Source organism: Bradyrhizobium sp. 14AA, from assembly GCF_054185205.1.
In genome coordinates this window covers 169728-226738 of record NZ_JAVAYM010000007.1, presented here as the reverse complement: position 1 = coordinate 226738, position 57011 = coordinate 169728, and the positions used below count along the sequence as shown (strand labels likewise).

At 64.2% G+C, this 57011-nt stretch carries 54 protein-coding genes, 1 tRNA gene and 1 pseudogene (2 of these 56 cut by a window edge); 18 read left to right on the top strand and 38 right to left on the bottom strand.

Annotated elements, in window-relative coordinates:
- From proS to RAD15_RS15800, 6 genes are all read right to left on the bottom strand, one after another.
- A protein-coding gene (gene proS, locus RAD15_RS15825) for a proline--tRNA ligase (protein ID WP_458178944.1) crosses the window boundary here: on the bottom strand, window positions 1-508 show its 5' end (the start). The gene continues 812 nt to the left of window position 1, outside the view; the window shows 508 of its 1320 coding nt (coding positions 1-508); the start codon lies at window positions 506-508; its stop codon lies beyond the left edge, outside the window.
- 153 nt (window positions 509-661) lie between these two features.
- Window positions 662-2224: a copper resistance CopC/CopD family protein gene (locus RAD15_RS15820; protein WP_458178942.1), complete on the bottom strand. Its 1563-nt coding sequence runs from the start codon at window positions 2222-2224 to the stop codon at window positions 662-664.
- Complete coding sequence (locus RAD15_RS15815; protein WP_458178941.1) at window positions 2224-2742, bottom strand: YcnI family copper-binding membrane protein; 519 nt, start codon at window positions 2740-2742, stop codon at window positions 2224-2226. Before RAD15_RS15815 ends, RAD15_RS15820 begins: the two co-directional genes overlap by 1 nt.
- A gap of 32 nt (window positions 2743-2774) precedes the next feature.
- Window positions 2775-3305, bottom strand: coding sequence for a copper chaperone PCu(A)C (locus RAD15_RS15810; protein ID WP_458178940.1), 531 nt, complete (start codon window positions 3303-3305; stop codon window positions 2775-2777).
- 41 nt (window positions 3306-3346) lie between these two features.
- Window positions 3347-5800, bottom strand: a complete 2454-nt coding sequence (locus tag RAD15_RS15805; protein ID WP_458178938.1) for a TonB-dependent receptor — start codon at window positions 5798-5800, stop codon at window positions 3347-3349.
- 84 nt (window positions 5801-5884) lie between these two features.
- Window positions 5885-6271 (bottom strand): DUF2946 domain-containing protein, encoded by a 387-nt coding sequence (locus RAD15_RS15800; RefSeq protein ID WP_458178936.1) that lies wholly within the window; start codon window positions 6269-6271, stop codon window positions 5885-5887.
- Between the two features lie 468 nt (window positions 6272-6739).
- Here RAD15_RS15800 and RAD15_RS15795 point away from each other — a divergent pair, with 468 nt between their 5' ends.
- From RAD15_RS15795 to RAD15_RS15770, 6 genes are all read left to right on the top strand, one after another.
- A complete protein-coding gene (locus RAD15_RS15795) occupies window positions 6740-7144 on the top strand; it encodes a globin (RefSeq protein ID WP_458178935.1) in 405 nt (134 codons plus the stop codon).
- 139 nt (window positions 7145-7283) lie between these two features.
- Window positions 7284-8306 (top strand): sugar ABC transporter substrate-binding protein, encoded by a 1023-nt coding sequence (locus tag RAD15_RS15790; protein WP_458178934.1) that lies wholly within the window; start codon window positions 7284-7286, stop codon window positions 8304-8306.
- Between the two features lie 6 nt (window positions 8307-8312).
- On the top strand, window positions 8313-9815 hold the full coding sequence (locus RAD15_RS15785) for a sugar ABC transporter ATP-binding protein (protein WP_458178932.1): 1503 nt from the start codon (window positions 8313-8315) through the stop codon (window positions 9813-9815).
- 12 nt (window positions 9816-9827) lie between these two features.
- Window positions 9828-10856, top strand: a complete 1029-nt coding sequence (locus RAD15_RS15780; protein WP_458178930.1) for an ABC transporter permease — start codon at window positions 9828-9830, stop codon at window positions 10854-10856.
- Window positions 10857-11212: 356 nt separating this feature from the next.
- On the top strand, window positions 11213-14002 hold the full coding sequence (locus tag RAD15_RS15775; protein ID WP_458178928.1) for a UPF0182 family membrane protein: 2790 nt from the start codon (window positions 11213-11215) through the stop codon (window positions 14000-14002).
- Window positions 14003-14177: 175 nt separating this feature from the next.
- The gene (locus RAD15_RS15770; protein ID WP_458178926.1) at window positions 14178-14651 is read left to right on the top strand and encodes a c-type cytochrome; all 474 of its coding nucleotides are present in this window, start codon (window positions 14178-14180) and stop codon (window positions 14649-14651) included.
- Between the two features lie 187 nt (window positions 14652-14838).
- Here RAD15_RS15770 and RAD15_RS15765 read toward each other — a convergent pair whose 3' ends face one another.
- The 30 genes from RAD15_RS15765 to RAD15_RS15620 all read right to left on the bottom strand — a co-directional run bounded on the left by RAD15_RS15765 (window position 14839) and on the right by RAD15_RS15620 (window position 45759).
- Window positions 14839-15732 carry an amino acid ABC transporter substrate-binding protein gene (locus RAD15_RS15765; protein WP_458178924.1) on the bottom strand — a complete coding sequence of 298 codons (894 nt, stop codon included), beginning with the start codon at window positions 15730-15732 and terminating at the stop codon, window positions 14839-14841.
- A 139-nt stretch (window positions 15733-15871) separates the two neighbouring features.
- On the bottom strand, window positions 15872-16924 hold the full coding sequence (locus RAD15_RS15760; RefSeq protein ID WP_458178922.1) for an ABC transporter ATP-binding protein: 1053 nt from the start codon (window positions 16922-16924) through the stop codon (window positions 15872-15874).
- Window positions 16917-17897: an ABC transporter ATP-binding protein gene (locus tag RAD15_RS15755; RefSeq protein ID WP_458178920.1), complete on the bottom strand. Its 981-nt coding sequence runs from the start codon at window positions 17895-17897 to the stop codon at window positions 16917-16919. The genes RAD15_RS15760 and RAD15_RS15755 overlap by 8 nt, the downstream gene beginning before the upstream one ends.
- The gene (locus RAD15_RS15750; RefSeq protein ID WP_458178918.1) at window positions 17894-18715 is read right to left on the bottom strand and encodes an ABC transporter permease; all 822 of its coding nucleotides are present in this window, start codon (window positions 18713-18715) and stop codon (window positions 17894-17896) included. The genes RAD15_RS15755 and RAD15_RS15750 overlap by 4 nt, the downstream gene beginning before the upstream one ends.
- A complete protein-coding gene (locus RAD15_RS15745) occupies window positions 18712-19635 on the bottom strand; it encodes an ABC transporter permease (protein ID WP_458179125.1) in 924 nt (307 codons plus the stop codon). The genes RAD15_RS15750 and RAD15_RS15745 overlap by 4 nt, the downstream gene beginning before the upstream one ends.
- A gap of 56 nt (window positions 19636-19691) precedes the next feature.
- Window positions 19692-21281, bottom strand: coding sequence for an ABC transporter substrate-binding protein (locus tag RAD15_RS15740; protein ID WP_458178916.1), 1590 nt, complete (start codon window positions 21279-21281; stop codon window positions 19692-19694).
- A 315-nt stretch (window positions 21282-21596) separates the two neighbouring features.
- Window positions 21597-22913 (bottom strand): S-methyl-5-thioribose kinase, encoded by a 1317-nt coding sequence (gene mtnK, locus RAD15_RS15735; RefSeq protein WP_458178914.1) that lies wholly within the window; start codon window positions 22911-22913, stop codon window positions 21597-21599.
- A 35-nt stretch (window positions 22914-22948) separates the two neighbouring features.
- Window positions 22949-23296 carry a hypothetical protein gene (locus tag RAD15_RS15730; protein ID WP_458178912.1) on the bottom strand — a complete coding sequence of 116 codons (348 nt, stop codon included), beginning with the start codon at window positions 23294-23296 and terminating at the stop codon, window positions 22949-22951.
- 31 nt (window positions 23297-23327) lie between these two features.
- Complete coding sequence (locus RAD15_RS15725; protein WP_212483378.1) at window positions 23328-23603, bottom strand: DUF1467 family protein; 276 nt, start codon at window positions 23601-23603, stop codon at window positions 23328-23330.
- Between the two features lie 9 nt (window positions 23604-23612).
- A complete protein-coding gene (gene mce, locus RAD15_RS15720; protein ID WP_458178910.1) occupies window positions 23613-24017 on the bottom strand; it encodes a methylmalonyl-CoA epimerase in 405 nt (134 codons plus the stop codon).
- A 67-nt stretch (window positions 24018-24084) separates the two neighbouring features.
- A complete protein-coding gene (locus RAD15_RS15715) occupies window positions 24085-25755 on the bottom strand; it encodes a ribonuclease J (protein WP_458178908.1) in 1671 nt (556 codons plus the stop codon).
- Window positions 25755-26561 carry a biotin--[acetyl-CoA-carboxylase] ligase gene (locus RAD15_RS15710; protein ID WP_458178906.1) on the bottom strand — a complete coding sequence of 269 codons (807 nt, stop codon included), beginning with the start codon at window positions 26559-26561 and terminating at the stop codon, window positions 25755-25757. The genes RAD15_RS15715 and RAD15_RS15710 overlap by 1 nt, the downstream gene beginning before the upstream one ends.
- 1 nt (window position 26562) lies before the next feature.
- Window positions 26563-27999: an NADH-quinone oxidoreductase subunit NuoN gene (gene nuoN, locus RAD15_RS15705; protein WP_458178904.1), complete on the bottom strand. Its 1437-nt coding sequence runs from the start codon at window positions 27997-27999 to the stop codon at window positions 26563-26565.
- A 22-nt stretch (window positions 28000-28021) separates the two neighbouring features.
- Window positions 28022-29527 carry an NADH-quinone oxidoreductase subunit M gene (locus tag RAD15_RS15700; RefSeq protein WP_458178902.1) on the bottom strand — a complete coding sequence of 502 codons (1506 nt, stop codon included), beginning with the start codon at window positions 29525-29527 and terminating at the stop codon, window positions 28022-28024.
- Complete coding sequence (gene nuoL / locus RAD15_RS15695) at window positions 29528-31606, bottom strand: NADH-quinone oxidoreductase subunit L (RefSeq protein ID WP_458178900.1); 2079 nt, start codon at window positions 31604-31606, stop codon at window positions 29528-29530.
- Between the two features lie 8 nt (window positions 31607-31614).
- Window positions 31615-31923, bottom strand: coding sequence for an NADH-quinone oxidoreductase subunit NuoK (gene nuoK, locus RAD15_RS15690; protein ID WP_008547737.1), 309 nt, complete (start codon window positions 31921-31923; stop codon window positions 31615-31617).
- Window positions 31920-32558: an NADH-quinone oxidoreductase subunit J gene (locus RAD15_RS15685; RefSeq protein WP_458178898.1), complete on the bottom strand. Its 639-nt coding sequence runs from the start codon at window positions 32556-32558 to the stop codon at window positions 31920-31922. Before RAD15_RS15685 ends, nuoK begins: the two co-directional genes overlap by 4 nt.
- Window positions 32559-32567: 9 nt before the next feature.
- Window positions 32568-33056, bottom strand: coding sequence for an NADH-quinone oxidoreductase subunit NuoI (gene nuoI, locus RAD15_RS15680; RefSeq protein WP_026232873.1), 489 nt, complete (start codon window positions 33054-33056; stop codon window positions 32568-32570).
- 14 nt (window positions 33057-33070) lie between these two features.
- Window positions 33071-34138, bottom strand: coding sequence for an NADH-quinone oxidoreductase subunit NuoH (gene nuoH / locus RAD15_RS15675; RefSeq protein WP_458178896.1), 1068 nt, complete (start codon window positions 34136-34138; stop codon window positions 33071-33073).
- Between the two features lie 5 nt (window positions 34139-34143).
- Window positions 34144-36219 (bottom strand): NADH-quinone oxidoreductase subunit NuoG, encoded by a 2076-nt coding sequence (gene nuoG, locus RAD15_RS15670; protein ID WP_458178894.1) that lies wholly within the window; start codon window positions 36217-36219, stop codon window positions 34144-34146.
- 5 nt (window positions 36220-36224) lie between these two features.
- Entirely contained in the window at window positions 36225-37550 is a 1326-nt protein-coding gene (gene nuoF / locus RAD15_RS15665) for an NADH-quinone oxidoreductase subunit NuoF (protein ID WP_194475606.1), read from the bottom strand.
- Between the two features lie 15 nt (window positions 37551-37565).
- Complete coding sequence (locus tag RAD15_RS15660) at window positions 37566-37772, bottom strand: hypothetical protein (RefSeq protein ID WP_458178892.1); 207 nt, start codon at window positions 37770-37772, stop codon at window positions 37566-37568.
- Window positions 37772-38383 carry an NADH-quinone oxidoreductase subunit NuoE gene (gene nuoE, locus RAD15_RS15655; RefSeq protein WP_458178890.1) on the bottom strand — a complete coding sequence of 204 codons (612 nt, stop codon included), beginning with the start codon at window positions 38381-38383 and terminating at the stop codon, window positions 37772-37774. Before nuoE ends, RAD15_RS15660 begins: the two co-directional genes overlap by 1 nt.
- Window positions 38384-38393: 10 nt before the next feature.
- The gene (locus tag RAD15_RS15650; RefSeq protein WP_458178888.1) at window positions 38394-39356 is read right to left on the bottom strand and encodes an FkbM family methyltransferase; all 963 of its coding nucleotides are present in this window, start codon (window positions 39354-39356) and stop codon (window positions 38394-38396) included.
- Complete coding sequence (locus RAD15_RS15645) at window positions 39356-40552, bottom strand: NADH-quinone oxidoreductase subunit D (protein ID WP_458178886.1); 1197 nt, start codon at window positions 40550-40552, stop codon at window positions 39356-39358. The genes RAD15_RS15650 and RAD15_RS15645 overlap by 1 nt, the downstream gene beginning before the upstream one ends.
- A gap of 2 nt (window positions 40553-40554) precedes the next feature.
- The gene (locus RAD15_RS15640) at window positions 40555-41166 is read right to left on the bottom strand and encodes an NADH-quinone oxidoreductase subunit C (RefSeq protein WP_458178883.1); all 612 of its coding nucleotides are present in this window, start codon (window positions 41164-41166) and stop codon (window positions 40555-40557) included.
- An 11-nt stretch (window positions 41167-41177) separates the two neighbouring features.
- Window positions 41178-41765 (bottom strand): NuoB/complex I 20 kDa subunit family protein, encoded by a 588-nt coding sequence (locus RAD15_RS15635; protein ID WP_458178881.1) that lies wholly within the window; start codon window positions 41763-41765, stop codon window positions 41178-41180.
- Complete coding sequence (locus tag RAD15_RS15630) at window positions 41756-42121, bottom strand: NADH-quinone oxidoreductase subunit A (RefSeq protein WP_008136158.1); 366 nt, start codon at window positions 42119-42121, stop codon at window positions 41756-41758. Before RAD15_RS15630 ends, RAD15_RS15635 begins: the two co-directional genes overlap by 10 nt.
- Window positions 42122-42797: 676 nt before the next feature.
- Complete coding sequence (locus RAD15_RS15625; protein WP_458178879.1) at window positions 42798-45065, bottom strand: TonB-dependent siderophore receptor; 2268 nt, start codon at window positions 45063-45065, stop codon at window positions 42798-42800.
- 178 nt (window positions 45066-45243) lie between these two features.
- Window positions 45244-45759, bottom strand: coding sequence for a MarR family winged helix-turn-helix transcriptional regulator (locus RAD15_RS15620; protein WP_458178877.1), 516 nt, complete (start codon window positions 45757-45759; stop codon window positions 45244-45246).
- 173 nt (window positions 45760-45932) lie between these two features.
- Here RAD15_RS15620 and RAD15_RS15615 point away from each other — a divergent pair, with 173 nt between their 5' ends.
- From RAD15_RS15615 to RAD15_RS15580, 8 genes and pseudogenes are all read left to right on the top strand, one after another.
- Window positions 45933-47123 (top strand): Rieske 2Fe-2S domain-containing protein, encoded by a 1191-nt coding sequence (locus RAD15_RS15615; protein ID WP_458178875.1) that lies wholly within the window; start codon window positions 45933-45935, stop codon window positions 47121-47123.
- Between the two features lie 57 nt (window positions 47124-47180).
- Complete coding sequence (locus RAD15_RS15610; protein WP_458178873.1) at window positions 47181-48473, top strand: spinster family MFS transporter; 1293 nt, start codon at window positions 47181-47183, stop codon at window positions 48471-48473.
- A gap of 136 nt (window positions 48474-48609) precedes the next feature.
- Entirely contained in the window at window positions 48610-48813 is a 204-nt protein-coding gene (locus RAD15_RS15605; RefSeq protein WP_458178871.1) for a hypothetical protein, read from the top strand.
- Between the two features lie 161 nt (window positions 48814-48974).
- Window positions 48975-49051 (top strand) — tRNA-Asp (locus tag RAD15_RS15600).
- 166 nt (window positions 49052-49217) lie between these two features.
- Window positions 49218-49526 (top strand): annotated as a pseudogene (locus RAD15_RS15595) (HU family DNA-binding protein); the annotation flags it as partial.
- Window positions 49527-49728: 202 nt separating this feature from the next.
- Window positions 49729-50979, top strand: coding sequence for a peptidase T (gene pepT / locus RAD15_RS15590; RefSeq protein ID WP_458178869.1), 1251 nt, complete (start codon window positions 49729-49731; stop codon window positions 50977-50979).
- Between the two features lie 88 nt (window positions 50980-51067).
- The gene (locus RAD15_RS15585; RefSeq protein ID WP_458178867.1) at window positions 51068-51406 is read left to right on the top strand and encodes an alpha/beta fold hydrolase; all 339 of its coding nucleotides are present in this window, start codon (window positions 51068-51070) and stop codon (window positions 51404-51406) included.
- Window positions 51407-51465: 59 nt separating this feature from the next.
- Window positions 51466-51882 carry a hypothetical protein gene (locus RAD15_RS15580; protein ID WP_458178865.1) on the top strand — a complete coding sequence of 139 codons (417 nt, stop codon included), beginning with the start codon at window positions 51466-51468 and terminating at the stop codon, window positions 51880-51882.
- A 2-nt stretch (window positions 51883-51884) separates the two neighbouring features.
- Here RAD15_RS15580 and RAD15_RS15575 read toward each other — a convergent pair whose 3' ends face one another.
- Complete coding sequence (locus RAD15_RS15575) at window positions 51885-52772, bottom strand: hypothetical protein (RefSeq protein WP_458178863.1); 888 nt, start codon at window positions 52770-52772, stop codon at window positions 51885-51887.
- 304 nt (window positions 52773-53076) lie between these two features.
- Window positions 53077-53403, bottom strand: coding sequence for a hypothetical protein (locus tag RAD15_RS15570; protein ID WP_458178861.1), 327 nt, complete (start codon window positions 53401-53403; stop codon window positions 53077-53079).
- Window positions 53404-53454: 51 nt separating this feature from the next.
- Between RAD15_RS15570 and RAD15_RS15565 the strand changes: the two genes are divergently transcribed.
- The 4 genes in view from RAD15_RS15565 to ihpC are tightly spaced (at most 54 nt apart) and all read left to right on the top strand, a layout consistent with a single transcriptional unit that may run on beyond the window.
- Entirely contained in the window at window positions 53455-53817 is a 363-nt protein-coding gene (locus RAD15_RS15565; RefSeq protein ID WP_458178859.1) for a hypothetical protein, read from the top strand.
- Window positions 53818-53871: 54 nt separating this feature from the next.
- Window positions 53872-55146 carry a divalent metal ion exporter subunit IhpA gene (ihpA, locus tag RAD15_RS15560; RefSeq protein ID WP_458178857.1) on the top strand — a complete coding sequence of 425 codons (1275 nt, stop codon included), beginning with the start codon at window positions 53872-53874 and terminating at the stop codon, window positions 55144-55146.
- Window positions 55143-56120, top strand: a complete 978-nt coding sequence (gene ihpB / locus RAD15_RS15555; protein ID WP_458178855.1) for a divalent metal ion exporter adaptor subunit IhpB — start codon at window positions 55143-55145, stop codon at window positions 56118-56120. The genes ihpA and ihpB overlap by 4 nt, the downstream gene beginning before the upstream one ends.
- Window positions 56113-57011, top strand: the beginning of a protein-coding gene (gene ihpC / locus RAD15_RS15550) for a divalent metal ion exporter subunit IhpC (RefSeq protein WP_458178853.1). It continues 2314 nt past the right edge of the window; 899 of the gene's 3213 nt are visible here — the first part of the coding sequence; the start codon lies at window positions 56113-56115; its stop codon lies beyond the right edge, outside the window. The genes ihpB and ihpC overlap by 8 nt, the downstream gene beginning before the upstream one ends.

Genomic DNA, 57011 nt, shown 5'->3' with positions numbered 1-57011 from the left:
CTGCGGCCTCGTTGAGGTCGAACGAATAGGCGTCCTTCATCAGGAACTCGCGGCCGCGCATCACGCCGAAACGCGGACGCTGCTCGTCGCGGAATTTCCATTGGATATGATAGAGATTCAGCGGCAGGTTCTTGTAGGACTTCACATAGGCGCGGAAGATCTCGGTGATCATTTCCTCGTTGGTCGGCCCGTACAGCAGCTCGCGCTTGTGGCGGTCGGCGATGCGCAGCATCTCCGGACCATAGGCGTCGTAGCGGCCGCTCTCGCGCCAGAGGTCGGCGAGCTGGAGCGTCGGCATCAGCAGTTCCAGCGCGCCGGAACGGTCCTGCTCCTCGCGCACGATCTGCTCGATCTTCTTCAGCACGCGGAAGCCGAGCGGCAGCCAGGCATAGATGCCGGCCGCCTCCTGCCGGATCATGCCGGCGCGCAGCATCAGCCGATGCGAGACAATCTCCGCCTCTTTCGGATTTTCCTTCAGGATGGGCAGAAAGAACCGCGACAACCGCATGGCAACACTCTGGGAATCAGTGAGGGGTTGCAGTGAAACCGGATTGGGAGCGAAAACACAAGACCGGGAATGAGGAAAAGCCGCTAACACAACGGAATTCCTTGTCATTTTTCCGTCGACTTCAGGTTCAGCTTGAGCCGCGGCGGCGCCTTGTTACGGCTGCGCCACCTCGAGCTCGTCCTCCAGCGTGATCTTCTCGAAATCGCTCACCAGCGCGTCGATCCGCACATGCCAGCGGCCGGCAAAGGGAAGCTCGACCTTGCGCACGTGCCAGTAGCCATCCGGCCCGAGCGAGGCGCCTTGCTCCATCGGCTCGATGCCGCGCTCCGGCAGGCTCAGGGTCAGCGTCACCTCCTTGGCCGCCAGCTGCGCGCCTTCGCCGGTCATCAGCTGGAGCACGAAGTGGTCGACCCCCGCCTTGCCCGGCGAGACCAGGACCTGGAACATCGCCTTGTCGGTGTGGATGTGGATCGCCAGAGGCGTGTCCGGAACGATCGTCCGCGGCGGCGGTGTGAAGCGCCAGCCGGCGACGAGCGCGAAGATGCCGAGCGCGATGGCGCATTCGAGCAGGATCGAGCGCTTGAGGGCGGACGCGGCCTTCTTGTCTCGCGCCAGCATCGGCGTCAGCCTGACACGATTGAGTGCGGCAAGGACGAGCAGCGCGAGGACCAGCGCGAGCTTGACCGAGAGGATGAGGCCGTAGCGGGTCTCGACCAGCGCCGACAGTCTTTCGAGCTGGACGACGGCGAGCACCAGGCCGGTCAATGCCAGCATCGCGACAACCGGCACGGCGACGCGGCCGAAGCGGTTCACGACAGGCAATGCCGCAACCGGCGACTTCGACACAAGTGCAGCGAGCGGCGCGAGTGCCCCGATCCAGAACGTGACGCCGAGGCCATGGAGGAAGGTTGTGGGCCGCGTCAACATTTCGGGTGGCGCCGTCGCGGCGTGCCCGGTCATGGCCAGCGACAGACCTCCGCCGACAAACGCGATGACCGCAAGCGCACGCGCGTGCCACCCGCCATGCAGCGCCATCAGCGCTGATAGCATCGCGGTGATGGCGACCAGCAATGCCGGACCCGCGCTGGTCGCGAACGCCACCTTCCAGGGAGCGACGGTTCCGAGAGCCGCCAGCGGCAGGCCGAGGAGATCGAGGCCCAACAGGCCGAGCGAGACAACAGCGCAGGGAAGGCCGATTACGAGCGCTATGCGCGGTATGGCCGTGCCGGTCAACGACCACGCAACCCAGCGCGCAAAGAACACGCCGCCGATGCCGACAAAGATCCCGACATAGAGACCAACCCGCGCCAGCCAGATCGGCACGTCCAACCCGCGGCCTGCATCCGCGGGAGGCCTCGTTGCTGTCGGCGTGCCGATCGAGAAGACCACAGCCCCCGAGACCGGATGGCCGTCCTGCGAGATCACCCGATAGCTCACGACCGCCGTGCCCTGCGGCAGATCCGGAGGCATCGCAACCGAAATCGTTTCGCCCGACGCGTCGACGCGCACGTCGTCCCGCGCCCTGCCCGCACCATCGATCAGCCGGATTACGCCCGGCGTGACGACCTCGTTGAAGCGCAGCTCCACCGTCTTCGGCGTGTTCGCAATCACGCTGCCGCTCGCCGGTTCGACCGCAACCAGCGCCGCATGCGCTAGCGCGCCGGTCGCGAAGCCGACAACGAGGAGCAGCGTCGCGAGCGCGGCGAAGAGGCGCATCAGGGCTTTGGCAGCAGTTTCACGCCCGGCGCCGGTGACTTGCCCTCATGCGAATGTCCTGCCCCTTCGGCCGGAATTTCGATCCAGCGGCTGACGCCGGTCTCGCATTCCTGGACGACGGGGAAGTACAGGGTCGTGTTCGCTTTGAGGCCGTCGGTCAGGAACGTGCTGAGGACGAACTCGTCATAGTTCTTGTCCGCCAGCTTGCCGCCGGACCACGCCACCTCCTTGACACCGGAGGAGAGCTTGTTGCCGTGATAGTCGTATTCGCTGGCGTATTTGCCCTCGACGACATCGATGGTCCAGCCCGCCTTCGGCATCGGCTTCACCGCGATCACACCCTCCGGGATCTGCACGCGGACCTTTATCGTAGGCGAGCCCGCGCAGCCATGCGGCACGGCGAAGACGGCTTTGTACGATCCGCCCACAGCAGCCTGCTTGCCTTCGAGGAAGACGTGCGCACTCGCCGGCGTTGCCGCAAGTGCGCCCAGAACAATCAACCAGGTTCGCTTCAACATGTTCGGTCTCCCGGAGGTCCAGATCGCCCTCGTCACATCTTCATTCCCGAATGATCCGGCATTTTCTTCATGTCCATATGGCCGGAATGTCCGGCATCGCCGGGTGCCTGCGCGCCAACGCCTTGGACGTCGAGAGACACGACGACCTTGCCGGCCTTCTCGAACTGAAGCGTTACCGGCACCTTGTCGCCCTGCTTGAACGGCCCTTTCAGCTCCTGGAGCATCAGGTGATAACCGCCCGGCGCGAGCTTCACGGTCTTGCCGGCATCGATGACGAGCCCCTTGTCGAGCGGGCGCATCTTCATCACACCATTGTCCATCGCCATCTCGTGGACCTCGGCTTTGCCGGCGATATCAGCGGATACGCTGACCAGCTTGTCCGCCGCGGTGCCCTTGTTCTCGATGGACAGATATCCGCCGGCGACCTTGGCGCCGCCCGGCGTCGCCCGGCTCCAGGCCTGCGAGATCACGAGATCGCCGGCCTTGACGTCGTCGGCGCGTACGGGCGTTACGCAGATAACGGCCGAGAGCGCCGCCAGCGCGAGAATGTTTGAGAGCTTCATGTCGTTCACCTTTCTTTTCATCGTAAACATCGCCCCACCCGTCAGAACGTGTACTTGCCGGCGAGAACGAACGTTCGCCCCGGGAACGGATGGAACAGGAAATACTGCTCGTTGAAGAGATTATCGATACCGAAGTCGAACGCGAAATTCTTCGTCGCGTTGTAGTGGATCTTCAAGTCCACAACGAAAAAGTTATCGAACGCGCCGTAGACGTGGGAAACGCTGTCCGTGTTGTCCAGTGTCGAGTACTGCTTGCCACTGTAGCGTGCGGCAACGGTATAGGCCCAGCTATCATTCGGCCGATAGGTGACGCCGAACTTGGCGCGCCACTCCGGCACGTAAGGCACGTGCTTGCCGACGACAGTGGTCGGAACACCGGTTAGCGGATCCCTGCCGGCCCAGCCCGCGTCGGCCAGGATTCGCGAGTCCACATAGGTGACGCTGCCGAACAGCTGGAGACCACTGACGAGAACGTTGTCCTTGTCGGCGGACAACTCGATACCCTGCAACCTGACCGCATCGACATTGCTGAACGTGGTCGCGCTCTGGGTCGCGTTGATCATATTGGTCTGCGCGATGATGGCGTTGTTGGTCCGCTCCCTGAACAGGGTCAACCGGACGCGGCCGTCGTCCCAATGCCGTTCGATGTTGAACTCTCCGGTGAAGTCCTGCTCAGGCTTCAGGAAAGGATTTGCCACCGTGATCGTATTGCCGACGGTCACGTTCTGATAAAGTTCGAGAACCGTCGGGTAGCGATAGGCCTCACCGAAATTGGCGGTGATATTCCAGTCCTTGTTCGGATCGTAGGAGAGCGAAGCCTTTGGCGAGAAATTCGTCGAAGCAAGGCCCGGCTGGTTCGACGTGAACGACGAGGTAATGGCACCTGCTCCGCTCGCCTGGGTCACGACGTTCTGGCCATCGAGCGATTGCCAAGTCTCCAGCCTTCCGCCAAGGGTCAGCTTCAAATTCGGCTGGATTTTCCAGGCGTCCTGAAACCAGAGCGCGCCGGTGCGGGTTTCGCCCTGACTGTTTGCATAGAGCTGTCCCGTGGCGGTCGAGGCTTGATACCAGACTGCCGACCCATAGGTTGGATTTTCCAGGCGGTACCGATCGCCATGGACACCGAAGCTGACCTCGTGCGCACCGCCCGGACCCGTCGGACGCCAGATCCCCTTGGCGTCGACGTTCTGCCAATTGGTGCCATCCAGACGCTGGACCTTGCCGTTCTGCGAGAAGCCGACGCCGGTCGGCGTCACGGTGTATGGATTGAGCTGGGTATCCTCGAGATAATTATAGCTCGAGGCGGACAGGTCGAAATCGAAGACGCCTTTGGTATCGCTCTTGATTGCCACCGCATTGCTCAGATGGGTTTCGTCCCAGATATATTTGGCGTTCGCGAAGGTCGCGATGTTGTTGAAGGTCGGCAGCCCGGTCGCCGTCGACCGCAGATAGGTCTGGGGATTGGAAACCTGGTGATTGTTCCAGATTCCGAGCGAATAAGTCGCCTGCACCAGCGGCGATAGGTCGTAGGCGAGGCGCAGATTGGCTGACGTCTGCTGCGAATGCGCGAGAACGCCGGTGCCGACGACGTCGGCCTCCTGACCGACCTTGTTCTTGGCCGGGATAGCGCCGGTGGTGCCCGCCGGAATGCTACCGTTCGTCGTGTAGGTGAGCGGCTGCTGGTAGCTATCGAGGTAGTTGGCGCTGACGAGCCAGGACAGCTTGCCATCGCGATTGCCCGCGGCGGCGCTGGTCTGGCTGGTCACGTAGGTATCCTTGGTGCCGTATTGATTCCACGGCATCACCGAGACCGTTTCCTTGGCAACCGCGAACGGCTTGTCCGGCATCTTTGACGTGATCAGCAGCACGCCACCGATCGAGTTGCCGGGATAGGCGGCCGCGAACGGGCCGTTGAGGTAATCGACCCGCCCGATCGCTTCCGGCGAGATCAGGTTCCACCGCGGCGAGGAATTCGTGTTGTTGTTGCCGATCAGCGCCGAGATCAGGAGGTCGTCGTAATAGATCAGCGAGCGCGCGCTGGAGTTCACGCCCCAGCTTCGCGTCGCCAGCACTGCCTGATTGTCCCCGTCGTTGCGCTTCCGCACGAACAGGCTCGGCATGTATTTGACGGCGTCCTCGGGGTCCTTGAGGTTGATCGTCTCATCGACCTCTTTCGCCGTGATGCTGAAGGAACGTTGTGGCAATTGATAGCGCGCCACGGCGGCCGGTGCTTCCAGCGATGGGCGGGTGCTGCCCGCACCCTGTTCTCCCGAGGGAGTTGCCCGCTCGCTGGCGGGCCTTGCCGACTGGCTGCTCGCGGCGGCCGCACGCACCGCCGGTTTGCGCGGCTTGGGCTTCGCTGCGGCGGGCGCATCGACGGTCACCGGCGGCAGTACCGCACTGCTGCTTTCGGCGGAAACTCCGCTCGACGAGGCAAGCAGCGCGGCCTGAACGGCAACGATGCTCACGCCGCGGCGGGCATGACAACGTAACATGGGGCATTCCTGACGCCGGCTTTCTCTCCCGGCCATTCGACAGCATCAATCGCCAGCGGTCAGACCGCGGCGACACTGGGGTCGTCAGGAAAAGCGTGGCGGCGCCCGCGCCTGGGCGGTCGAGCCTCTATCAGGAGCGACGGTGGACGCATCCGCCGCGCGCCATACCACGCGCTCGGCGTGGCGGAACGGAGTGGAGAACGCGACGTGCGGCGGCGAATCGAGCGAGGCGCCGGCCTGCGCCAGGCAACAGAGCGCGCACGCGCCGGCATGGGCGGTCGGCGCTCCGGTCTGGTCGTTCGGGCCGCCCTGCTCGCTCGCGCTGTGGCAGATGACGGCGGCAGACAGCGGGTCGGCAACGGCCTTGCCGGCCGCCCAGCAGGCGGCAATCGGCGCCAGCACCTGCATCGCCAAAGCGAGCAAGACCAAGGGTAGGAATTTTTGCAGCCGTGCGCGCATCCGCCGAACCATTCGTTCGTCTGCTAACTAAACACCGGGCCACCCCCGAGTCGAGGTCAGTTCCGTCGCCTTCTTGGCCCAGCGCAAATTTGCCGAAATCTATGGCCCGGTAGACCACCACGGCTACGGGGCTGGCATTTGAGGCAGGTCAAAAGGCCCCGCCCGTCCACAGATTTCTTATATTTGTCATATGCTTGCACGGCTAAAGCCCGATCATTTCGTCTATTGCTCTTATTTTGAACAATCGTTGCCGAAAATGATGACAAGTGAGAAAAGTTGATCTAGCATCCCCCTTGCTCAGGCTGGCCGCGAGGTCGAAGTCTGGTGGTCCAAGTCTCGGGAGGAGCCCCTGACGCGCAAAATGCAGCGTCGCCCCGTCAATCAAGATCAAATCTTAAGATCGGGGATAATAGGGTCGACACAATTTTTGAGCGGGGCCAGGGCCCCGCTCTTTTTTTGTCTGCGGGGGCTGAAGCGCCGATGAATGCTTCTCCCAATCCGATCGAACGCAGCTTTGAGCTCGCGGCGTCGCGTTGCGCGGATATCACGCCGCTCGTCTATCGGCGCCTGTTCGAAGAGCATCCCGAAACGCGAGCGATGTTCCGCTCGCATGGCAGTGAGCTCGTGATGGGATCGATGCTTGCGCTGACGATCGAGGCGATCCTCGACTTCGCCGGCGACCGCCGCGGGCATTTCCGGCTGATCGCCTGCGAGGTCGCCTCGCACGAGGCCTATGGCACGCCGCGCGAGCTGTTCATCACTTTCTTCGCGATCATCAGGACTACGCTGCACGAGCTGCTCGGCGATGAATGGGCGCCGGATATTGCACAGGCCTGGGACAGGTTGCTCGTCGAGATCGACACATACGCAGGCGGTCCAGCCTGACGCTTTGCGCTGCACCAACACGGGCTGCGGCGATCTCGCGATTGATTGCAGATTGAGTGGCGTCAACTCTTGTGAGACACTTTCGGACATCGGTCGCGCAACCAATGACGCGCCGACGATAAAATATTGGGAGCGAGCGATGTCCGGGACGAAAGATTTCTCGACGACGAGGCGCGATCTTCTTCAGGCGGCAGCAACCGCCGGCGCAGCGACTGCCATGCTCGGCAGCATGGGCATAAACCCCGCATTGGCAGCAGAAGTCGGACGAAGCGAGAAGCCGCTGAAGGCGGCCTTCTCCAACGCAGGCCTCCAAGCCACCTGGTGCGCGCAGGGCAAGCAGGCCGCGGAATTCTGGGGCAAGCTGTTCAACGTCGAGGTCACCTGGTTCGACGGACAGCTCGACGCGGTGAAGCAGCGCGCGGCGATCGACAACATGGCCTCGCAGAAATGGGACTTCGTCGCGATCCAGGCTTTCGGCATCGGCACCCTCACCCAGCCCGTGCAGAAGATGATCGACGCCGGCACGCCCGTGATCGACATGGACACGCTGATTGCGCCGCTCGACCAGATCAACGTCCACTCCTTCCTCGCTCCCGACAACGAGTTCATGGGCGCCTCGGTGACGCAGGCGCTGTGCAACGCGATGGGCGGCAAGGGCAAGATCATCATGACCCAGGGCGCGCTCGGCCACACCGGCGCGCAAGGACGAGCCAAGGGCTTCAACTCGGTCGTCAAGCAGTTTCCGAACATCGAGGTGCTCGACACCCAGCCGGCCGATTGGGACGTCTCCAAGACCGCGCGCCTCTGGGAAACCTACCTCACCAAGTACCCGCAGATCGACGCAGCGTTCTTCCACAATGACGACATGGCGCTCGCCGCCGCCAACATCATGAAGGCGCGCAATCGCACCAACATCCTGATCGGCGGTGTGGATGCGATGCCGCCGGCGATCCAGGCGGTGAGCGAAGGCCGCATGTTCGCGACCGTCCGCAATCCGTCCTGCCGCATCCATGGCGGCGCAATCATCGCGGGCGTTTCCGCCGTGGTCGGCGGCGAGAAGAGCGGACAGGGCATTCCCAAGAACGTCGTCACCGACGGCCCGGTCGTGACCAAGGCGAACGCGCCCGGCATGCAATGGATGGAAGACCACTTCCTGATCTAGTCCTCCATGCCTGAGGTTCGTCCGCCCATCCTGGAACTGAAAGGCATCACGAAGAGCTTCGGCGGCGTCGAAGCGCTTCGTGGTGTCGACTTCGCGCTTCTTCCCGGCGAGATCCACGGTCTCGTCGGCGAGAACGGCGCGGGCAAAAGCACGCTGATGAAGATCATCGCCGGCGTGCACACCGAATTCTCCGGCCGCTTCCTGATCGACGGGAAGGACACCCATTTCCGTTCGGCCCGCGACGCACACGCCGCCGGCATCGCCATGGTGCATCAGGAGCTCAGCGTCGCGCCCGACCTCACGGTCGCCGAGAACGTCTTTCTGGGCAACCAGCCGACCAACGCCCTCGGCCTCGTGCAATGGCGTCGCATGGCGCGCGAGGCCGGCGAGCAGCTTGCCCGCTTCGGCATCGACGTCGATCCGATGACGCGGCTCGGCGATCTCCCGATCGGGCTGCAGCAGCTGATCGAGATCGCCCGCGTGCTGTTCTCCGGCGCGCGCATCGTCATCCTGGACGAGCCGACCTCCGCCCTCTCCCCGCCCGAGGTCGAGCGGTTGTTCGCAACGCTGCGGCGGCTGCGCGAGGAAGGCACGGCAATCGTCTTCATCTCGCATTTCATCGAGGACATCCTTCGCGTGTCCGACACGGTGACCGTATTCCGCAACGGCCGGAAGGTCGCCGAGACCGCGAGCGCAGCGACCAGCAAGGGCGCGCTGATCGAGGCCATGATCGGCCGCGGCGGCGAAGCGCTCGAGCACAGCTACACCGACGATCTGATGCTGCCGCAGCCGAGCGACAGCGCGGTGGTGCTGAAGGTCGACCAATTGTCGCTGGCCCGCAGCCTGAAGGATATCTCCTTCGAGGCCCGCGCCGGCGAGGTGCTCGGCATCTACGGCTTCATGGGCTGCGGCCAGCAGGAGCTGTCGCGCATCCTGTTCGGCAAGCTGAAGCCTGATAGCGGCACGCTCGCGGTCGACGGCGCGCCAAAGACCTTCGCCAGCACTGCGGCGGCGCGGCGCGCCGGCGTGGCGCTGGTGCCGGAGAGTCGGCGCGACATGCTGTTTCACCAGGAGCCGGTCTACAAGAACATCTCGATCAGCATTCTGGATCGCATCTCGTCGCTGCTGCTCAAGCCGGCGCAGGAGCGCGACATCGCCCAGCGGCAGGTCGAGCAGTTGCAGATCAGGCCGCCCGTGGTCGGCCTCGACCTCGGCATGCTCTCGGGCGGCAACCAGCAGAAGGTCGCGCTGGCGAAATGGCTCACCTATCCGCCCAAGCTGCTGGTGCTCTGCGAGCCGACCCGCGGCATGGATGTCGGCGCCAAGAACGACGTCATCAACATCGTGCGCGACCTCCGCGCCAGGGGGCTCGCGATCATCGTGCTGTCGACGGAGCCGGAAACGGTGCTGTCGCTGGCCGACCGCATCCTCGTGCTCAAGCGCGGCGCGGTGGTGCGTGAGTTCAAGAACGAGCCGGTCAGCAAGGACCGCCTGCTGGAAGCGGCGTGACGGAGAAGCACCATGGCGAGCACTGAAACGGCTCCGGCGGCGGGTCAGCGGGCACGGGGCCTTGCCCCCTTCCTGCGCTCGCAGATGCGCAACATCGCGCCGTTCCTGACGCTGATCTTCCTGTCCGCCTTCTTCGCCTTCGCCAGCCCCTCCTTCGCGACGCTGGACAATCTCGGCAACATCCTGACGCAGGTGTCGGTGACGGGCGTCATTGCGGTCGGCCTCACCTTCGTGATCCTCTGCGCCGAGATCGACCTGTCGATCGCCAGCATCGCCAACGTCACCGGCATCGCGGTCGCCTACTTCACGCTCCAGGATTCCTACGTCAACATCGCCAACATCCCCCTGCCCGGCGCGGTCGCGATTCTGCTGTCGATCCTGCTCTGCGCAGCGCTCGGCCTCGTCAACGCGCTGGGGCTGACGATGATCGGCATCCCCTCCTTCATCATGACGCTCGCGATGATGCAGATCGCGGCCGGCATCTCGGCGCTCCTGGTGCGCGGCCAGATCGCCTACAAGGTGCCGAGCCTGATCACGACGCTCGGCTCCGGCTCGATCGGCGGCATTCCCTGGATCGTCATCGTCGCCGCCATCATGCTGCTCGGCGGCCATCTGGTGCTGACCTACACGCGCTTCGGCCGCTACGTCTACATGGTCGGGGGCAACCGCGAGGCCGCCGAATATGCAGGCCTCAACGTCAAGCTCATCTTAGGTGCTGTGATGGTGATCTCGGCGGTGTGCTCGGGCATCGGCGGCATGCTCGGCGTCGCCCATTTCGGCAGCGCGCAGCAGAACGAGTTCGACACCTACCTGCTCGACTCCATCGCCGCCGTCGTGGTCGGCGGCACCAGCCTGTTCGGCGGCCGCGGCGGGATCGGCAACACCATCGTCGGGCTCTTCGTCCTCGGGGTCCTGAATAACGGCCTCGACCACGTCAACATCGACAGCTTCCTGAAGATCCTGATCCGCGGCCTGATCCTGCTGGCGGCGCTGATCATCAACGTCTATGCGCAGCGGCTGAGGGAAAAGGCGGCGGAGTAGACGGCCGCCGAAACAAAAACTCGAAAACAACCCCATGCACAGTAGAAATTGCTAGATATTTCAAGACCCTGCGCGAACCCATATTGGCCCGGGCAAGAACACAACGACGTTTGACTCGTCGGGCAAAACAGGCGCACAACTCTATCATGGCACCGATCGCGTGTCTGGGGAGCGCTGAGCTCAAGCCCGGGACGCATGGCTCTGTCGTCCGAGCCTCGCTCGCTTTCGCGCGTCCTCCCGAGTTCGACGTGCAGCCTGATGCGGGCATCTGCCTGTTATAGGAGGGCGGAGCAAAAAGCAGGTGCGTCGCCCCCGCGACACGCGCAACACGTCTGTCGTTCTGCTATAATGTAACTATGACGATCGGGATTTCCGGACCCGAACGGAAGGCACCAGGGCGAAGCGCCGTGGTGGGATTCATCATCGCGGCCATCATCGCCGCAATCGGTCTGATCCTGCTCGCGCTCGTCGGCGACTTCCTGGTCGACTGGATGTGGTTCTCGTCGATCGGCTACAGGCAGGTCTTCTGGACCACGATCGGCGCGAAAGCCGCCGTCTTCCTCGTTGTCTTCGCGGCGACCGCCGCCGTCTTGTGGACAAACGCGCGCCTTGCACTCGGCCTCGCCGGGCGCCGAAGCCGGTTGCCTGCGACCATCGACCCGCGGCTTGCGGCCGCTGCGGCGCTGCCCGATCCACTGGAATTCCTGCGCGAGCGGCTGCCGTGGCGCATCGTGATCGTCGCGAGTAGCGGTCTCTTCGCTCTGTTCGTCGCCTCGGGCGAAGTCGGCAACTGGAGCACTCTTCTGCGCTTCATCTATCAGGTGCCCTACGGCACCAACGATCCCTTGTACGACAAGGATATCGGCTTCTACCTCTTTTCCCTGCCCGCCTTTGTGGCCATGAAGAATTGGGCATTGCTGATGCTCGTCATGGGCGCACTGTTCGCCGGATCGATCTACTGGGTGTATGGCGACATCGAAGACCGAGCCCAGCGAATGTCGCCGGCGGCGATCTCGCACGGTTCGGTGCTTCTCGGCCTCTTCTTTGGCGTGAAGGCGTGGTCCTACGGTCTCGACCGCTATCTCCTACTGTACGGCGACAACGGCGTGGTGGTCGGCGCGGGCTTCACCGACGTCAATGTGGAACTGCCGCTCCTGTGGCTGCTGATCGCGCTTTCGATCGTCGCCGCTTTGGCGGCAGGCGCGAACCTGTGGGTGCGAACCTACCGCCTTCCGACCGCCGCGATCGTGCTGCTGTTCGGCAGCGCCTTGCTGCTGTCGGGCATCATCCCCGCGGTATTTCAGCGCTTCTACGTCGGGCCGAACGAGCTGGAGTGGGAGCGGCCCTACATCGAACGCAACATTGCCCTGACCCGCGAGGCCTACAATCTCAATCGGATCGTACCGAAGCCTTTCCCTGCGGAACAGGACCTGAGCTTCAGGACACTCGAGGTCAACAAGGCCACGATTGACAATATAAGACTGTGGGATTGGCAACCTTTGGCCGACACCTACGCGCAACTGCAGGAGATTCGCACCTACTACAAAGTGCGCAACCTCGATGTCGATCGATACTGGTTTGGCGACACCTACCAGAGCGTGATGATCTCGGCGCGCGAGCTGAATTCCGCGCTGCTGCCTCCCAATGCGCAGACTTGGGTCAACCGCCACATCCTTTTCACCCACGGCAATGGTGCGGTGATGAGTCCGGTCACCCAGAAGAGCGGTGAAGGGCTTCCGCTTCTCTATCTGCACGATATTCCTCCGGTTGCACACGGTGGCCCCGCTATTCGCGAGCCGCGCATCTATTACGGACAGGAGACCAACGACTACGTCATCGTCAAGGGAACCGTTCCGGAGTTCGACTACCCAAAGGGGAAGGACAACGCCTACGCAGCCTACGACGGCTCCGGTGGTATCCCGCTGTCGGGGATAGTGCGGAGACTGATCTTCTCCCACCATTTCAACGACGTAAACCTGCTGCTTTCAGACTACATCGGCGACGATAGCCGGATCATGATCCGGCGCAACATCAAGACTGGGGTCGGCACCATCGCCCCGTTCCTCACCCTCGATCGCGATCCCTATTTGGTCGTTAGCGAGGGCCGGATGTTCTGGATGCAGGACGCCTACACGACGAGCGAATATTTTCCCTACGCGCAGCCTGCGCCCGGCCACAACCTCAACTATATCAGGAATTCGGTGAAGGTCGTGATCGACGCCTACAACGGCACCATCGACTTTTACCTGATGGACCCGGCCGACCCGATCGCCGCGACCTATCAGCGAATCTTCCCCGCCCTGTTCAAGCCGTTCGCGGTCATGCCGCCCGATCTGCAAAAGCACATTCGCTATCCCGAAGACCTCTTCCTCATCCAGGCGCAGCTTTTCCAGACCTACCACATGGAAGCGGCCGATGTTTTCTATAACCGCGAGGACCTCTGGCAATTTCCGCGTCAGCCGGCCGGTGACGGCGTCTCTTCAATGGACGGCATTACCGCGATGGCCCCTTACTACATCATCATGCGGCTGCCCGGAGAGGTGCAAGCTCAGTTCTTCATCATGATCCCGATGGTGCCGAGCCGTCGCGACAACATGATCGCATGGCTCGCCGCGCGCTGCGACGAGCCCGGCTATGGCAAGTTGGTCGTGTACGAATTTCCCAAGGAGAAGCTGGTCTACGGACCGTTCCAGATCGAGGCGCGAATTCATCAGAACACGGAGATCTCCCAACAGATATCGCTGTGGAACCAGATGGGGTCGCGGGTGGTCCGGGGAAATCTGCTCGTGATCCCGATCGAGAATTCGATTCTCTACGTGTCGCCGCTGTATTTGCGGGCCGAGCAGGGACATTTGCCGGAGCTCAAGCGGGTCATTGCCGCCTATGGCGAGCACGTCGTCATGAAGGAAACACTAGCTGACGCCCTGTCGGCACTCTTCGTGGACGACGGACCCGCGCCGGCGCCGGGTGCGACCGCGGAATCGCCCAGCGAAGGGGCCGCGGCAAGGCGCGCGCAGGAGGCGCTCGATCACTACAATCACGCCATGGAGCGGTTGAAATTCGGCGATTGGACAGGCTTCGGCAAAGAGATCGGCGCGATGCGCGGTATTTTGGAGGATATCCGCCGGCAATCGGATAGCCGCTGAGGTGCCCGAGAAACGCTGTTTCGCGAGCCTTGTCGTTCAAGCCCCACCAGCGGCTATGCCCAGGTACCAGTTTGGACCCGACGCCGGCGCCAAGCGGTCCAGCTCGACCGACCGACACGCCTCGGCGACGCATCTGCTTCCAAGATCCCTTTCATTGATTGCATTGATTTGGATCATGGCGACCAGCACGAATGCCATCGAAAACGATGGCATTGAAAGTGGAGGAAGCGCCGTGAAGAAGCTTTCTGTCGCCGCTATCATCTTGGTTGCCACTGAGATCACCGCCTTCGCTCAACAAGGCAAGCCGGTCGATCTGGGCAAGCAGGCGTATGAGGTACAATGCGCCGTCTGTCATGGCTCGGACGCAAAGGGAAATGGCCTCTACGTCACAAGCCTCAAGGTCGCGCCATCGGATTTGACCTCATTGTCCAAGAAGAATGGCGGAGTGCTTCCCGTTGATCGCATCATCAAGGTGATCGACGGACGGACCGAGATCGCCGCCCACGGCTCGCGCGACATGCCGATCTGGGGCAAGCGATGGGCCTTGAACGCAGCGGAACACTATGTCGACGTTCCCTATGATCAAGAGGCCTACATACGCGCTCAAGCCCTGTCTATTGTCGATTATCTCAATCGAATTCAGCAGTAGCGCGGTCTCCATCTGGCCTCGTCAACCTGGCACGGTCCTCCAGCAGGTCGCGGGTCGGACAGCGCCGGGGCTTCCATGCGTGCGCTGGCGACGCAATGCATCGCGCCGCCATCGCAGCGATCGTGAAGGTTTTCGATCGCCCCAGATCGCCGTCTGCTTTTGGCGCTGACGTCGAGCCGTTTCGGGCTCATTCAGGGATCGCCTGCAACTCAAATCCGGCCTTGAGCAGCGGGCTCGTCGGGACCGAGATCGGATCGAACCATTTGGCATAGATCCCGGCGATCTCACCCGAGCGGAAAACCCGGGCCAGAGCCCTGTTCACCGCCAGGCGAAAGTCCGGGTCGCCGCGGCGAAACATGATCCCATAGGGATCATAACTGAGATAGCGGCCGACAACCTCGAGATCCTGCTTCCTGTCCGACTTGGCAAGCAGGCCGAACAGCACAATGTCGTCCGTCGCGAAGGAATCGGCCCTCTTCGTCTCAAGCGCGGCAATTCCGTCGGCGTAATCCTTTGCGGACAGGAGCTGGGTCCCCTTCGCCCGTCCGTCGTCGATCAGCGCCTTCAGCGCCTTTTCGTTCGTGGAGCCGCCGACGACGGCGATCGTCTTGCCCGCGAGATCCTCGATGTCCCGGACCTTATCGGCTTTCCATGTCAGCAGACGCGTGCCGGTCGTGAAGTAGATCGCCGAGAAATCGACCTGCTGTTGTCGTGCAAGCGTGTTGGTCGTCGATCCACACTCGAGGTCGACGGTCCCATCGACAACCGCGGGGATACGCGTCTGGGGGGTGACGACGGCATATCTGACGGCGAGGTCGGGCCTCTCCAGGACGGCCTTCACGTGATCCACGATCTTCAGACATAAATCGACGGCATATCCGGCCGGCTGCTTGTTCGCGTCGAGGAATGAAAAGGGAGTGGAGGCTTCGCGGTGGCCAATCGTGATGGTCCCGCTATTCCTGATCTTCTCCAGTGTCCCGGACAACTCCGCGGCGCGCGCCATGCCACCGATGGAGCCGAGCATGATCAATGAGGCGCCGCCAATAGCGCAAAACCGCAAGAGACCAGATGAAGTCCGCATTTCCGCCTCCTCTGCCTCGATGAAAAATCTCAAGGTAAAGGCGCAAAGCCGGCCTGAATTTGCGCTGGATCAATCTCGATGCGGAGACGGCCCCGTCTCGCCTCGCATGTTTGGCGAGCGGGAAATGCGCTCCTCTATTTTAGGGAGATCCGCTCTCGCTCGCCACCGCCGCCGCCCGCCCCGCAATCTCCTCGCTCCGCCAGCACCGCACCGCATGCCCATCCGGCCGCGTCTCCAATGACGGACCGGGCTCGTGGCGGCACACGTCCACGGCATATCGACACCGCGGGCTGAACGCGCATCCGTTCGGGGGATTGAGCGGGTTGGGAAGGTCGCCGCCCGTCGTCGCCAGCGGTGCATGGCGCAGGGGATCGGGGATGGCGGCGATCAGGGCTTGCGTATAGGGGTGCGCCGGCCGCTCGAAGATTTCGCGCCAGTCGCCGTTCTCGACGATGCGGCCGAGATACATCACGGCGACCCTGTCGCTCATGTGCTCGACGACGCCGAGGTCGTGGCTGATCATGATGTAGGAGAGACCGAGCGTGTCCTTCAATTCCAGCAGCAGATTGATGATCTGGGCGCGGATCGAGACGTCGAGCGCCGAGACCGGCTCGTCGCAGATGACGATCTTGGGATTGAGGATCAGCGCGCGCGCGATGCCGATGCGCTGGCGCTGGCCGCCGGAGAATTCGTGCGGGTAGCGGTCGGCCTGTTCGGGCCGCAGGCCGACACGCCGCAGCATGGTCGCGACGCGGTCCTCGATTTCGCTTTTCGCGCTCACGCCATGCACGCGCAGCGGATCTTCCAGCGTGCGGCGAACGGTCTGGCGCGGATTGAGCGAGGCGTAGGGATCCTGAAACACGATCTGCACGGTGCGGGCCAAGGCCTTGCGATCGCCGGACGGACTGTTCGTCACGACCTGCCCGTCCACCATGATGCGGCCGCGCGTCGGCGCCAGCAGGCCAAGGATCGATAACGCGACCGTCGACTTGCCCGAACCGGACTCGCCGACGAGGCCGAGGCATTCGCCGCGCTTCAGGGTGAGATTGACACCGTCGACGGCACGGAGCAGCCGCCTGTTACGGCCGAGCAGGCCGCCGCCCAGCGGAAAGTGAACCGCGAGATCCTCGACGCTGAGGATGAGATCGTCGTCCGGCTTGGCCCCTCCCCGCATGTTTTGCGCGTCATGCATGGTGATGACACCTCACCAGCCCGCCGGCTCCCAGCAAATCCGTCTGCGGCGCGACTGTCCGGCAGATATCGGTCGCCTGCGCGCAACGCGGATTGAACCTGCAGCCATCGGGGAAGCTGGTGATGGCCGGGACCACGCCCGCGATCTCCTTGAGCCTGGTACGGCCGAGCGCGGCGCGACTGCCGAGCCGCGGCAGCGAGTCGACGAGGCCCTGGGTGTAGGGGTGCGAGGGCGAGCGGAAGATGTCGGCCGAGCCGCGCTCCTCGACAATCCGGCCGGCATACATCACGGCCACGCGGCGGCAGACATTGGCGACGAGGCCAAGATCGTGGCTGATCATCAGGATCGCGGTTCCCCGCTCGGCGCATAGATTCCGCATCAGCTCGATGATTTCAGCTTGCACGGTCACGTCGAGCGCGGTCGTCGGCTCGTCGGCGATCAGGAGATCCGGGCCGCAGGCAAGCGCGATGGCGATCATCACGCGCTGGCGCATGCCGCCGGACAGCTGGTGCGGGTAGTCGTTGACGCGCCGCTCGGGCGCGGGAACGCGGACATTCGCCAGTGCCTCCACCGCCAGCTGATTGGCCTCCCGCCAGCTTTTGCCCTTGTGCAGCACGAACATCTCGGCGATCTGCCGTCCCACGGGCGAGACCGGGTTCAACGCCGTCATTGGTTCCTGGAAGATCATGGCGATGCGGTTGCCGCGCAGCTGCCGTTGCCCGGCAGCCGAAAGGTGCTGGATTTCCTTCCCGTCAAATCGGATGACGCCGCCGCCGATCGACAGCGGCGGCCGCAGCAGGCCGATCAAGGCGAGCGCCGTGATGCTCTTGCCGCAGCCGGATTCGCCGACAAGGCCGAATGTCTCGCCACGATCGATGCGGAATGAAATGCCCTCGGCCGCCGCGACGCGCCTCGATCCATCATCGAGATCGATGCGGAGATCCTCGACCTCGATCAGTGGCGCGCCGGTCATGTCCGCCGGCTCCGCGATTGCGGGTCGAGAATGTCGCGGAGGCCATCGCCGAGCAGATTGAGGCCGAGCACCGTCAGGAAGATGGCAAGGCCGGGAAACAGCGAAAGCCACGGCGCCGTCGTGATCTGGTCGCGGGCCTCCGACAACATGCTGCCCCAGCTGGGAAAGGGCGGGCGCACGCCAAGGCCAAGGAACGACAATGCGGCTTCGGACAGGACAGCGCTGCCCATGCCGAGCGTGCCGATGACGACGATGGGTCCCAGCATGTTCGGCAGCAGCTGCGTGATCATGATGCGCAGATCGCCGTAGCCGAGCACGGTTGCGGCCTGCACATAGCCCTGGCTCCTCAGCGACAGCGCCGAGGCCCGCGCGAGCCGGCAGGTGAAGGACCAGTTGGTCAATCCGAGCGCGATCAGCAGGCTCGTCAGGCCCGGACCGAGCACCGCCATGATGGCCAGCGCGAAGATCAGCGAGGGGATCGCGAGCATGAGATTGGTCAGGGCGTTGACGACATCGTCCCACCAGCCGCCCCAATAGCCGGCGCTCAGGCCCAGGGCCACGCCGATGACGCTGTTGATGAGCTGCGAGACGATGCCGACCGTCAGCGAGACGCGCGCGCCGTAGACGACGCGGGAATAGATGTCGCGGCCCTGCCCGTCGGTGCCGAACCACCAGGTCCAGCTCGGAGGCTCCTCGGCGTTCATCAAATTGGCGTCGAGGACCGGATCGGTGTGCGCCAGCCAGGGCGCCAGCAGGCCGACGAGGATCGCAAGCGCGAACAACAGCCCGCCGATGATGAGATTGGCGCGGAGCTTCATGCGTATCTGATCCTGGGATCGATCACGCCGTAGAGCACGTCGATCAGCAGATTGATCGCCAGAAAGAACAGCACCACCACGAGAATGGAGCCCTGGACCGCCGGAATGTCGCGCTGCAGGACGCTGTCGACGAGCAGCGAGCCGATGCCGGGCCAGGAGAACAATTTCTCCACGACGACCGCCTGCCCCATCAGCGCGCCGAATTGCAGGCCGACCGTGGTGAGGATGATGACGAGGGCGTTGCGCATCACGTGCCACTTCACGACCCGCGTTTCGCTCATGCCCTTGGAGCGCGCAGTGCGGACGAAATCGGCGGTCATGATCTCGAGGACGGCGGCGCGCGTCGTCCGGGCGAACAGCGCCATCGGCGAGACGCCGAGTGTCACCGCCGGCAGGAGCAGATATTTCAGTCCCCCGTCGCCGTAGCCGAAACTCGGCAGCCAGCCGAGCTTCAACGCGAACAGATACATCAACAGCAGTCCGAGCCAGAATTTGGCCAGTGACAAGCCCGACACCGCCAGCACCATCGAGGCGGTGTCGACAAGACTACCCGGCCGCAAGGCGGCGATGAAGCCGAGCGGCACACCGAGCACGACCGCAAACGCCATGGATGCGAAGATAAGTTGCAGCGTCGGCCATGCCCGTTTGGCGATCATGATCGTCACCGGCTCGCGGGTCCGGAACGAGGCCCCCAGATCACCGGTCGCGAGCCGGGCGATATAGGCGCCGAAACGCATGTAGACGGGCTCGTCCAGGCCGAGCTGCTTCTTCATGCGCAGCTCAACCTGCGGATCGCTGTCGTCGCTCATGGTCGAGACGATGCTGCCCGGAACGACGCTGAACAGCACGAAGACCAGCAGCACGACAGCAAGCACCGTCGGAATGGTTTGCAGGAGGCGACGGATCAGGAACGAGAGCATCGGCACTTTTCCTCTCTCCCTTCATCGTTACGATGGAGGGAGCGCGAGAGCGCGTGTCACTTCGCGGGCGAGGTCTGGTCGACCCAGAGGTCTTCGACGTCCTGATGGGTCAGCTCCGTCGCGTTCAACTGAATCCCCTTCAGCCACGGCTGCACCGCCATGACCGCCTTGTTGTAGTTGAAGAACCAGACCGGCGCCTCGTCATAGAGCAGCGCGTTGGCCTTCTGCAGCAGCTGGCCACGCTTGGCGGGATCATCCGCCTGCCCGGCTTCATCGACCAGCTTGTCGAAGTCGGCATTCCTAAAGTTCATGTAGTTGCAGGCCGATTGCGGCGTCGCCGAGTGGAAGCATTTGAGGGCGGCCTGGGGATCCGGGCCGGTCGCCTGGGAATAGATGAAGGCCTGGTAGTCGCCGCTGCGAACCACCTCCGCCAGCACCGCGGTCTCGACCTGCTTGACCTTCGCCTTGATGCCGACCTTGTCCAGCATCGGGATGACGGCCGTGACGATCGGCAAGCCCCAGCTTTCGTTCTGGCTCGTGGTCCATTCGAATTCGAAGCCCGAGGGATAGCCCGCCTCCGTGAGCAATTGCTTGGCCTTGGCGGGATCGTAGGCATAGGGCTTCATGGTCTTGTCGTAGAGGGGCGAGGTCAGCGGCAGCCAGCTGGTGGCGCGATAGGCCTTGCCCTTGACCAGCTTGTTGATGATCAGGTCGGTATCGATCGCGAAGTTGATCGCCTGCCGGACGCGCTTGTCGGCGAACGGCTTGAAGGAGGTGTTCATCCCCATGTAGCGCGTGAAGACTTCGGCGACCTCGACGATGGTGCCCTTGAGGTCCGCGTCCGACTGATAGGCGACATACTGCGCAGGTCCCAGCACCGAGGTGTCGATCTCCTTGTTGCGGAAGGCGACGTCGCGTGCCGCGGCCTCACCCATCACCGACACGATGACCTTGTCGGCGTAGGGCTTGCCGGGCTTGTAGAACCGGTCCCACCGCTCGAGCACGATGCGCGATCCCGGCACATGCTCGACGAACTTGAACGGCCCAAGGCCGATCGGCTTCTGGATGAAGCTCTCCTTGGCGGCCTCGTCGGCGGGATAGATCGAGGTCAGCGCGGTGAAGAAGTAGAAGCCGGGATCGACCTTCTCGGTCAGCTTCATCTCAATGGTGAAGTCGTCGATCTTCTTCAGGCCGGAGATGTCCTTGGCCTGGCCCTTCTCCACCGCGGCCGCGCCTTCGATCACGCGGACATAACGCGCGCCGGGATAGGCCTTGGTGCCGTCCATGATGCGGTTGTAGGACCAGATGACGTCGTCGGCGGTCATCTTGCGGCCGTTGTGGAAATAGGCGTCGTCCCGCAGCTTGAAGGTGTGAACGAGGCCTCCGCCCGAGACCACATCCTCCCTGGCGAGCTCCAGGACCGGCTTTCCTTCCGCCGAATTCCAGATGTAGAGCGAGCGATGCAGCGCCTTGGCGTAGATCTCGTCCTGGGCGCGCTGCGTCGTGTGAATGTCCAGGCTGGTGAAACTCGAGCCATAGGGCGCGGTCATGCGGATGGTTCCGCCCTTGCGCGGGGTCTGGGCCTCCGCTGATCCGGCAAGCGCCAGTCCCAACCCAGCGACGATCGCCACGATCCTGAACATCATGTCCCCTCCGACAATGCACGCACATTCCAGTCACGGAGTTGACCACTCGCGGCACGTCGAGTGCAAGCACCTCTTTTGCTCTTGATGGCGCAGTTCCTGGCAACGCATCCTCCGAGACGCCCGCCCCGGAGGCCAACCCTCGGGAAGAGGTCGTGCGCTGCGGCGAGACCTTCAATCGGTCGAGAATCGGAAGCGGAAACAACCATCTACGAGCGGTGAACGTCCTGCGGGATCGTTACTACCAAGCTCAAGACAAGGGCCTTCAGCCCTGGGATCTCGCCAGGGTGGGAATCCGAAAAGATGAAGAGCCGAACGCTAGGTGTTCTGCTCGCCGGCGGTCTGATTGCCGCCAGATAGCTCCGGCTGCCAGTCGCGCAGCTTTCGCGCGGCGCCGGCAACGTCGGCGATCGTTCGAAACGCCGCCGCCTCCACCATCATCCCTCGCGCGAGCCGCACGGCACGCGCCTCGCTAGCCGCCCGCTTCTTCGGGTCCTCGATCAGCTCGAAATCGATATTGTGGGCCAGACCGAAGATACGGCGGATAGTCTTGGCCGCGGCGAAACCGACAGTGTCAGTGAACAGCCGCTGCATGTAGGCCTGCCGCTCGGCTTCCAGCCGCATAGCGCCCTTCTCGCCGGCGAAGAGGGAAACCGGATAGGCATCGCCCGCCGCGCCGGCGCGCCAGAGATCGAGGAATTTGCGGGCGAACTCGTTCCAGACCTTTTCGACCGTCGTCAGCACCCAGCCTTCGAACGCCTGCCGCTCGCCCGGCGCGCGCTCATGGCCGGCGGAGGCAAAAAAGGCCATCAGCAGGTTCGCCAGCACGGCGCCGATGTCGAAACCCATCGGGCCGTAGAATGCGAATTCCGGATCGATCACCCGCGTCTGGCTCTCAGTCACCATGATCGAGCCGGTGTGGAGGTCGCCATGAAGCAGCGCCTCGGGGCTTGCCATGAATTTCAGCTTCAAGCGGGAAATCGCGACGTGCAGCTCCATGTCATCACGCAGGCTGGCAGCGAGTGCATCGAGATATGGCGCGGTCCAGCGGTTCTGCTCGGCGATGCGGTAGGGATCGGTGAAGATCAGATCCTCCGTGATCTTGCAGAGCGCATGGTTACCGGCGAAGGCGGCGATGCCCTCCTTCTTCTCGGCGGCGGAGAGCGCGAGGTCGGAGGTGAAGAACAGCGTCCGCGCCATGAAGGTGGTGATGTCGTCCACGAAGCCAGGATATTGCGTTCCCGCGACCAGCCCCTTGCGCATGATGATGTGGGGCTCGAGCAGCTCCATCACCGTCAGCGCCAGCGTCTCGTTGTGATGCAGAAGCGCCGGCACGAGGCCGGGCGCGAGCTGGGCCTGCCGGGACAGAGCAAGGTATTCATAGTGGGCCCGCGACAGCGGCAACGGCCAGCTTTCGCCGACGAGGCGGACGTAAGGCAGCGCCTGCTTGACGGCGACGCCGCCGCGTTCGCCCTTCACGATGAAGACGAGATTGAGATTGCCGTCGCCGACTTCGGTGATCGTCCAGCCGGCCGGCTCGCCGCCGAGGAGTGTCTTAAGGTCCGTCAGGCCCGCGAGATAATCCCGCAAGGCCGCTTCATGCAGAATCCGGTAATCCCCCTGCCCCTGCGCCATGACGATCCCATCCCATGCTTGGCATGGCCGGATCGTTACTCCCGCTCCAGGAAGCTCGAGCCGATCCCGGCCGTTCTTTTGATCGGATCGTAATCGCAATAGACGCTGTCCGCCACCAGCGTGTAGCTGGCGCTGACCGTGTATTTGTCGAGCTTGACCGAGTTCAGCCCGATGACCGAGGTGCTCTTGCCGCCGTTCCATTTGAACGGCGTCGAGCTCTTGGCCTGCTCGCAGGCCATGACCGCCTCGTTGAAGACATAGCCCTCGACGAACGCCTTCAGCGTCCGCACCTGCACCGCCATCTTCCACTCGAAATAGCCGATGGCACCGAGACCGGCGACGATCAGCACCAGAAGCGCGATGACGATCCTCTGAAAAGTCATTCGTTCCCCCCAAAAACAATATCAAAAAAGTCTAGAACGGCATTCCCATCAGTTTCGACAGGCGTTCGATCGAGAGATAGCCGGCGTGATAGGCCGCTATGCCGATCCCATAGATGATCGCCGAGATGATCGTGGTCCAGATCAGCTTGCGGCCCATCCGCGTCAGGATCGGTGCGCCGGGGTCGGTGCCGGGTGCGCCGACGCCGTCCTCGTGCTGGCTGCGCACGCCGAACGGCAGCGTCAGGAACAGCGCGATCCACCAGATGACGAAGTAAATCGCGAGCGCGGTTGAGATCTGAATGGCCATGGGGCGGCCTTAGGCCTGCTCGATTTCGACCAGCGCGCCGGAAAAATCCTTGGGGTGCAGGAACAGCACCGGCTTGCCGTGGGCGCCGATCTTCGGCACGCCGTCGCCGAGCACGCGCGCGCCCTCCTTCACCAGCGTGTCGCGCGAGACGATGATGTCGACGACCTCGTAGCAGACGTGGTGGATGCCGCCGTCGGCATTGCGCTCGAGGAATTTTGCGATCGGCGAGGCCTCGCCGAGCGGCTCGATGAATTCGATCTTGGTGTTGGGCAGCGTCGCGAACACGGTGGTGACGCCATGCTCGGGCAGCGCGACGGCCTCCGAAATCTGGGCACCGAATGCGGCGCCGTAGATCTTTGCGGCCTTCACAGCGTCCTTGGTCGCGATCGCGACATGGTTGAGCCGGCCCAGCATGTTTCTCTCCCTCAGAGCATGATCCGGAAAAGGCGGAGCGACCCGCCCGCGAGATCATGCTGACACGTTACACCGTCAGTACATGTACCAGACAGGGGGGCTTTTTGCCCCAATGTTCGTTGATCACGGCCCGGACAGCGCGTCGCACCGACTCGCCCAATGCATCGGGATCGCGGCGGCGCGCCTTCGGCAGGCCTTCGACGGTGGAGACCACCGCGTCGAAGACGAGGTCGTCGAAGGTCTCACCCTCCCTGTTCTTCTCGGGAATACCGACGAGATCGACCTCGGGATCGTCGGCCAGCTCGCCCTGCTCGGTCATGGCGATGGCAACGAACGCACAGCCGGAGAACGCCATGCGGCGGCGCTCGATCACGGCGCGGGACTTGGAATCCTCCAAAATCGTGCCGTCCTTGTAGAGGCGGCCGGAGGGCACTTCGCCAATGATGCCGGGATCGCCCGGACCGAGCTTGATCAGGTCGCCGTTGCGGACGACCAGCACGCGCGGCACGCCGGCGGCGCGCGCGAGCTTGGCGTGCTCGTTCAGGTGCAGCGCCTCGCCGTGGACCGGGATCAGGAGCTGCGGCTTCACCCAGCCGATCATGTCGCGCAATTCGTCGCGGCGGGGGTGGCCGGAGACGTGGACCAGATGGTCGCGATCGGTGATGATCTCGACGCCCTGCAGCACGAGATTGTTGATGATCGAGCCGACGGCCTTCTCGTTGCCCGGGATGGTCCGCGAGGAGAAGATGACGCTGTCGCCGCGGTTGAGCGTGATCTCGGGATGGTCGTCATTGGCGATGCGCGCCAGCGCCGCGCGCGGCTCGCCCTGGCTGCCGGTGCACAGCGCCAGCACCTTGTCCTGCGGCAGATGGCCGTAGACCTCGGGCGAACGGAAATTCTGCACGCCGTCGAGATAGCCGCATTCGCGCGCGACCTGCACCACGCGCTCCATGGCGCGGCCGACCACGACGACCTCACGGTCGGCAGCCCTGGCGGCGGCGGCGACAGCCTTGATGCGCGCAACGTTGGAGGCGAAGGTCGTGACCGCGACGCGGCCCTTGGCTGATTTCACGAGGTCGATGATGGTCCGGGCGACCTCGGCTTCCGAGGGCGAACGGCCGTCGCGCACTGCGTTGGTGGAATCGCCGATCAGGGCGAGCACGCCCTCCTCGCCGAGCTCGCGCAGCCGCTTCTCGTCGGTCGGCGCTCCAAGCGTCGGGGTCGGGTCGATCTTCCAGTCGCCGGTGTGCAGCACCGTGCCGGCTTCGGTATGGATCGCCAGCGCATGCGCCTCAGGAATCGAATGCGCGACGGGAATGAACTCGACGTTGAACGGGCCGATATCGATGCGCCCGCCCGATGGCACCACCGTCACCGGGATTTTTGGCGCGTTGCGCTCGGCGGCGCATTTGGCCTCGAACAGCGCCGCGCTGAACTGCGTCGCGTAGATCGGGCATTTCAGCTTGGGCCAGAGATCGATGATGGCGCCGAAATGGTCCTCATGGGCGTGCGTCAGCACGAGGCCCATCAGGTTCTTGCGTTCCTTCTCCAGGAAGCTGATGTCGGGCATGATCAGGTCGATGCCCGGCAGGTGCTCCTCGTCGCCGAAGGAGACGCCGAGATCGACCGCCATCCAGGCGCGCTGCTGGCGGCTGCCGAGGCCGTAGATCGACAGGTTCATGCCGATCTCGCCGACACCGCCGAGCGGCGCAAACACCAGTTCGTCGGGCTTTGCCATCACGCAGCTCCCACCGAGCGCACCGGGCCGAAGAACACCTCGCCTGCGGCCACCGGCACCCGGCGGCCCTCCGCGGTGCGGACGATCAGGCAGCCGGTGTCGTCGATCGTGTCAAAAATGCCTTCCAGCGTCGTCGCTCCCGTGTTGATCGCAACCCGCTCGCCGAGCCCGGCGGCGCGCTCCAGCCACAGCTTGCGGATCTCCACAAAGCCGCGACCATTGTCCCAGATGCCGCGGAACTCGACCCAGGCATCCGACAGGGCCGTGAACAGTTCTTCGGCGCTGATCTGGACGCCGAGTGCTGCGAGCGACACGGCGGGCGTCGGGGTGCCCTCGGGCGCCGCCACGACGTTGGTGCCGATGCCGACCACGATGGCGAGGCGGTCGCCGACGGCCTCCGCCTCCAGGCCGATGCCGACGAGCTTCTTGCCGTTCGCGAGGACGTCGTTCGGCCATTTCAGGGCGTATCTTGGCCGGTCAGGACCGAGCCGCAGCGCGGCCTCGAGGCTGACCTTCTCGAGGGCCGCCTCTTCCGCCAGTCCCGCCGCAAAACCGATGGTGGCGGCAACCGCTGGCGCAATATCCAGCACTTCGAGGACGCTGGCGGCGAGATTGCCCTTCGGCGCTATCCAGGCGCGCTGGCGCCGGCCGCGGCCGGCGGTCTGCTCGGATGTGACGAACCAGATCGGGCCGCGTTCGCCACCCCTGGCGTGCTCGATCGCCTCGGTATTGGTCGAGCCGGTCCGCTCAAAAGCTGCGAGCCTGTAGCCCGCCGAGAGTGCGCGAGGACCGAGCGCGAACCCCATCCTAGAACAGCGACTTTGCCGCGGCGGAGGCGACGCTCACCACGGGGCCTGCGAACAGCGCGAACAGGATGGTGAACAGGCCCGCAACCGCCAGCACCGTCTTCACCTCGACGCGCACCGGATCGACCTGACCGGCCGGCTCGTCGAAATACATCGTCTTGACGATGGTGAGATAGTAGTAGGCGCCGACCACGCTGGTCAGCACGCCGATCACCGCGAGCGTGAACAAATTCGCCTTGATGGCAGCGACGAAGACGTACCATTTGGCGAAGAAGCCGGCGAGCGGCGGAACACCGGCCAGGGAGAACAGCAGCATCGCGAACATGAAGGCGAGCACCGGATTGGTCCGCGACAGGCCGGCGAAATCGCTGATCTGCTCGACGGCCTGGCCGTTGCGCTTCATCGCAAGGATGACCGAGAACGAGCCGAGCGTCATCGCGACATAGATCACGATGTACATCAGGACGCCCTGCGCGCCCTCGACCGTGCCGGAGGCAAGGCCGACCAGGGCAAAGCCCATGTGGCCGATCGAGGAATAGGCCATCAGGCGCTTGATGTTGCTCTGGCCGATCGCGGCGAAGGAGCCGAGCGCCATCGAGGCGATCGCCACGAACACCAGGATCTGCTGCCACTGCGAGACGATGCCCGGGAACGCGGTCAGCGTGACGCGGGTGAAGACGGCCAGCGCAGCGACCTTCGGCGCGGAAGCGAAGAAGGCGGTGACCGGCGTCGGTGCGCCCTCATACACATCAGGCGTCCACATGTGGAACGGCACGGCCGAGACCTTGAAGCAGAGGCCGGCGAGCAGGAAGACCAGGCCGAACACGAGGCCGATATTCGAGACCGTCGCGGCCGCGGCGATGCCGGTGAAGCTGACGGTGCCGGTGAAGCCATAGATCAGCGAGGCGCCGTAGAGCAGCATGCCCGACGACAGAGCGCCGAGCACGAAATACTTCAAGCCGGCTTCGGTCGACTTTGCGTTGTCGCGGTTCGAGGACGCCACGACATAGAGCGCCAGCGACATCAATTCGAGGCCGAGATAGAGCGAGATCAGGTCGCCGGCCGAGATCAGCACCATCATGCCGAGCGTCGAGAGCAGCACCAGGATGGCGTATTCGAAGATGCGGCGCGAGGGATCGGACAGGAACTCGGTCGACAGCACCAGCGTCACCGCCGAGCCGATCAGAGCCAGGATCTTCATGAAGCGGGCGAAGTCGTCGACGATGAAGCTGCCACCGAAGGTGACGTGCTTGCCCGCAGGCTGCGCGTAGACGAGTACGCCGACCACGACCAGGAGCAGGACCGCCAGCGAGGTGATCGCCTTGGTCGTCCCCTCCCCGCGATAGGCCCCGAGCATCAGAAGCGCCATCGCGCCGACCGCGAGCACGAGCTCGGGCAGCGCCGGCGCCAGTTGATAACCTGCAGTCGAAAAGCTCATGGCGATATCCTGACCTGCCCGATCACTGGAGCAGTGCGGCGGCCTTCACGGCCGTCACAGCGGTGTTGTAATTGTTGACGAGTTGCTGGACCGAGGCGGCCGACATGTCGAGCACCGGCTTCGGATAGACGCCGAACAGGATCGTCAGCGCGATCAGCGGGAACAGCGTCACGCACTCGCGCAAGGTGAGATCCTTCATGCTCGCCAGCGACGGCTTGACCAGCGCCCCGAACACGACCTTGCGGTAGAGCCACAGCGCGTAGCCCGCCGACAGGATCACGCCGAAGGTGGCGAAGAACGCGGTCGGGATCGAGACCTTGAAGGTGCCGAGCAGCGTCATGAACTCGCCGACGAAGCCGCTGGTGCCGGGCAGACCGACATTGGCCATGGTGAAGATCATGAAGGTCAGCGCGTACAGCGGCATCCGGTTGACGAGGCCGCCATAGGCCGCGATCTCGCGGGTGTGCATGCGGTCGTAGACGATGCCGACGCAGAGGAACAGCGCGCCGGAGACGATGCCGTGCGAGATCATCTGGAACACGCCGCCGGCGACGCCCTGCATGGTGCCTGCGAAGATGCCCATGGTGACGAAGCCCATATGCGCCACCGAGGAGTACGCGATCAGCTTCTTCATGTCCTCCTGCATCATCGCGACCAGCGAGGTGTAGATGATGGCGATGGCCGAGAGCGTGAAGATCAGCGGCGCGAAGTCGTGCGAGGCCAGCGGGAACATCGGCAGCGAGAAGCGCAGGAAGCCGTAGCCGCCCATCTTCAGCAGGATCGCGGCGAGCACCACGGAGCCGGCCGTCGGCGCCTCGACGTGCGCGTCGGGGAGCCAGGTGTGCACCGGCCACATCGGCATCTTCACCGCGAAGGAGGCGAAGAAGGCGAGCCAGGCCCAGGTCTGCAAAGACCGCGGCACGGCAGTGTGCATCAGGGTCGGGATGTCGGTGGTGCCGCCGTTCCAGTACAGCGCCATGATGGCGAGCAGCATCAGGACCGAGCCGAGCAGCGTGTAGAGGAAGAACTTGAACGACGCGTAGACCCGGCGCGGACCACCCCAGACGCCGATGATCAGGAACATCGGGATCAGGCCGCCCTCGAAGAACAGGTAGAACAGCACGAGGTCGAGCGCCGAGAAGGTGCCGACCATCAGCGTTTCCAGGATCAGAAACGCCATCATGTATTCGCGGACCCGGCTCGTGACCTTCCAGCTCGCGATGATGCAGAACGGCATCAGGGCGGTGGTCAGGATCACGAAGGGCAGCGAAATGCCGTCCACGCCCATGTGGTAGGTGATTCCGGTGGCGAGCCAGTTCGCCTTCTCGACGAACTGGAAGTCGGGATTGGCAGGGTCGAAGCGCATGACCAGGATCACCGACACCGCGAAGGTGATCAGCGTGGTCCACAGCGCGATCCAGCGCGAATTGCGCCGGGCCGCCTCGTCATCGCCGCGGCTGAGATAGACGATCAGCGCGCCGACCACCGGCAGGAACGTGGTGACCGAAAGGATGGGCCAGGTTGTCATTTACTGGCCTCCAAAGCCGAACATGAACCAGGTGATCAGGCCGGCGGCGCCGATCAGCATGGCAAACGCGTAGTGATAGAGATAGCCGGTCTGGATCTTCACGACGTTACGGGTGATGTCCAGGACGCGCGCCGAGACGCCGTCGGGGCCGAGACCGTCGATGATGAAGCCGTCGCCCTTCTTCCAGAGCTGGTAGCCGATCCACTTCGCCGGACGGACGAAGATGAGCTCGTAGAGCTCGTCGAAGTACCATTTGTTGAGCAGGAACTGGTACAGCATCGGCTGCTCTTGAGCGAGCCGAACGGGGATGTAGGGCCGGCGGATGTAGAAAAGGTACGACACCAGGAAGCCCAGCACCATCATCACCGTCGGCAGGAAGGCGATGGTCTCGGGGATGTGGTGCATCTCCTCGATGATGTGCGGGTTCATCTTCACGGACTCGCGGAAGAACTCCTCGACGCCGTGGCCGGCGAACAATTCCTTGAACGGGAAACCGGCGACGATGGAGCCGACCGCGAGCGCGCCGATCGGGATCAGGATCCAGAGCGGGGCCTCATGCGCGGCCTCGTAATGATGCTCGTCATGCGGCTCGCCGTGGAAGGTCTTGAAGATCAGGCGCCAGGAGTAGAACGAGGTCAGGCCGGCGGCGACGACCGTCATCAGGAAGCCGTACACCGCGAACGGATTGTGCGAGGCGTAGGCGGACTCGATGATCGCGTCCTTGGAGAAATAGCCGGCGGTGAGCGGGAACCCGGTGAGCGCCAGCGTGCCGACCACCATCACCGCATAGGTGTAAGGGATCTTCTTCCAGAGGCCGCCCATGTTGCGAATGTCCTGCTCGTGGTGCATCGCGTAGATCACCGAGCCGGAGCCTAGGAACAGCAGCGCCTTGAAGAAGGCGTGCGTGAACAGGTGGAACATGCCGACCGAATAGGCCCCTGCTCCCATCGCCACGAACATGTAGCCGAGCTGCGAACAGGTCGAATAGGCGACGATGCGCTTGATGTCGTTCTGGACGAGACCGATGGTCGCGGCGAAGAACGCGGTGGTCGCGCCGAAGAACATCACGACGGCCTGCGCGGTCGGGGCAAGCTCGAACAGCGGCGACAGGCGCGCCACCATGAAGACGCCCGCGGTGACCATGGTCGCGGCGTGGATCAGCGCCGACACAGGCGTCGGGCCTTCCATCGCGTCCGGCAACCAGGTGTGCAGCAGGAACTGCGCCGACTTGCCCATCGCACCCATGAACAGCAACAGGCAGGTCAGGGTCAGCGCGTCGGCGTGCCAGCCGAGGAAGTTGATGGTCTTGCCGGTCAAGCCGGGCGCAGCGTGGAAGATGGTCTCGAAATCGGTCGAGCCGGCCAGCATGAAGATCGCGAAGATACCGAGCGCGAAGCCGAAATCGCCGACGCGGTTGACCACGAAGGCCTTGATGGCGGCCGCGTTCGCCGAAGGCTTCTGGTACCAGAAGCCGATCAGCAAATAGCTCGCCAGACCCACGCCTTCCCAGCCGAAGAACAGCTGCACGAGGTTGTCCGCGGTCACCAGCATCAGCATGGCGAAGGTGAACAGGCTGAGATAGCCGAAGAAGCGCGGCCGGTACGGATCCTCGTCCATGTAGCCGATGGAATAGAGGTGCACGAGCGAGGACACGGTCGTCACCACCACCAGCATCACGGCGGTAAGCGTGTCGACGCGCAGCGTCCACCAGACCTGGAGGTCGCCGGAGAAGATGAAAGGCAGCAGCTGGATGCGGGCGTCATGATGCATGAAGCCGACATCGACCAGCGTCATCCAGGACAGCGCCGCCGCGACGAACAGCAGACCCGTCGTGATCAGCTCGGCGCCGCGCGAACCAGCCGCGGCCGGCTCGACCGGACCGTGGCCGTGATCGTCATGGGCGTGATCGTCGTGGCCATGGTCGTCATGGGCGGCCGCCGCATGGGCATCGCCGTGACCATGGTCGCCGTGATGCTCGACCTCGTCGCCCGAGGGGTTGCGGGCATGCGCGCCGACCAGGGAGATGAGCCCGGCCAGAATGGCGCCCAGCAGGGGCAGGAAAACGATTGCCTGAACCATTTGAGAGCTCAGCCCTTCATCAGATTGACGTCCTCAACCGCGATCGAGCCGCGGTTGCGGAAATAGACCACCAGGATGGCGAGACCGATCGCGGCTTCAGCGGCCGCAACGGTGAGCACCAGAAGCGCGAAGACCTGACCGACGATGTCGCCGAGGAAGGTCGAGAACGCCACGAGGTTGATGTTGACCGAGAGCAGGATCAGCTCGATCGACATCAGGATGACGATGATGTTCTTGCGATTCAGGAAGATGCCGAGGATCCCGAGCGTGAACAGGATCGCGCCGACCGCCAGATAATGTCCGAGCCCGATCGTCATTTCACCCACTCCGCCGCATCGGCATCCGAGAGCCCCTGCCCCGGCGTCACCTTGCGCATCGCCATCGCCATGTCGGGCGTGCGCGCGTTCTGAACGTTGATGTCCTGCCGCTTCACGCTCGCCTTGTGCCGCAGCGTCAGCACGATGGCGCCGATCATGGCGACCAGCAGCACCATGCCCGAGAGCTGGAAGTAGTGGATGTACTTCGTATAGAGCACGAGACCGAGCGCCTCGGTGTTGCTGACATTGGCCGGGATCGCCGCCGTGATCGTCTTGGCAACGCCGGGGTTGATGACCCAAAAGCCGACGGTGAGCAGCAGCTCGAACAGGAAGATGCCGCCGATCACGAGGCCCACGGGCAGGTACTCGATGAAGCCCTCGCGCAGCTCGAGGAAGTCGACGTCGAGCATCATGATCACGAACAGGAACAGCACCGCGACCGCGCCGACATAGACGACGATCAGCATCATGCCGAGGAATTCGGCGCCCATCAGCACGAACAGGCCCGAAGCGTTGACGAAGGCCAAGATCAGGTACAGCACGGAGTGCACGGGATTGCGCGAGACAATCACCATCACCGCCGAGGCGACGCAGACGCCGGCGAAGAGATAGAAGAACAGCGCGGGAAGGATCATTGCCTCACCTCACCGGTACGGCGCGTCGAGCTCGATCGCTTTCGCGATCTCGCGTTCCCAGCGGTCGCCGTTGGCGAGCAGCTTGGCCTTGTCATAGAACAGTTCCTCGCGGGTCTCGGTCGCGAACTCGAAGTTCGGACCTTCGACGATGGCGTCGACCGGACAGGCCTCCTGGCAGAGGCCGCAATAGATGCACTTCACCATGTCGATGTCGTAGCGCACGGTGCGGCGGGTGCCGTCGTTGCGACGCGGACCGGCCTCGATGGTGATGGCCTGCGCCGGGCAGACCGCCTCGCACAGCTTGCAGGCGATGCAGCGTTCCTCGCCGTTCGGATAGCGGCGCAGCGCGTGCTCGCCGCGGAAGCGCGGCGAGATCGGGCCCTTCTCGAAGGGATAGTTCAGCGTCGGCTTCGGCTGGAAGAAATAACGCATGGCGAGGAAGAACGCCGAGACGAATTCCGACAGCAGGAGCGAGCGTGCAGTGGCGTTGATGTTGATACCCATGACGGCCCTCACTTCGGCGCGATGCCGGCGAATTGCAGCACGCCGGCCACCACGACCACCATCGCCAGCGACAGCGGCAGGAACACCTTCCAGCCGAGGCGCATCAATTGGTCGTAGCGGTAGCGCGGCACGATCGCCTTCGCCATCGCGAACAGGAAGAACATGAAGAACACTTTGAGCGAGAACCAGATGATCCCCGGCACCCAGTTGAAGGGCGGCAGGTCCACCGGCGGCAGCCAGCCCCCGAGGAACAGGATCGTGGCCATCGCGCACATCGTGACGATCGCGACGTATTCGCCGAGCATGAACAGCAGATACGGCGTCGAGCCGTACTCGACCATGAAGCCGGCGACGAGCTCGGATTCCGCCTCGACGAGGTCGAAGGGCGGACGGTTGGTTTCCGCCAGCGCCGAGACGTAGAACACCACGAACATCGGGAACAGCGGCCAGACGTACCAGTTCAGGATGGTGAGCTGCGGCAGCCCGATCAGGCTGGCAAGGCCGCGCGCATGCTGGGCCTCGACCACGGCCGAGAGGTTCAGCGTGCCGGCGCAGAGCAGCACCGTGATGATGACGAAGCCGATCGAGACCTCGTAGGACACCATCTGCGCCGCCGAGCGCAGCGCGGCCAGGAACGGATATTTCGAGTTCGACGACCAGCCGGCCATGATGATGCCGTAGATCGACAGCGACGAGATCGCGAAGATGAAGAGGATGCCGACATTGATGTCGGAGATCACCCAGCCGAGGTTGGTCGGGATCACCGCCCAGGCGGCGAGCGCGAGCACGCATGAGACCAAGGGAGCAAGGAGAAACACGCCCTTGTTGGCGCCGGCCGGAATGATCGGCTCCTTCAGCACGAACTTCAGCAAGTCGGCGAAGGATTGCAGCAGGCCCCAGGGGCCGACGACGTTCGGGCCGCGGCGGATCTGCACCGCCGCCCAGATCTTGCGGTCGGCGAGCAGGATGTAGGCGATCGCGACCAGCAGGACGACGAGCACCAGGACGCTCTCCGCGACCATGATGATCAGCGGCCAGAGGAAACCGGTCCAGAATGCGCTTTCGAAGAATTCCATCTAGCTCACTCCGCTGCGGTCAGCATCTGCCCGGAGGCAAGCCGCGAACATTCCGCCATCACGGCGGACGCGCGCGCGATTGGGTTGGTCAAATAGAAGTCCTCGACGTTCGGCTTGAACGGCGCCTTCTCGGGCGAGCCGCCCTTCCCCGCCAGCTTCTTGATCTGGTCGGCAGAACCGGCCTCGATCTGGTCGAGACGGATCAGGTGCGGCACGGCCTTGAAGATCGCCTGGCGCAGCGCCGAGAGCGAGTCATAGCCGAGCTTCTTGCCGAGCGCTTCCGACAGCGCACGGACGATCGCCCAGTCCTCGCGGGCTTCGCCCGGCGGGAACGCGGCTCGGCCGGTCATCTGCACGCGGCCTTCGGTGTTGACGTAGATCGCGGACTTCTCGGTGTAGGCCGCCGCCGGCAGGATGACGTCGGCGCGGTGCGCGCCGCGATCGCCATGGGTGCCGATATAGACGACGAAGGTACCGTCAGGCGCGTTGATCTCGTCGGCGCCGAGCAGGAACAGCAGGTCCAGCGTGCCGAACGTCGTCATCTGCGCGGCGTTCAGCCCGCCGCCGGTTGCGGAGAAGCCGATATCGAGCGCACCGACGCGCGAGGCGGTCTCGTGCAGCACGCCAAAGCCGTTCCAGCCGTCCTTCACCGCGCCGACATCCAGCGCGAGCTTGGCGGCGGCGGCGAGGATGGCGGCACCGTCGTGACGGGCGGCCGCGCCGGCGCCGACCAGGATGATCGGGTGCTTGGCGTTCTTCAGCACGTCCATGAAGGAGTGCTTGCCGGCCGCAAGCTCACCGAGGGTCTCGGTGCCTGCGCCGAGATGGTCATAGTCGTAGGTCAGATCGGCCTTGGGGCCGATCACGCCGACCTTGAAGCCGCCGGCGCGCCAGCGCTTGCGGATGCGGGCGTTGAACACGGCCGCTTCCTTGCGCGGATTGGCGCCGATGATCAGCAGCGCGTCCGCCTGCTCGACGCCGACGAGCGTCGGGTTGAAGATGTAGGAGCCGCGGCCGAGCGCGGGATCGAAGGCATCGCCGCCCTGCACCGCCAGATTGCCCGAGCCATACTTGGACAAGAGGTCCTTCAGCGCGAACATCTCTTCGACGCCGGCGAGATCGCCCGCGATCGCGCCGATGCGCTTGCCGTCGGTGCGCGCCGCCTTCACAGCGATCGTGGCGAAGGCTTCGGTCCAGCTCGCGGCGCGCAGCTTGCCGGCTTCGCGGATATAGGGCCGGTCGAGACGCTGGGTGCGCAGGCCGTCGACGACGTGGCGGGTCTTGTCGGAGATCCACTCCTCGTTCACGGCCTCGTTGATGCGCGGCAGCACGCGCATGACTTCACGGCCGCGGGTGTCGACGCGGATTGCCGAGCCGAGGCCATCCATGACGTCGACCGACTGGGTCTTGCCGAGCTCCCAGGGACGCGCCGCGAAAGCATAGGGCTTCGAGGTCAGCGCGCCGACCGGGCAGATGTCGACGAGATTGCCCTGCAGTTCCGAGGTCAGCGCGTGCTGGAGGTAGGTCGTGATCTCCATGTCCTCGCCGCGACCGGTCGCGCCCATCTCGGGGGCGCCGGCGACTTCCGCCGAGAAGCGGACGCAGCGCGTGCACTGGATGCAGCGGTTCATCGAGGTCTTGACCAGCGCGCCGAGATACTTGTCCTCGACGGCGCGCTTGTTCTCGGCGAAACGGCTGGTGTCGACACCATAGCCCATCGCCTGGTCCTGCAGGTCGCACTCGCCGCCCTGGTCGCAGATCGGGCAGTCCAGCGGATGGTTGATGAGAAGGAATTCCATCACGCCTTCGCGTGCCTTCTTCACCATCGGCGAACGCGTGGAGATTTCCGGCGGCTCGCCCTTCGGGCCCGGACGGCAATCACGCACGCCCCAGGCGCAGCTCGCGACCGGCTTCGGGCCGCCCTTCACCTCGACGAGGCACATCCGGCAGTTGCCGGCGATCGACAGCCGCTCGTGATAGCAGAAGCGCGGAATCTCGGCGCCGGCCGCCTCGCACGCCTGAAGCAGCGTGTATTCGGCGGGGACATCGATCTCTTTGCCGTCGATGATGAGCTTGGTCATTCTTCTTACTCCGCCGCGACCATGTTCACGGGATCGCGGACGCCGGCATCGTCGATGTCGGCCTTGTGCGAATACTGGTCGATGCGCGCTTCGATCTCGTGACGGAAATGCGCGATCAGGCCCTGGATCGGCCATGCGGCTGCGTCGCCGAGCGCGCAGATGGTGTGGCCTTCGACCTGTTTTGTCACTTCGAGGAGCATGTCGATCTCGCGCTTGTGGGCGCGGCCATCGGCCATGCGGGTGAGCACACGCCACATCCAGCCGGTGCCCTCACGGCACGGCGTGCACTGGCCGCAGCTCTCATGCTTGTAGAAATAGGAGATGCGGGCGATCGCGCGGATCAGGTCGGTCGACTTGTCCATCACGATCACGGCCGCGGTGCCGAGGCCCGAGCGCAGCTTGCTCAGGCTGTCGAAATCCATCGGCGTGTCGATGATCTGCTCGGCCGGCACCATGCGCACCGACGAGCCGCCGGGGATCACGGCCTTGAGGTTGTCCCAGCCGCCGCGGATGCCGCCGCAATGCTTGTCGATCAGCTCACGGAACGGAATGCCCATGGCCTCTTCGACGTTGCAGGGCCGCTCGACATGGCCGGAGATGCAGAACAGTTTTGTGCCGACATTGTTCGGACGGCCGATGCCGGCGAACCAGGCCGCGCCGCGGCGCAGGATGTCCGGCGCAACGGCGATCGACTCGACGTTGTTGACGGTGGTCGGGCAGCCGAACAGGCCGACGTTGGCTGGGAACGGCGGCTTCAGGCGCGGCTGGCCCTTCTTGCCTTCGAGGCTTTCGAGCAGCGCGGTTTCCTCGCCGCAGATATAGGCGCCGGCGCCGTGGGCGACGTAGATGTCGAACGGCCAGCCGTTGACGTTGTCCTTACCGACGAGCTTCGCCTCATAGGCCTGGTCGATCGCGGCCTGCAGATGCTCGCGCTCGCGGATGAACTCGCCGCGGACATAGATGTAGCAGGCATGCGCGTTCATCGCGCAGCTCGCGATCAGGCAGCCCTCGATGAGGAGATGCGGATCGTGCCGCATGATCTCGCGATCCTTGCACGTGCCGGGCTCGGACTCGTCGGCGTTGACGACGAGATAGCTCGGCCGGCCGTCGGTCGATTCCTTCGGCATGAAGGACCACTTCAGGCCGGTCGGGAAGCCGGCGCCGCCGCGGCCGCGCAGGCCCGACGCCTTCATCTCGTTGATGATCCAGTCGCGGCCCTTGTCGATGATATTCTTCGTACCATCCCAGGCGCCGCGGCGCCGCGCGCCCTCGAGCCCCCAATCGTGGAGGCCGTAGAGGTTCTTGAAGATGCGGTCCTTGTCCTCGAGCATATCAGTGCTTTCCGATCAACGATTGGACTGCTTGTAGGCAAGTCCGGCGGCGCAGACGGCGAAGGTCAGCGCCCAGAGCAGGCTGGATTCCAGCGACGCGTTCAGGCCGAAACGCTGCAGCAGGAAGATGAAAGCAGCCGCCACGGCGGCGTGCATCGCGATGAAGCCCCACTTGTTCATGGCACCCCTCCCCTGCACCGAAGGCTGCGAGAGACCACGCATCAGGTGGTCTCCTTCAGCGTCGTCGGTCCGTTGATCGGCGCCGAGAACTGGCGGCCGTTCTGCGGACCGGGCTTGGGCGGATTGCCCGAAGCGAAGCCATCGAGCACCTTGCCGAAGCTTTCCTTGGTCAGGTCCTCATAGGTGTCCTTGCCGATCATGACCATCGGCGCGTTCACGCAGGCCCCGAGGCACTCGACCTCTTCCCAGCTGAAATTGCCGTCCTTGGAGAGATGGAAGGGTTCGTGATGGATGCGGTGCTCGCAGACGTGGATGAGATCCTCGGCGCCGCGCAGGCGGCACGGCGTGGTGCCGCAGACCTGGACGTGGGCCTTCTTGCCGACGGGTGCGAGCTGGAACATCGTGTAGAACGTCGCGACCTCGAGCACGCGGATATAGGGCATGTCGAGCATGTCGGCGATGACGCGGATCGCGGCTTCCGAGACCCAGCCGTCGTGCTGCTCCTGAGCCCGCCAGAGGATGGCGATGACGGCGGAAGCCTGACGTCCGGCCGGATATTTCGCGATCTGCTGCTTGGCGAACGCGAGGTTCTCCTCCGTGAACGCAAAGCTCGCGGGCTGGACTTCCTTCGGTGCTAATCGGCGAACGGACATATCTTATCTCTCACTGCATACGGCGCGCGGTTTTGGCATTCAGGGCATTGATCCTGTCCTGCCAGAATGCGCTTGCGGTGCCGAAAACGTTGTAGCCGACGTGGGTCGAGACCTTGATGCGGTCGAGGATCGACAGCTCGGTCACGGTCTCCATCCGGTTGCTGCGCGGATCGAACACGATCAGCTTCAGCGGGGTCTGTTCGAGGATGTAGCGCGACACCGAATGGTTGCGGTCGCTGCCGTGCTCCTCGCACATGATGACGCTGTCGGCCTGGAGCAGCCGGGCGCCGCCCTTGATCGCCTCGATCTCGACGCCCTCGACGTCGAGCTTGATCAGATACTTGCCGCTCGCCGCAACCTTGCCGTCGTCGATGAGATTGTCGAGCGCAAGCACCGGCACTTCCTCACCGCCCGCCGACGGAGCGCCGGCAATGCTGAAGGCCTCGTGCTTGGTGCCAGATAGCCGCGCGGTGCCACGCGTTGCGCCGATGGCGCATTTCATGGTCTCGAAGCGATTGCCGTTGACGCGGGCGTTGTTGGCAAGCTTCGGATAGTTCTGGCCCGACGGCTCGATCGCGATCGCCTTGTGCGAGCCGAACGGCTTGCTCGACACCAGCACCGACCAGTAGCCGTAATTGGCGCCGCAATCGAGCAGCGTGTAGTCGACGTCGATGGAGTCGGCGAACAGCAGCTCGAGCTCGTCCTCGTAATTGTAGGAGCGGTTGAGCAGCTTGCTCCAATAACCGTCGCCGTAAGGAAATTCGAACACGGCGTCGGGATTGAGCCTGATCGCGATGTCGCGCTTGGGAAGCGTCTTCGCCAGCAGATTGGCGCAGGCGATGTAGCCCATATGCGAGAAGTGCGAGGAGATCTTCGATCCCGTCACCAGCGCCAAGGCAGCCGTCCGCTCCCACAGGTTGGCCCCTTCAAGGGCCCCCGAGGCGCGGTCAAACTGGATGGGCGCTTGCGCCATCACCGATCGACCTCTCCGAACACGATGTCGAGCGAGCCGAGGATCGCCGAGACGTCGGCGAGCAGATGGCCGCGGCAGATGTGATCCATCGCCTGCAGATGGGCAAAGCCCGGCGCGCGGATCTTGCACTTGTAGGGCTTGTTGGTGCCGTCTGAGATCAGATAGACGCCGAACTCGCCCTTGGGCGCCTCGACCGCGGCGTAGACTTCGCCGGCCGGCACGTGAACGCCCTCGGTGTAGAGCTTGAAATGGTGGATCAGCGCTTCCATCGAGCGCTTCATCTCGCCACGGCGCGGCGGCGCGACCTTGTTGTCTTCGACGACGATCGGGCCCTTACCTTCAGGCGCATTCAGCTTCTGGATGCACTGCTTCATGATGCGCACGGACTGGCGCATCTCTTCCATGCGGATCAGATAGCGGTCGTAGCAGTCGCCGTTCTTGCCGATCGGAATGTCGAAATCCATCTCGGCGTAGCATTCATAGGGCTGCGACTTGCGCAGGTCCCAGGCCGCGCCGGAGCCACGCACCATCACGCCCGAGAAGCCCCACTCCCAGGCTTCCTTCAGCGGCACCACGCCGATGTCGACGTTGCGCTGCTTGAAGATGCGGTTGGCGGTGAGCAGCCGGTCGAGGTCGTCCACGACCTTCAGGAACGGATCGCACCAGGCCTCGATGTCGTCGACCAGCTTCTGCGGCAGGTCCTGATGGACGCCGCCGACGCGGAAGAAGGCTGCGTGCATACGGCTGCCCGAGGCGCGCTCGTAGAACACCATCAGCTTCTCACGCTCTTCGAAGCCCCACAGCGGCGGGGTCAGCGCGCCCACGTCCATCGCCTGCGTGGTAACGTTGAGCAGGTGCGACAGGATGCGGCCGATCTCGCAATAGAGCACGCGGATCAGCTGGCCACGGCGCGGCACCTCGATGCCGAGCAGCTTTTCGGCGGCCATGCAGAAGGCGTGCTCCTGGTTCATCGGCGCGACGTAGTCCAGCCGATCGAAGTAAGGGATCGCCTGGAGATAGGTCTTCTGCTCGATCAGCTTCTCGGTGCCGCGGTGAAGCAGGCCGATATGCGGGTCGACGCGGGCGACGATCTCGCCGTCAAGCTCCAGCACGAGGCGCAGCACGCCGTGCGCCGCCGGATGCTGCGGCCCGAAGTTGATGGTAAAATTGCGAAGGTTTTCGGGTTGCTCGTTCATGATCAGGCCTTCGGTCCCGCCTTCTCGTCACCGGGAAGCGGATAGTCCGCCCCTTCCCACGGCGAGAGGAAATCGAACTTGCGGAATTCCTGGTTGAGCCTGACAGGCTCGTACACCACGCGCTTCTCCTGGTCGTCGTAGCGGACCTCGACGAAACCGGTGGTCGGGAAGTCCTTGCGCAGCGGATGGCCCTCGAAACCGTAGTCGGTGAGGATGCGGCGCATGTCGGGATGGCCGACGAAGAACACGCCGTAGAGGTCGTAGGCCTCGCGCTCGAACCAGTCGGCGCCCGGGAACACCTCGATCAGCGAAGGCACCTGGGTGGTCTCGTCGGCCTGGGCCTTGAGCCGGATCCGCGCGTTCAGGGTCGGTGACAGGAAGTGATAGATCACGTCGAACCGCTTCTCGCGGTCGGGGTAGTCCGCCGCCGTAATGTCGGTGAAGTTGACGAAGCGGCAGTTCGAATCGTCGCGGAGGTACGTGACCACCTCGACGATCTTGCTGGCCTCGACATCAACCGTGAGCTGGTTGAAGGCCACCGAGTGACCGAGGGCGGCGCCCGGAAGCGCGCTAACGATCGTCTGCCCCAGGGCGTCGAGCTTGGCGTCGTCCATGACGTAAAACCTTAGCGTTCGATGGTGCCGGTGCGGCGGATCTTCTTCTGCAGCAGCAGCACGCCGTAAAGCAGGGCTTCCGCCGTGGGCGGGCAGCCCGGCACGTAGATGTCGATCGGCACGATGCGGTCGCAGCCGCGCACGACCGAGTAGGAATAGTGATAGTAGCCGCCGCCATTGGCGCAGGAGCCCATCGAGATGACGTAGCGCGGCTCGGGCATCTGGTCGTAGACCTTGCGCAAAGCCGGAGCCATCTTGTTGGTCAGCGTGCCGGCGACGATCATCACGTCGGACTGGCGCGGCGAGGCACGCGGGGCGAAGCCGAAGCGCTCGACGTCGTAGCGCGGCATCGACACCTGCATCATCTCGACGGCGCAGCAGGCGAGACCGAAGGTCATCCACATCAGCGAGCCGGTACGGGCCCAGGTGATGAGGTCGTCCGTCGCGGCCGTGAAGAAGCCCTTGTCGGACAGCTCGGAATTGACCTCGAGGAAGAACGGATCAGTGGCCCCGACCGGCTTGCCGGTCGACGGATCCAGAATGCCCTTGGGGGCCGGCGCGATGACCGGACCAGCGGACGATGCAGGGTTCAATCCCATTCCAGTGCCCCTTTCTTCCATTCGTAGGCGAACCCGACCGTCAGCACGGCGAGGAACACCACCATGGACCAGAAGCCGGTCGCGCCAAGCTTGCCGAACGCCACCGCCCAGGGAAACAGGAACGCCACCTCGAGGTCGAAGATGATGAAGAGGATGGCGACCAGATAGAAGCGGACGTCGAACTTCATGCGGGCGTCGTCGAAGGCGTTGAAACCGCACTCATACGCCGACAGCTTTTCCGGGTCCGGCTGCTGGAACGCCACGATGAAGGGCGCGATCAGCAGCACCAGGCCGATGAGGCCCGCTACCCCTATGAAGACGACGAGTGGAAGATAGTTCTGTAGAATGCCGCTCATTGACGAGCCCTTTTTCCCGCAGCCTCGGGACAGCCACGGATTCGTCCGATTTGGAATTATTCTGAGCCTTAGCGCAGTGCACCAATGGGCGCAAGACACGCTCTTTTCAGGCCCTTTGCCGCCCCCAGAACGGTGAAAATCCCGGAATCACCCCGCGGCTGGTATGAAGCAGATCGCTGAACCCGACAAGGGCGGCTGCGGTTTTGCGAGGCGGCAGTTCTGAGATTGCGGCGTACGGGCCGGGACAGCTATTTCCCGTGTATCACCCGGCCAAAATGCGCTGGCTTTTGCGTGCGGCAACGCACCAAGGCCGGGGCGATGACCATCACCGGCCCGATTGTCACCCCGGCGACATATTGCCGACTGTCGCCCAGCGCAACCCGGCAGACCGGAGATGCCAGCGGTTGCACGGGATAGATGCAGCAAAGACACGTATCCACAGGCGCGAGCGGTTCTGGGAGCCATGCAACATTACCGGACCGGGGCTCGCCTGGCGAATGCGTCGGCGCCCTGCCCCGGATCGGCCGCGAGCGCGGCGTCGGCGACTGCTCGTCGCGCGCGCCGCGCTCGGATGAGCTTCGGGCCGGGGGGCATGGCCGGAAGCTCATCGATCCCCTGAGCGGCAGTCCGTCAGGCGTCGCGAGGCCTTATCCCTCGCCTCTCCTCATCCTTTGCCTCACCATTTGTAGGAAACGCTGGCGGTGACGCGCCGGCGGTCGCCGTAGAAGCACGACGTGGCCGAGGCGCAGCTTGCGACATAGATCTTGTCGGTCAGGTTGATCACGTTGAGGGCGGTGCGCCAGTTCTGCCATTCATAGTGGAGCGCGAGGTCGCCGAGCACGACCGCGGGAACCTCGAGCGTGTTGGCCGTATCGGCCCAGGACGAGCCGATATAGCGGACGCCGCCGCCGAAACCGAAGCCCTCAAGCGGTCCGTCCTTGAAGGTGTAGTCCGCCCAGCCTGACACCAGCATCTCAGGCGTGTTGGTCGGCGTTTTGCCGATCAGAGTCGGATCCAGATCCTTGCTGTTGAAGATATGATAGGCCGTGAAGGCGCCGATCAGCTTCAGCTCCTTCGTGGCATTAGCCACCGCTTCGAGCTCGATGCCGCGCGAAGTCACCTCGCCGGTCTGGTTCTGCAATACCGGGATGATGCCCGGCGCCGTCGTCGCCACATTCTGCCGGACCAGATCGAAGGCCGAGACCGTGAAATAGCCATCGAACCCCTTCGGTGCGACCTTCACACCGATTTCAGCCTGCTTGCCTGTCTCCGGCAGAAACAGCTTGTTCTGCGCGTTGAGGCCGATGATCGGATTGTAGCTCGTCGAATAGGAGACATAGGGCGCAATGCCGTTGTTGAAATTGTAGATCAGTCCGGCGCGCCCGCTGAACCTGCTGTCGTCGCGGCCGTCGACCGTAGCGCCGGTGTCCCGGGCTTCTTGCGTCGTCTCGACCCAATCATTGCGGCCGCTCAGCACCAGCGTGAAATTGCCGAGCTTCATCTGGTCCTGGACGTAGGTGCCGGCCTGCTTCTGCGTGATCTGGAAGTTGCGGAACGGCGTTGTCGGCAGCGGAGTTTCCGCCTGGCCGTAGACGGGGTTGAAGATGCTGACCGGGGACACGCCGAACCCGAAGGCCTGATAATCGTCGATCTGGTAGCCCTTCAGGTCGACGCCGAACAGCATGGTGTGCCTCACCGGGCCGGTGCTGAAGCGATACTCCAGCTGATTGTCGAGATCGGCCTGATTGGCGGTGTTCTTCGCATACCAATTGTAGCGATTGAGCGTGGCCGTCGCCTGATTGCCGTAGTCGTTGCCGACATAGCCGCGATAGGTCACGTCGACATGGGCAAACCGCGCATTCTGCCGGAACGTCACATCGTCGGTGAGATTGCGCTCGAACTGATAACCGAGCATCTCCTGCTCGCGCGTGAACTTGTCGACGCTGGGATCGCCGGCAAAGAAGCTGGTCGGGATCTTGCCGAACGAGGCATTGGTGACCGTGCCGACATAGGGCAGGAAGTTGATGCCGCGGGTCTCCTGCCGCGAGGCGGAGGCCAGCACCGTGAACGTCGTGTCGGCATCCGGCTTCCAGGTCACCGACGGTGCGATGAAGTAGTTGTTGTCGGGCGTGAAGTTGACCTGCGTCGGGCCGTTCTGGACCTGACCGACGACGCGGTAGAACAGCTTGCCGTCCTGTTTGCCGTCCTGGGGCTGCGTCGCGACGGGACCGCCGACATCGAAGCCGACATAGGCGTTGCCGAAATTGTTGACGCCGGTCTCGATGAAGCGGACGGGCTCCGCGGGCGGGAGCTTGCTGATGACGTTGACGATGCCGCTCGGGCTCGATCCGCCATAGAGCACGGCTGACGGGCCGCGCAGCACCTCGACGCGCTCCATGTTCGGCGTCTGGAGCTTCCAACTCGCATAGGACGTGTAGAACAGCTGCATGCCGTCGAGGAACAGTCCGACGTCGTCGGACTTGAAGCCGCGGATCAGCCACCAGTCGTTGCGCGTATCAGCACCAAAGGTCCCTGCCCGCACGCCGGCAGTGTAGCGCAGCACCTCGTCGAGCTTGTTCGCCTTCTGGTCGCGGATCTGCTCGGCGCCGATGACGGACACCGACTGCGGCGTCTCCATGATCGGCGTGTCGGTCTTGGTGCCGGACGAGCTGCGACCGGCGACGTAGCCGTTCACCGGACCATTCGGCGTCTCGACGAAGCCGACATTGCGCTGCGGCTGCGGCTTGCTGCGATTGGCGGTCTGCACCGACGCCCGCGGCGCACGGCGCTGCGGCGTCGCGGCAGTACGGCGGCGCGCTTCCGGCGCGGTGACGGTCACCGACGGCAGATTCTGCGCGCCACCCTGCGCGGCAGATTGTGCAAGCGATGCCTGCGGCACCAAAACCCAAGCGGATGCGGTCGCCAACACGGCCGACCGCAGCATTCCAAGACTGTTCAACGCGCCACCCCAAAGCTGCATGTTCGATGCGTCATGCCGCCGTGTCCCGGCAACGGCATGCGCTTGGGGTGACGCTTATGTGAGGGTGCGCGAATTCCCTAATTGAAAGCTTCTTAGAGAGACTCTTAGAAGCGATCCAATATTTCCGGCAATTGCCGAGACATCAGCGCGAATTCTTCTCGCTCTCGAGCATCTCGGCGGCGATCGCCGTGAGCTGATCGACCTGTTCCAGCAGCGTGAGGAACTCGGCTTCGCTCAGAAGTTCCAGCAGCCGGCGATTGCGCTCCTGCGCGCCTTCCACGATCGCATCATGCGCAGCGAGGCCCGCGGTCGTCAGCGAGATCAGCACTTCGCGGCTGTCTTTCGGATTTGCCGATTTTGCGATCAGCTTGCGCGACAACAGATTTGCCAGCGCGCGGCTGATCTGTCCCTTGTCCTGGCCGACAGCCTCGGCGAGCCGCGCCACGCTCATCGGCGGCCGGCGGCCGAGCGAGGCGACGAGACCGAACTCGACCGAGGACAATCCGGTGAGGCGCTTGTAGCGCAGGATGGCGCCGCGCTTGAGCAAATTGGCCAGCACCATCAACCGCGACGACAGCATCACGGTGATCGGCGCCGGCGGCTCGCTCTCGTCCGCTTCGGGCGACGTCGACCCGCCCCTGCTCTCGCTCTGGCTCATGGTCCACCTCTGCCAAGAAAGCCGGGGCCTGCCAAGCCCGATGCCGGCCGCCTCCTCAAATGCGACTAAGAGGCATTTAGAGGATCGTTGACATTGTCATCGAATTATCTTTCACTGGCGCCAACACCTTAAAAAAAGGCCCGGCCGTCACGGCCCACAGCGGGAGGACCAGCATGACCATCACCCAGCGGGATCGCGATCTCGGCACGGCCTATGCGATGAAGCCGGCGCACACCCGCACCGAGCTCACCTCGGTTGTGCGCGGCACGCCGATGGGCGAACTGCTCCGCCGCTACTGGCATCCGGTCGGGCTCATCGGTGACGCCACCGACACCCCGAAGAAGGTGCGCGCGCTCGGCGAGGATCTCGTGCTGTTCCGCGACAAGCACGGCCGCCCCGGCCTGCTGCACGCCCGCTGCTGCCACCGCGGCACCACGCTCTATTATGGCAAGGTCGAGGAAGACGGCATCCGCTGCTGCTATCACGGCTGGAAGTTCGACACCGAGGGCCACTGCCTGGAGCAGCCCTGCGAGCCCGACGGCGGCCAGTTCAGGGACAAGGTGCGCCAGCCCTGGTATCCAGTCGAGGAGCGCTACGGCCTGATCTTCGCCTATATGGGCCCGGCCGAGAAACGTCCGGTGCTGCCGGCTTACGAATGCCTGGAGACAATGGACGACGGCGAGCTGGTCGAGGCCGACGATTCCTCGATCGGCGGCGGCGGCCCCGCGGTCATCCCCTGCAACTGGCTGCAGCATTTCGAGAACGTGGTCGATCCCTATCACGTGCCGGTGCTGCACGGCTCGTTCTCGGGACCGCAATTCACCAACATGATGGCGTCGATCCCCGAGGTGAAGTTCGAGAAGTCGCCGCGCGGCGTCCTCGTGCGCTCCGAACGCAAGCAGGACGACGGCAAGGTGTTTTATCGCGTCAGCGAGGCCGCGCTGCCGACCTTGCGTGTCGTGCCGAACCCGCGCGTCGCGCAGTTCGCCCGCGTCGAGTCGATCGGCTGGGTTCTTCCGATCGACGATGCGTCCTTCCGCATCTACGTCGCCGGCCGCGTCAAGGCTCCCGGCGAGATCAGCCGCATGCGCTCGAAATTCAACGGCAAGTTCTGGTGGGACATGACCGAGGAAGAGCACCAGCTATTCCCGGGCGATTACGAAGCCCAGGTCGGACAGGGCGAGACGACGGTTCACTCCGAGGAGCATTTCGGCCAGAGCGACCGCGGCATCCTGCTGATCCGGCGCATGCTGAGCGACCAGCTCGAAGCGCTCGCCGCAGGCCGCGACCCGATCGGCGTCTCGTTCGACGCAAGCGCGCCGCCGGTCGAATTCGAAGCGGGGAATTACATCCGCGAAGGATGAGCTATCAGCCCTCAGGGCTGGACCGACAACGATAACAAAGACAAATTGGGGGAAGCGATGGTCGATGTGACGTCACAAGTGTCGGTGCAAGCGGCTGCCGCGGCCAAGCCCTCGGCGCGGCGCTATTACGTGCTCGGGCTGCTCACAATCATCTACGCGCTGAACTTCCTGGACCGCACGATCTTCAACGTGCTGATCGAGCCGATCAAGAAGGAGTTTGCCCTCAGCGACACCATGATGGGCCTGCTCGCGGGCTTCGGCTTCGCGCTGTTCTATTCCCTGCTCGGCATTCCCATCGCCCGCGTCGCCGACCGGCTCAACCGGCGCAACATCGTGGCCGTGGCTTTTGCGTTCTGGAGCGCGATGACCGCGCTGTGCGGCGCGGCCACCAGCCTGACCTCGCTGGCGCTGGCGAGAATCGGCGTCGGCATCGGCGAGTCCGCGGGCTCGCCGGCCTCGCAGTCGATCGTCGCCGATCTCTTTGCCAAGAACGAGCGTCCACGCGCGCTCGGCATCTACGCCATCGGCACCTATCTCGGCGTCTTCCTCGGCTATTTCGTCGGCGGTTACATCAACCAGCACTATGGCTGGCGGATGGCCTTCTACGTCGCCGGCCTGCCCGGTATCCTGCTCGCACTGATCCTGTGGCTGACGATCTCCGAGCCGAAGCGCGGCGCCATGCAGGAGAGTTTCGTCCCCGAGCCGCTCGGGCCGACGCTGCGCTTCCTGGCGTCCCAGCGCAGCTTCATCGTCGTCCTGATCGGCTTCTGCCTCACCACCTACACCAACTACGCGACCGCGGCCTGGATCCCGCCGTTCCTGGCGCGCGTGCACCATCTGTCGAGCGCCGAGATCGGCACCTATGCCGGCACCTTCAAAGGCCTCGCCGGCATGGCCGGCACCCTGCTCGGCGGCTTCGTGGTGGCGCAGATCAGCCGCCGCGACGACCGCTGGAAGCTGTGGGCGCCCGCGATCACCTCAGGCCTCGCCGGGCCGGTGTTCGCGATCTGCATGCTGACGCAGGACTTCAAGATGATGGTCGCCATGCTGGCGCTGACCTCGTTCCTGGTCGGCTTCCATCTCGGCCCGATCTTCGCGATCGCGCAGACGGTGGCCAAGCCGAGCATGCGGGCGCTTGCCTCCGCGTTGATCGCACTCACCGCCACCTGCTTCGGCCAGGGTGTCGGCCCGCTCGCGGTCGGCATGGTCAACGATGCGCTGAAGGGCAGTTATGGCGCCGAGGCCGTGCGCTATTCCCTGCTCTCGGCCGCGGTCACGACCACGCTGGGTGCCCTCCTGTTCATCTGGGCCGCCCGCTCGATCCGCAATGATATCGGCCGGGTTGCCTGAGGCCACGGGCCTGCCCGGCGAAACCAGCCGGGCGGGCAGATGAAACCATTTTGCGGAACCCGCGAAACCATCCGGAAACAGATGGTCCTTAAGAGATGAGCCTACAGACGGCGGCAAAGCCCGTCGGGAGGCTCAGATGAACCACTCCATTCACTCTGCTGATCGTGCGACCCACCTGAAGATCGTGGTGGTGGCGCTGGTTGCCGGCATTGCGGTGGCCGGTTTCGGGATCGCAGCGCGCACCAACGCCGATTACAGCCAGACCGCCCAGTCCGCCCACGTGGTCAAGGCCGGCAAGCCGGTCGTGGTCACCAGCGCGGGCACGTCGGAGATTCGCTGAGACACACTGTTTCGGGCTGACCCATGGCCGCCTCCGGGCGGCCTTTTTCGTTTTCCAATGCAATACTTAGCCGAGATACACTGGCGAGGCCGCAACGTCCTTGACTTCACCAAGCCCCGCCTTTAAGTCCCCCCTCGTTCCGCGCGCTTTCAGCGAGCCACGCGGGAGTAGCTCAGTTGGTTAGAGCGCCGGCCTGTCACGCCGGAGGTCGCGGGTTCGAGCCCCGTCTCTCGCGCCATTTTGGCAACCCCTTCAAAAACTTAGCCCGAACTTCTCGATGCCTTTCGCGGCCTTGCCCGCGAAGTCGGGAACTCGTGGCATAGTCAGCCCGCGCCCGAATCGTCTACGCCTCGGGAACTTGCCGTGCTCAGCGCCGTCTTTCCGGCCACCGGCAAGAACCGAGGAGGCCAGATATGGCGAAGAAGGCAGCCGCTCCCGCCACCATCACCCTCAAGCATCTCGCCGCCGACATCGCGGAAAGCCAGGACCTGTCGAAGAAGCACGCCGAAGCCGTGCTCACCGACATGGTCGACCTGATCACCAAACACCTGAAGAAAGGCGACCGGGTCCGCATCGTCGGGCTCGGCATCCTCCAGGTCCGCAAGCGCGCCGCCCGCACCGGCCGCAATCCCGCCACCGGCGAGCCGATCCACATCAAGGCCAGCAAGAAGGTCGCGTTCCGACCGGTCAAGGAACTGAAAGAGGCGATCTAGAGCCATTTCCGTTCCGATTGCACCGGACGGGGCTCTAGACTCTAGTTTTAACGCGTTTTTCTTTACGCGAACCGGGATCCACTTTGCTCGAAAACGCTTTGCCTACTTTTCATTAAGCCTGATCCGTCATCGTTCCGGCCGCAAGGCGGCCCGCTTTTCTGGTATATCGCCTTTCTCCCCTGACCCGGCGGTTTGACCAGAAATGTCCTCCCTCATCTTTTCGCACACCGTGACCGAGCGCTTCCTGCGCTACGTCACCATCGACACCCAGTCCGATCCGGAATCCCCTCGCTCGCCCTCGACCGAGAAGCAGAAAGATCTCGGCCGCGTGCTCGCCGCCGAGCTCAAGGCAATGGGCGTCGAGGACGCCCATCTCGACGAGTTCGGCTACGTCTACGGAACGATTCCGGCCAATACGACCAAGAAGGTGCCGGTGATCTGCTTCTGCTCGCACATGGACACCTCGCCCGACGTCACCGGCAAGGACGTCAAGCCGCAAATGGTGAAGAACTATCGCGGCGGCGACATCACCCTGCCTGGCGACACCAGCCAGGTGATCCGCTTTGCCGAGCACCCCGCGCTGAAGAACCAGATCGGCAACGACATCATCACGACCGACGGCACCACGCTGCTGGGCGCCGACAACAAGGCCGGCGTCGCCGAGATCATGGATGCCGCGCATTTCTTCATCAACAATCCCGACGTGAAGCACGGCACCATCAAGATCCTGTTCACGCCCGACGAGGAGATCGGCCGCGGCGTCGACAATGTCGATCTGAAGAAGCTCGGCGCCGATTTCGGCTACACCATGGACGGCGAGAGCGCCGGCAGCGTCGAGGACGAGACCTTCTCGGCCGACGGCGCCACCATCACCATCAACGGCGTCAGCGCCCATCCCGGCTATGCCAAGGGCAAGATGGAGCACGCGATCAAGATCGCGGCCGCCATCGTCGAGCGCCTGCCCAGGGAAGGCTGCTCGCCGGAGACGACCTCAGGCAAGCAGGGCTTTCTGCATCCGATCGGGATCGACGGCGCGCTGGAGCAGGCGACGCTGTCCTTCATCGTGCGCGACTTCACCGAGGAAGGGCTGAAGGAGAAGGAGGTTCTGCTCGAGGGCATCGTCCAGGACGTGATGAAGGATTATCCGCGCTCGACCTACACATTCGAGGTGCGGGAGCAGTACCGCAACATGAAGCAGGTGATCGACCGTCACCCGCACATCCTCGAATACGCCATCGAGGCGATCCGCCGCGCCGGCCTGCGGCCGATGCGCACCGCGATCCGCGGCGGCACCGACGGCTCGCGCCTGTCCTTCATGGGCCTGCCCTGCCCCAACATCTTTGCCGGCGAGCACGCGTTTCATTCGCGGCTCGAATGGGTCAGCCGGCAGGACATGGAAAAGGCGGTGCAGACCATCGTCCATCTCGCGATGATCTGGGAGGAGAAGGCCTAGCGCCTTTCATGGACACCGACATGGCCGGGCTTGCTCCCGGCCATTGTCCGGGCGCATAGCAGCGTCGCCAATCCTGGATCTGCATTTCATGCAACACATCGCATCCGGTCGCGCCAGGCTCGCAACAGAGGTTGCGGGCGACGGCACTGCCGTCGTCTTTCTTCATGCCAACGTGTGCGACCGGCGCATGTGGCGCGCACAATTGAACGGGATTGCTGGCACTCACAAGGCGGTCGCCTATGACCGACGCGGGTTCGGCGAAACGCGCGCCGAGCCCGAAGACTTTTCGGCCCTCGCAGACCTCGTGGCGGTGCTGGAGGCGACTGCGAACGGCAAACCCGCAATCCTCGTCGGCTGCTCTCTCGGTGGTCGCATCGCGCTCGATGCCGCTGTCCGGCACCCGTCGCGTGTTCACGCCTCGTTCTGATTGCCCCGAATGTCGCGGGCGCCCCCGATCCGGTCTATTCCCCCGACATCGAGGAACTGATGAAGCAATCGAGGGAGGCCGAGGCATCCGGCGACCTCGATCGGATGAACGCGATGAAGGCGCGCCTCTGGCTGGATGGACCGCTCGCGCCCGAAGGTCGCGTCGCCGGTCCCGCTCGCGATCTGCTGCTTGATATGAACGGCCTCGCGCTCCGCTCTCCACCGTTCGGCTCAGATGTTGACATCCGCCCCTTCTTCCACCGGCTTGGTGAGGTCGCGGTGCCGACCCTGGTCGTGTGGGGCGATCTCGATTTCCCTTACGTTCAAGAACGCTGTCGCCATGTCGTCGCGGCTGTCCCGGGGGCGGAGGGCCACGAACTGTCGGACGTGGCCCATCTGCCCAGTCTGGAGCGCCCAGCTGAAATCACGTCTCTCATTGCCGGATTCATCCACCGGCATGCGGGAGCAGACCTGTAGGCTTACGGCACCGGCATCGTACGTGGGCTGCGATGGAAGCGGTTCGAGCTTGCCATCCAGTTCGGCAACGGCTCTCCGTCGCGATGCCGACCACCGGCGACCGCTGCAGCCCAGGCCACGGCGGCGCCGATCAGGGCCGCAGCGGCGACCGAGAAGGCGACGATGACCGAGTTGCGCCGCGCGCGGCTGATGGCCGTATGGGCCTCCGCGATTGCCGCGTCGACCCGCCGCTCGGAGTCCGGCGCCGCCAGTCCCGTCAGTGCGGCGACCTGCTGCACCAGATAGGTTCGATCGTCGGTGCTGACGCCGCCATGGCTCGACGACGTCATCAGGATGCGTCCGGCTTCGGCGCGGGCTTCCCGCATGTCGGTGTTGGGTGGCCGCCGCGGGGCGCGGAACAGCTTATCCAGCTCATAGCTCAACAGCGGCTCGGCGGAGGTTGCAGTCCCGGCCGAACTGCGCATCGGCGAACGGTCGATCGCGGCAGCACCGATGATGGCCAGCAGCGCCGCGCCGATCAGCACGGCGAGAGCCCAAGACATCAGCCCGTGCAGCCCGTCCCGCCGCTCGGCATCGTCCTCGATCGTCGCCAGCGCCGGCGCCGGTTGCGTGATCCGGCCGGCGATGTAACCGCCGAAGCCGAAGCTGATGATCGCCTGGATGATCAGATACAGCCCGGAGAGCAGCGCCAGCGCCACCGACGCATCGCGCCATGTCGGCGAGGCCGAACTGACACCGAGGCCGATGGCAACGCCAAAGCTGACCAGGATGAACGACATTGCCCCCGCGGCGAAGGCGCCTGCGAGCACCGAGCTCCACTGGATGGTGCGGCGGTCCTCGGCAGAAGCCAGGCCGCCCTCCATCGCGTTGTCCTGAACGAGAGTTTCCATTGCCGTTCTCTCAGCGCAGGCCGAAGAACGACAGGATCGCCATGATCACGACGATCAAGCCGATGAGATAAATCAGTCCGTCCATAGCCCATCCTCCTCAAATGTTTCTGCTCGCTAATGGGGAGGAATGACGAACGTTCCTAATTCAGCATCGGGCGTGGAACGAACCGGCGAGATGCGGATTGTCTGCTCGAGTCCCAAGGATGAAGATTGTGAGCACAAAAGGCCTCAGCCGGTCAGCCCCGGGCTGGGGCCTTCCTTTTGCGCTTCCTGTCCTATGTTAACGACGCCGGCTCTCCGATCCTCAAGGATGCGACCGGGGCGGAACCTCCGGATCGGGGAGAGCCGCGTGGATCGCAGAACGGCGTGCCTTCATCAGGCAGATGCATTTCGGGAAAAGGCGATCGCCGATCCCGAGCAGCACGACAAATGGATCGACGAAGCCATCAAATGGCTGGAGCTGGCGATGGAAGCCGGCCGTTGCGCCATCGTCTCGGTCGAACCCGGCGATGTTCCAGAGATGGCACGCGAAGCGGCAGCCGATGCTCAACTGAGCCCGATCACGCGCCAATGAGCTGCTCACGTCCTGCGGCAATTGTTCAAGGGACGTAACAATGTTGCGGGTCGACACTGTTCCCGCCGCCATGCTAGGCCGGGCACAGACCGCAACGAAAGTGACGACGTGCTCGCGACCCGCCAGCCCTCAGGATTTCGCCGCCCCCGCAACTGGCGCGGGCTGCTGTCTGTGCTGATCGCGGTCGTCTATCTGCTCGCGGGCGCGCTGCACGGCCTGCACGACATCGACGTCACCACGCCCGGCGGCGGCTCGGAGATTGCTGCGGTGCTTGATGGCTCAACCGGCCACGGCGACCACAAGGCGATCGGCGGGCATCATTGCCATGGCTGCTTCTCGGTGGCGGTGGTCCAGCCGGCGCCGACGGCCGCATCGGTGGCGCTTGCGTCGACAACGCGCCCGCAACGTGCACCCCGGCTCGCCGGCATTGTCCCCGATACCGACTCCCCGCCTCCCAAGCATATTGCCTGAACGGATTGGTCGGGCGCCTGCGCCCATTAGGTTCATCCTTCACAGGTCGGTTTCATGTTTTGCAGGGGAATGGCCGCGCGCATGGCGTGCGCGGCAGCGTGTCTGATTGCCGGATTGGCGCTCGCGCCGTCTCACGCCCAGACCTTGACGATGCGCAGCGCGTTGTCGCGCGCGCTGGCCGCGAGCCCGCGGCTCACGGCGGCGGAGCGCGACGTTGGCGTCGCCACGGGCCAGCGCATCCAGGCGGGCGCGCTTCTCAATCCGGAACTGTCCTACGAGCAGGACAATTCGTTCGGCTCCGGCAACTATCGCGGCACGCGATCGGCCGAGACCACGCTTCAGATCAGCCAGGCCTTCGAGCTGTTCGGCAAGCGCGAGGCGCGGATTGCCGCGGGCGCCGCCGGCATCGAGGTCGCCGCGATCCAGCGCAAGGCCGTCAGGCTGGAGGTGTTGTCGGAGACCGCGATCGCGTTCCTCAGCGTGCTCGGCGCCCAGCGGCGCATCCAGATCCTCGACGAGCAGATTACCGCCATTGACCAGCTGACGCCGCTCTTGCGCCGCCGCGTCGAGGCCGGCGCCTCCTCGCCGGCCGAAACCGGCCGCGCCGAGGTCGCCTCCGCCCTGGTGAAGGCCGACCGCGAGCGCTTCAAGGCGACGCTGGCGAGCGCCCGGCGCGAGCTTGCGGTGCTGATGGGCGATCCCGCCGCGAAATTCGGCGAGGTCTCCGGCCGGCTCGATACCATGGGCAAGCCGCCGACGTTCCAGTCGGTGGTCGCCGCCATCGATGCCAATCCGCAGCTGGTGCGCTGGACCGCGGTTTACGCGCAGCGGAATGCTGAACTGCTGATGGCGCGGCTCAGGCCTTATCCCGACGTGCGGATCGCCGCCGGCTGGCGCCATTTCAACGAGACCAATGACGACGCGGTGCGCCTCTCCGTCTCGGTGCCGATCCCCGTGTTCGACCAGAACCAGGGCAATATCCTCTCGGCGCAGGAAAGCCTCGCCAAGACCAAGGCCGAGCGCGAGGCCAATCGCAACACGCTGATCGTGATTGCCGGCCGCGCCTACGATTCGCTCCAGGGTTCGCTGCGCGAACTCGCGGTGCTGCGCGAGACCGCCATCCCCAAGGCCACTGAAGCTTCGGAGGCGATCTCGCAAGGTTACGGCCAGGGTCGATTCACGCTGCTCGAAGTCCTCGACGCGCAGGCAAGCGTCACCCAGGCGCGGCTGCGCGAGCAGGAGGCGCTCCAGAACTTCCACGCCGGCGTTGCGATCATCGAAGGCCTCGTCGGCAATCCCTTCACGCTGGCGCGGGAGAGCGCACGATGAAGACGTCCTCCACCATTCTCGCCGCCGTCATTGCCGCCGCACTCGGCGCCTTCGGCTATTCACTGGTCGCGCCGGCCAGGGTCGCGCCCGCCGAACATGCCGCGGAGAAGAAGCCAGAGAAGCCGAACGACCATGTCGAGCAGGACGAGCACGGCGCAGACCGCATCCGCATCTCCGACGTCAAGCTGGCAGCGGCCGGCGTGACCTTGGCGGAAGCCGCAAGTGCGGCGCTGACCGATACGCTCGCCTTCAACGGCATTTTGCGCGCCAATCAGGAGGCGGTCGTTCAGGTCACGCCGCGCTTTCCGGGCATCGTCAAATCGATCCAGAAGCGCATCGGCGACAAGGTGGCCAAGGACGATCTGCTCGCCGCGATCGAGAGCAACCAGAGCCTCACCGTCTACGAGCTCAAGGCGCCGATCGCCGGCACCATCATCGAGCGGCAGATCTCGCTCGGCGAATATGCGTCGGAGCAGAAGCCGGCCTTCGTCGTCGCCGACCTCTCCTCGATCTGGGTCGACCTGTCGATCTACCGGCAGGACCTCCGGCGCGTCCGGATCAACGACGAGGTGCTGATCGATCCCGACGACGGCCGCGGCGAGATCAAGGGCACCATCTCCTACATGGCACCGATCGGCTCGAGCGAGACCCAGACCGCGCTGGCGCGCGTGGTGCTGCCCAATCCCGACGGGCGCTTGCGTCCCGGCCTGTTCGTCACGGCGCGGCTGATCCTCGCAGCGCGCAACGTCGCGGTCGCCGTGCGCCGCAGCGCGATCCAGACGCTGGAGAACAGGACCATCGTGTTCGTCCGCGAGGACGGCGACAAGATCGAGGCACGCCCGGTGGAGCTCGGCGACTCCGATCCGAGGTTCGTGGAGATCCGTGCCGGGCTCTCGGTCGGCGAGCGCTATGTCGCCGAGAACAGCTTCGTCGTGAAGGCGGAGATGGGCAAGGGAGACGCGGACCATGATTGACGCCCTCCTCGCCTTCTCGGTCCGCCAGCGCTGGCTGGTGGTCCTGTTCGCCCTTGCCGCGGGCGCCTTCGGCGTCTGGAATTTCACGCGCCTGCCGATCGACGCAGTGCCCGACGTCACCAACGTCCAGGTCCAGATCAACACGCGGGCGCCGGGCCTGTCGCCGCTCGAAGCGGAGCAGCGCATCACCTTCCCGCTCGAGACCGCGATGGGCGGCCTGCCCAGGCTCGACTACACCCGTTCGATCTCGCGCTATGGCCTGAGCCAGGTCACCGTCGTGTTCCAGGACGGCACCGACATCTATTTTGCGCGCCAGCTTGTCAACGAACGCATCCAGCAGGCGAAGGACCAGCTGCCTGCAGGTACCGAGGTTGCGATGGGGCCGGTCTCGACCGGGCTCGGCGAGATCTACGTCTACTCCGTCGAGGCCAAGGCCGGCGCGACATCGCCGACCGGCGCCGAATTCACTCCGACGGAGCTGCGCACCATCCAGGACTGGATCATCAAGCCGCAGCTGCGCACCATCCCGGGCGTGATCGAGGTCAACTCGATCGGCGGCTATGAGCGGCAATTCCACGTGCTGCCGATCCCCGGCCGGCTGATGGCCTACAAGCTCGGCTTCCGCGACATCATGACGGCGCTCGCCGCCAACAATGCCAATATCGGCGCCGGCTATATCGAACGCAACGGCGAGCAATATCTCGTCCGCGCCCCCGGCCAGGTCGCCAACATCGAGGACATCAGAGACATCGTGATCGGCTCGCGCGGCGGCGTGCCGGTGCGCATCCGCGACGTCGCCGACGTGCAGGAGGGCCAGGACCTGCGCTCGGGTGCGGCGACGGCGAACGGCAGCGAAACCGTGCTCGGCACCGCCATGCTGCTGATCGGCGA

Bases quoted from the DNA above. Each gene is read 5' to 3' on its own strand.
- RAD15_RS15820 (WP_458178942.1), bottom strand. From the start codon at position 2,224: ATGCGCCTCTTCGCCGCGCTCGCGACGCTGCTCCTCGTTGTCGGCTTC.
- RAD15_RS15815 (WP_458178941.1), bottom strand. From the start codon at position 2,742: ATGTTGAAGCGAACCTGGTTGATTGTTCTGGGCGCACTTGCGGCAACG.
- RAD15_RS15810 (WP_458178940.1), bottom strand. From the start codon at position 3,305: ATGAAGCTCTCAAACATTCTCGCGCTGGCGGCGCTCTCGGCCGTTATC.
- RAD15_RS15805 (WP_458178938.1), bottom strand. From the start codon at position 5,800: ATGTTACGTTGTCATGCCCGCCGCGGCGTGAGCATCGTTGCCGTTCAG.
- RAD15_RS15800 (WP_458178936.1), bottom strand. From the start codon at position 6,271: ATGGTTCGGCGGATGCGCGCACGGCTGCAAAAATTCCTACCCTTGGTC.
- RAD15_RS15795 (WP_458178935.1), top strand. From the start codon at position 6,740: ATGAATGCTTCTCCCAATCCGATCGAACGCAGCTTTGAGCTCGCGGCG.
- RAD15_RS15790 (WP_458178934.1), top strand. From the start codon at position 7,284: ATGTCCGGGACGAAAGATTTCTCGACGACGAGGCGCGATCTTCTTCAG.
- RAD15_RS15785 (WP_458178932.1), top strand. From the start codon at position 8,313: ATGCCTGAGGTTCGTCCGCCCATCCTGGAACTGAAAGGCATCACGAAG.
- RAD15_RS15780 (WP_458178930.1), top strand. From the start codon at position 9,828: ATGGCGAGCACTGAAACGGCTCCGGCGGCGGGTCAGCGGGCACGGGGC.
- RAD15_RS15775 (WP_458178928.1), top strand. From the start codon at position 11,213: ATGACGATCGGGATTTCCGGACCCGAACGGAAGGCACCAGGGCGAAGC.
- RAD15_RS15770 (WP_458178926.1), top strand. From the start codon at position 14,178: ATGGCGACCAGCACGAATGCCATCGAAAACGATGGCATTGAAAGTGGA.
- RAD15_RS15765 (WP_458178924.1), bottom strand. From the start codon at position 15,732: ATGCGGACTTCATCTGGTCTCTTGCGGTTTTGCGCTATTGGCGGCGCC.
- RAD15_RS15760 (WP_458178922.1), bottom strand. From the start codon at position 16,924: ATGCATGACGCGCAAAACATGCGGGGAGGGGCCAAGCCGGACGACGAT.
- RAD15_RS15755 (WP_458178920.1), bottom strand. From the start codon at position 17,897: ATGACCGGCGCGCCACTGATCGAGGTCGAGGATCTCCGCATCGATCTC.
- RAD15_RS15750 (WP_458178918.1), bottom strand. From the start codon at position 18,715: ATGAAGCTCCGCGCCAATCTCATCATCGGCGGGCTGTTGTTCGCGCTT.
- RAD15_RS15745 (WP_458179125.1), bottom strand. From the start codon at position 19,635: ATGCTCTCGTTCCTGATCCGTCGCCTCCTGCAAACCATTCCGACGGTG.
- RAD15_RS15740 (WP_458178916.1), bottom strand. From the start codon at position 21,281: ATGATGTTCAGGATCGTGGCGATCGTCGCTGGGTTGGGACTGGCGCTT.
- mtnK (WP_458178914.1), bottom strand. From the start codon at position 22,913: ATGGCGCAGGGGCAGGGGGATTACCGGATTCTGCATGAAGCGGCCTTG.
- RAD15_RS15730 (WP_458178912.1), bottom strand. From the start codon at position 23,296: ATGACTTTTCAGAGGATCGTCATCGCGCTTCTGGTGCTGATCGTCGCC.
- RAD15_RS15725 (WP_212483378.1), bottom strand. From the start codon at position 23,603: ATGGCCATTCAGATCTCAACCGCGCTCGCGATTTACTTCGTCATCTGG.
- mce (WP_458178910.1), bottom strand. From the start codon at position 24,017: ATGCTGGGCCGGCTCAACCATGTCGCGATCGCGACCAAGGACGCTGTG.
- RAD15_RS15715 (WP_458178908.1), bottom strand. From the start codon at position 25,755: ATGGCAAAGCCCGACGAACTGGTGTTTGCGCCGCTCGGCGGTGTCGGC.
- RAD15_RS15710 (WP_458178906.1), bottom strand. From the start codon at position 26,561: ATGGGGTTCGCGCTCGGTCCTCGCGCACTCTCGGCGGGCTACAGGCTC.
- nuoN (WP_458178904.1), bottom strand. From the start codon at position 27,999: ATGAGCTTTTCGACTGCAGGTTATCAACTGGCGCCGGCGCTGCCCGAG.
- RAD15_RS15700 (WP_458178902.1), bottom strand. From the start codon at position 29,527: ATGACAACCTGGCCCATCCTTTCGGTCACCACGTTCCTGCCGGTGGTC.
- nuoL (WP_458178900.1), bottom strand. From the start codon at position 31,606: ATGGTTCAGGCAATCGTTTTCCTGCCCCTGCTGGGCGCCATTCTGGCC.
- nuoK (WP_008547737.1), bottom strand. From the start codon at position 31,923: ATGACGATCGGGCTCGGACATTATCTGGCGGTCGGCGCGATCCTGTTC.
- RAD15_RS15685 (WP_458178898.1), bottom strand. From the start codon at position 32,558: ATGATCCTTCCCGCGCTGTTCTTCTATCTCTTCGCCGGCGTCTGCGTC.
- nuoH (WP_458178896.1), bottom strand. From the start codon at position 34,138: ATGGAATTCTTCGAAAGCGCATTCTGGACCGGTTTCCTCTGGCCGCTG.
- nuoG (WP_458178894.1), bottom strand. From the start codon at position 36,219: ATGACCAAGCTCATCATCGACGGCAAAGAGATCGATGTCCCCGCCGAA.
- nuoF (WP_194475606.1), bottom strand. From the start codon at position 37,550: ATGCTCGAGGACAAGGACCGCATCTTCAAGAACCTCTACGGCCTCCAC.
- RAD15_RS15660 (WP_458178892.1), bottom strand. From the start codon at position 37,772: ATGCGTGGTCTCTCGCAGCCTTCGGTGCAGGGGAGGGGTGCCATGAAC.
- nuoE (WP_458178890.1), bottom strand. From the start codon at position 38,383: ATGTCCGTTCGCCGATTAGCACCGAAGGAAGTCCAGCCCGCGAGCTTT.
- RAD15_RS15650 (WP_458178888.1), bottom strand. From the start codon at position 39,356: ATGGCGCAAGCGCCCATCCAGTTTGACCGCGCCTCGGGGGCCCTTGAA.
- RAD15_RS15645 (WP_458178886.1), bottom strand. From the start codon at position 40,552: ATGAACGAGCAACCCGAAAACCTTCGCAATTTTACCATCAACTTCGGG.
- RAD15_RS15640 (WP_458178883.1), bottom strand. From the start codon at position 41,166: ATGGACGACGCCAAGCTCGACGCCCTGGGGCAGACGATCGTTAGCGCG.
- RAD15_RS15635 (WP_458178881.1), bottom strand. From the start codon at position 41,765: ATGGGATTGAACCCTGCATCGTCCGCTGGTCCGGTCATCGCGCCGGCC.
- RAD15_RS15630 (WP_008136158.1), bottom strand. From the start codon at position 42,121: ATGAGCGGCATTCTACAGAACTATCTTCCACTCGTCGTCTTCATAGGG.
- RAD15_RS15625 (WP_458178879.1), bottom strand. From the start codon at position 45,065: ATGCTGCGGTCGGCCGTGTTGGCGACCGCATCCGCTTGGGTTTTGGTG.
- RAD15_RS15620 (WP_458178877.1), bottom strand. From the start codon at position 45,759: ATGAGCCAGAGCGAGAGCAGGGGCGGGTCGACGTCGCCCGAAGCGGAC.
- RAD15_RS15615 (WP_458178875.1), top strand. From the start codon at position 45,933: ATGACCATCACCCAGCGGGATCGCGATCTCGGCACGGCCTATGCGATG.
- RAD15_RS15610 (WP_458178873.1), top strand. From the start codon at position 47,181: ATGGTCGATGTGACGTCACAAGTGTCGGTGCAAGCGGCTGCCGCGGCC.
- RAD15_RS15605 (WP_458178871.1), top strand. From the start codon at position 48,610: ATGAACCACTCCATTCACTCTGCTGATCGTGCGACCCACCTGAAGATC.
- pepT (WP_458178869.1), top strand. From the start codon at position 49,729: ATGTCCTCCCTCATCTTTTCGCACACCGTGACCGAGCGCTTCCTGCGC.
- RAD15_RS15585 (WP_458178867.1), top strand. From the start codon at position 51,068: ATGCAACACATCGCATCCGGTCGCGCCAGGCTCGCAACAGAGGTTGCG.
- RAD15_RS15580 (WP_458178865.1), top strand. From the start codon at position 51,466: ATGAAGCAATCGAGGGAGGCCGAGGCATCCGGCGACCTCGATCGGATG.
- RAD15_RS15575 (WP_458178863.1), bottom strand. From the start codon at position 52,772: ATGGAAACTCTCGTTCAGGACAACGCGATGGAGGGCGGCCTGGCTTCT.
- ihpA (WP_458178857.1), top strand. From the start codon at position 53,872: ATGTTTTGCAGGGGAATGGCCGCGCGCATGGCGTGCGCGGCAGCGTGT.
- ihpB (WP_458178855.1), top strand. From the start codon at position 55,143: ATGAAGACGTCCTCCACCATTCTCGCCGCCGTCATTGCCGCCGCACTC.